Annotated in this window: 54 protein-coding genes and 1 tRNA gene (2 of these 55 running past the window's edge); 40 read left to right on the plus strand and 15 right to left on the minus strand. The window is 57.1% G+C overall.

The window, feature by feature from the left end; genetic code table 11:
• The 4 genes from H8S11_RS01395 to ftsZ form a co-directional block, all read left to right on the plus strand.
• On the plus strand, window positions 1–559 hold the final stretch of the coding sequence (locus H8S11_RS01395; RefSeq protein WP_186851927.1) for a UDP-N-acetylglucosamine--N-acetylmuramyl-(pentapeptide) pyrophosphoryl-undecaprenol N-acetylglucosamine transferase. The gene continues 569 nt to the left of window position 1, outside the view; 559 of the gene's 1128 nt are visible here — the last part of the coding sequence; its start codon lies off the left edge, out of view; the stop codon is at window positions 557–559.
• Between the two features lie 82 nt (window positions 560–641).
• Window positions 642–1901, plus strand: a complete 1260-nt coding sequence (murA, locus tag H8S11_RS01400; RefSeq protein ID WP_186851928.1) for a UDP-N-acetylglucosamine 1-carboxyvinyltransferase — start codon at window positions 642–644, stop codon at window positions 1899–1901.
• Window positions 1902–2000: 99 nt separating this feature from the next.
• Window positions 2001–2867, plus strand: a complete 867-nt coding sequence (locus H8S11_RS01405) for a cell division protein FtsQ/DivIB (protein WP_186851929.1) — start codon at window positions 2001–2003, stop codon at window positions 2865–2867.
• A 169-nt stretch (window positions 2868–3036) separates the two neighbouring features.
• Entirely contained in the window at window positions 3037–4182 is a 1146-nt protein-coding gene (gene ftsZ, locus H8S11_RS01410; RefSeq protein WP_147571533.1) for a cell division protein FtsZ, read from the plus strand.
• 56 nt (window positions 4183–4238) lie between these two features.
• Here ftsZ and H8S11_RS01415 read toward each other — a convergent pair whose 3' ends face one another.
• Genes H8S11_RS01415 through H8S11_RS01425 form a run of 3 tightly spaced genes read right to left on the minus strand, consistent with a single transcriptional unit; the run spans window position 4239 to window position 5492 of the window.
• Entirely contained in the window at window positions 4239–4919 is a 681-nt protein-coding gene (locus H8S11_RS01415; protein WP_186851930.1) for an LrgB family protein, read from the minus strand.
• Window positions 4916–5266 carry a CidA/LrgA family protein gene (locus tag H8S11_RS01420; protein ID WP_240288919.1) on the minus strand — a complete coding sequence of 117 codons (351 nt, stop codon included), beginning with the start codon at window positions 5264–5266 and terminating at the stop codon, window positions 4916–4918. The genes H8S11_RS01415 and H8S11_RS01420 overlap by 4 nt, the downstream gene beginning before the upstream one ends.
• Before the next feature lie 13 nt (window positions 5267–5279).
• Window positions 5280–5492: a helix-turn-helix domain-containing protein gene (locus H8S11_RS01425; RefSeq protein ID WP_186851932.1), complete on the minus strand. Its 213-nt coding sequence runs from the start codon at window positions 5490–5492 to the stop codon at window positions 5280–5282.
• Window positions 5493–5577: 85 nt separating this feature from the next.
• Here H8S11_RS01425 and H8S11_RS01430 point away from each other — a divergent pair, with 85 nt between their 5' ends.
• The gene (locus tag H8S11_RS01430) at window positions 5578–5874 is read left to right on the plus strand and encodes a DUF6809 family protein (protein WP_186851933.1); all 297 of its coding nucleotides are present in this window, start codon (window positions 5578–5580) and stop codon (window positions 5872–5874) included.
• On the opposite strand, the gene H8S11_RS01435 is transcribed toward H8S11_RS01430, so the two are convergent.
• Complete coding sequence (locus tag H8S11_RS01435) at window positions 5847–7106, minus strand: diaminopimelate decarboxylase (protein ID WP_147571514.1); 1260 nt, start codon at window positions 7104–7106, stop codon at window positions 5847–5849. The two genes, H8S11_RS01430 and H8S11_RS01435, sit on opposite strands and share 28 nt — an antisense overlap.
• On the opposite strand from H8S11_RS01435, the gene H8S11_RS01440 reads away from it, so the two are divergent.
• From H8S11_RS01440 to H8S11_RS01475, 8 genes are all read left to right on the plus strand, one after another.
• The gene (locus tag H8S11_RS01440; RefSeq protein ID WP_147571512.1) at window positions 7105–7305 is read left to right on the plus strand and encodes a hypothetical protein; all 201 of its coding nucleotides are present in this window, start codon (window positions 7105–7107) and stop codon (window positions 7303–7305) included. The two genes, H8S11_RS01435 and H8S11_RS01440, sit on opposite strands and share 2 nt — an antisense overlap.
• Window positions 7306–7493: 188 nt before the next feature.
• Window positions 7494–8840: a uracil-xanthine permease family protein gene (locus tag H8S11_RS01445; RefSeq protein WP_147571510.1), complete on the plus strand. Its 1347-nt coding sequence runs from the start codon at window positions 7494–7496 to the stop codon at window positions 8838–8840.
• Between the two features lie 195 nt (window positions 8841–9035).
• The gene (locus tag H8S11_RS01450) at window positions 9036–9434 is read left to right on the plus strand and encodes a serine proteinase (protein ID WP_147571508.1); all 399 of its coding nucleotides are present in this window, start codon (window positions 9036–9038) and stop codon (window positions 9432–9434) included.
• Between the two features lie 98 nt (window positions 9435–9532).
• Window positions 9533–9727: a hypothetical protein gene (locus H8S11_RS01455; RefSeq protein WP_147571506.1), complete on the plus strand. Its 195-nt coding sequence runs from the start codon at window positions 9533–9535 to the stop codon at window positions 9725–9727.
• Between the two features lie 119 nt (window positions 9728–9846).
• Entirely contained in the window at window positions 9847–10194 is a 348-nt protein-coding gene (locus H8S11_RS01460) for an arsenate reductase family protein (RefSeq protein WP_147571504.1), read from the plus strand.
• A gap of 274 nt (window positions 10195–10468) precedes the next feature.
• Window positions 10469–11605, plus strand: coding sequence for a SpoIVB peptidase (spoIVB, locus tag H8S11_RS01465; RefSeq protein WP_243200886.1), 1137 nt, complete (start codon window positions 10469–10471; stop codon window positions 11603–11605).
• A 232-nt stretch (window positions 11606–11837) separates the two neighbouring features.
• A complete protein-coding gene (gene spo0A / locus H8S11_RS01470; RefSeq protein WP_147571502.1) occupies window positions 11838–12599 on the plus strand; it encodes a sporulation transcription factor Spo0A in 762 nt (253 codons plus the stop codon).
• Window positions 12600–12672: 73 nt separating this feature from the next.
• Complete coding sequence (locus H8S11_RS01475; protein ID WP_147571500.1) at window positions 12673–12915, plus strand: TIGR03905 family TSCPD domain-containing protein; 243 nt, start codon at window positions 12673–12675, stop codon at window positions 12913–12915.
• Between the two features lie 200 nt (window positions 12916–13115).
• Here H8S11_RS01475 and H8S11_RS01480 read toward each other — a convergent pair whose 3' ends face one another.
• Window positions 13116–14483 carry a D-alanyl-D-alanine carboxypeptidase family protein gene (locus tag H8S11_RS01480; protein ID WP_186851934.1) on the minus strand — a complete coding sequence of 456 codons (1368 nt, stop codon included), beginning with the start codon at window positions 14481–14483 and terminating at the stop codon, window positions 13116–13118.
• Window positions 14484–14597: 114 nt separating this feature from the next.
• Between H8S11_RS01480 and H8S11_RS01485 the strand changes: the two genes are divergently transcribed.
• The 8 genes from H8S11_RS01485 to H8S11_RS01520 all read left to right on the plus strand — a co-directional run bounded on the left by H8S11_RS01485 (window position 14598) and on the right by H8S11_RS01520 (window position 21072).
• Window positions 14598–14996 (plus strand): ComEA family DNA-binding protein, encoded by a 399-nt coding sequence (locus H8S11_RS01485; RefSeq protein ID WP_186851935.1) that lies wholly within the window; start codon window positions 14598–14600, stop codon window positions 14994–14996.
• A gap of 25 nt (window positions 14997–15021) precedes the next feature.
• Window positions 15022–15726 carry a response regulator transcription factor gene (locus H8S11_RS01490; RefSeq protein WP_147571494.1) on the plus strand — a complete coding sequence of 235 codons (705 nt, stop codon included), beginning with the start codon at window positions 15022–15024 and terminating at the stop codon, window positions 15724–15726.
• Window positions 15727–15779: 53 nt separating this feature from the next.
• Window positions 15780–17279: a sensor histidine kinase gene (locus tag H8S11_RS01495; protein WP_147571492.1), complete on the plus strand. Its 1500-nt coding sequence runs from the start codon at window positions 15780–15782 to the stop codon at window positions 17277–17279.
• Window positions 17276–17791 (plus strand): GerMN domain-containing protein, encoded by a 516-nt coding sequence (locus tag H8S11_RS01500; RefSeq protein WP_186851936.1) that lies wholly within the window; start codon window positions 17276–17278, stop codon window positions 17789–17791. Before H8S11_RS01495 ends, H8S11_RS01500 begins: the two co-directional genes overlap by 4 nt.
• A gap of 89 nt (window positions 17792–17880) precedes the next feature.
• Window positions 17881–19164, plus strand: coding sequence for an O-acetylhomoserine aminocarboxypropyltransferase/cysteine synthase family protein (locus tag H8S11_RS01505; protein ID WP_147571487.1), 1284 nt, complete (start codon window positions 17881–17883; stop codon window positions 19162–19164).
• A 55-nt stretch (window positions 19165–19219) separates the two neighbouring features.
• Window positions 19220–19612 carry a DUF3783 domain-containing protein gene (locus tag H8S11_RS01510; protein ID WP_186851937.1) on the plus strand — a complete coding sequence of 131 codons (393 nt, stop codon included), beginning with the start codon at window positions 19220–19222 and terminating at the stop codon, window positions 19610–19612.
• A gap of 72 nt (window positions 19613–19684) precedes the next feature.
• Window positions 19685–19771, plus strand: a tRNA-Leu gene (locus H8S11_RS01515).
• A gap of 503 nt (window positions 19772–20274) precedes the next feature.
• Entirely contained in the window at window positions 20275–21072 is a 798-nt protein-coding gene (locus tag H8S11_RS01520) for a PepSY domain-containing protein (RefSeq protein WP_186851938.1), read from the plus strand.
• Between the two features lie 99 nt (window positions 21073–21171).
• Here the strand turns inward: H8S11_RS01520 and H8S11_RS01525 are convergent, their stop codons facing one another.
• Window positions 21172–21813, minus strand: coding sequence for a TetR/AcrR family transcriptional regulator (locus H8S11_RS01525; RefSeq protein WP_147571480.1), 642 nt, complete (start codon window positions 21811–21813; stop codon window positions 21172–21174).
• A 182-nt stretch (window positions 21814–21995) separates the two neighbouring features.
• On the opposite strand from H8S11_RS01525, the gene H8S11_RS01530 reads away from it, so the two are divergent.
• From H8S11_RS01530 to H8S11_RS01555, 6 genes are all read left to right on the plus strand, one after another.
• Window positions 21996–24443, plus strand: coding sequence for an MMPL family transporter (locus tag H8S11_RS01530; protein WP_186851939.1), 2448 nt, complete (start codon window positions 21996–21998; stop codon window positions 24441–24443).
• Window positions 24424–29238 carry a methyl-accepting chemotaxis protein gene (locus tag H8S11_RS01535; RefSeq protein ID WP_186851940.1) on the plus strand — a complete coding sequence of 1605 codons (4815 nt, stop codon included), beginning with the start codon at window positions 24424–24426 and terminating at the stop codon, window positions 29236–29238. Before H8S11_RS01530 ends, H8S11_RS01535 begins: the two co-directional genes overlap by 20 nt.
• 2 nt (window positions 29239–29240) lie before the next feature.
• A complete protein-coding gene (locus H8S11_RS01540; RefSeq protein ID WP_186851941.1) occupies window positions 29241–29837 on the plus strand; it encodes a cytidylate kinase-like family protein in 597 nt (198 codons plus the stop codon).
• A 133-nt stretch (window positions 29838–29970) separates the two neighbouring features.
• Window positions 29971–30516: a sigma-70 family RNA polymerase sigma factor gene (locus H8S11_RS01545; RefSeq protein WP_186851942.1), complete on the plus strand. Its 546-nt coding sequence runs from the start codon at window positions 29971–29973 to the stop codon at window positions 30514–30516.
• Window positions 30509–31984 carry a TgpA N-terminal domain-containing protein gene (locus tag H8S11_RS01550; RefSeq protein ID WP_186851943.1) on the plus strand — a complete coding sequence of 492 codons (1476 nt, stop codon included), beginning with the start codon at window positions 30509–30511 and terminating at the stop codon, window positions 31982–31984. The genes H8S11_RS01545 and H8S11_RS01550 overlap by 8 nt, the downstream gene beginning before the upstream one ends.
• Window positions 31985–32263: 279 nt before the next feature.
• Entirely contained in the window at window positions 32264–32485 is a 222-nt protein-coding gene (locus tag H8S11_RS01555) for an HPr family phosphocarrier protein (protein ID WP_147571468.1), read from the plus strand.
• A 42-nt stretch (window positions 32486–32527) separates the two neighbouring features.
• On the opposite strand, the gene H8S11_RS01560 is transcribed toward H8S11_RS01555, so the two are convergent.
• The 5 genes from H8S11_RS01560 to H8S11_RS01580 all read right to left on the minus strand — a co-directional run bounded on the left by H8S11_RS01560 (window position 32528) and on the right by H8S11_RS01580 (window position 38832).
• Window positions 32528–34630 carry a sodium-translocating pyrophosphatase gene (locus H8S11_RS01560; RefSeq protein WP_186851944.1) on the minus strand — a complete coding sequence of 701 codons (2103 nt, stop codon included), beginning with the start codon at window positions 34628–34630 and terminating at the stop codon, window positions 32528–32530.
• 211 nt (window positions 34631–34841) lie between these two features.
• Complete coding sequence (locus tag H8S11_RS01565) at window positions 34842–36278, minus strand: TrkH family potassium uptake protein (RefSeq protein WP_186851945.1); 1437 nt, start codon at window positions 36276–36278, stop codon at window positions 34842–34844.
• Between the two features lie 36 nt (window positions 36279–36314).
• A complete protein-coding gene (locus H8S11_RS01570; RefSeq protein WP_186851946.1) occupies window positions 36315–36635 on the minus strand; it encodes a hypothetical protein in 321 nt (106 codons plus the stop codon).
• Window positions 36636–36639: 4 nt separating this feature from the next.
• The gene (gene trkA, locus H8S11_RS01575) at window positions 36640–38031 is read right to left on the minus strand and encodes a Trk system potassium transporter TrkA (RefSeq protein ID WP_147571460.1); all 1392 of its coding nucleotides are present in this window, start codon (window positions 38029–38031) and stop codon (window positions 36640–36642) included.
• A gap of 93 nt (window positions 38032–38124) precedes the next feature.
• Entirely contained in the window at window positions 38125–38832 is a 708-nt protein-coding gene (locus H8S11_RS01580; RefSeq protein WP_147571459.1) for a hypothetical protein, read from the minus strand.
• Between the two features lie 229 nt (window positions 38833–39061).
• Between H8S11_RS01580 and udp the strand changes: the two genes are divergently transcribed.
• Window positions 39062–39835, plus strand: coding sequence for a uridine phosphorylase (gene udp, locus H8S11_RS01585; RefSeq protein WP_147571458.1), 774 nt, complete (start codon window positions 39062–39064; stop codon window positions 39833–39835).
• A 47-nt stretch (window positions 39836–39882) separates the two neighbouring features.
• Here the strand turns inward: udp and H8S11_RS01590 are convergent, their stop codons facing one another.
• Entirely contained in the window at window positions 39883–41655 is a 1773-nt protein-coding gene (locus tag H8S11_RS01590) for a Na/Pi cotransporter family protein (protein WP_186851947.1), read from the minus strand.
• A gap of 303 nt (window positions 41656–41958) precedes the next feature.
• Here H8S11_RS01590 and sigK point away from each other — a divergent pair, with 303 nt between their 5' ends.
• From sigK to spoIIR, 11 genes are all read left to right on the plus strand, one after another.
• Window positions 41959–42654, plus strand: a complete 696-nt coding sequence (sigK, locus tag H8S11_RS01595) for an RNA polymerase sporulation sigma factor SigK (RefSeq protein ID WP_186851948.1) — start codon at window positions 41959–41961, stop codon at window positions 42652–42654.
• A gap of 303 nt (window positions 42655–42957) precedes the next feature.
• Window positions 42958–44013: a TAXI family TRAP transporter solute-binding subunit gene (locus tag H8S11_RS01600; RefSeq protein ID WP_147571449.1), complete on the plus strand. Its 1056-nt coding sequence runs from the start codon at window positions 42958–42960 to the stop codon at window positions 44011–44013.
• 33 nt (window positions 44014–44046) lie between these two features.
• On the plus strand, window positions 44047–44544 hold the full coding sequence (locus tag H8S11_RS01605; RefSeq protein WP_147571448.1) for a DUF1850 domain-containing protein: 498 nt from the start codon (window positions 44047–44049) through the stop codon (window positions 44542–44544).
• Window positions 44545–44706: 162 nt separating this feature from the next.
• Window positions 44707–46680 carry a TRAP transporter permease gene (locus H8S11_RS01610; protein ID WP_186851949.1) on the plus strand — a complete coding sequence of 658 codons (1974 nt, stop codon included), beginning with the start codon at window positions 44707–44709 and terminating at the stop codon, window positions 46678–46680.
• A gap of 251 nt (window positions 46681–46931) precedes the next feature.
• Entirely contained in the window at window positions 46932–47411 is a 480-nt protein-coding gene (locus H8S11_RS01615) for an Lrp/AsnC family transcriptional regulator (RefSeq protein ID WP_147571446.1), read from the plus strand.
• Window positions 47408–48598, plus strand: a complete 1191-nt coding sequence (locus tag H8S11_RS01620) for an aminotransferase class I/II-fold pyridoxal phosphate-dependent enzyme (RefSeq protein ID WP_147571445.1) — start codon at window positions 47408–47410, stop codon at window positions 48596–48598. The genes H8S11_RS01615 and H8S11_RS01620 overlap by 4 nt, the downstream gene beginning before the upstream one ends.
• A 92-nt stretch (window positions 48599–48690) precedes the next feature.
• Window positions 48691–49290: a bifunctional phosphoserine phosphatase/homoserine phosphotransferase ThrH gene (thrH, locus tag H8S11_RS01625; protein WP_186851950.1), complete on the plus strand. Its 600-nt coding sequence runs from the start codon at window positions 48691–48693 to the stop codon at window positions 49288–49290.
• 96 nt (window positions 49291–49386) lie between these two features.
• Window positions 49387–49590 (plus strand): hypothetical protein, encoded by a 204-nt coding sequence (locus H8S11_RS01630; RefSeq protein WP_186851951.1) that lies wholly within the window; start codon window positions 49387–49389, stop codon window positions 49588–49590.
• Window positions 49577–50869 carry a DUF1015 domain-containing protein gene (locus tag H8S11_RS01635; RefSeq protein WP_186851952.1) on the plus strand — a complete coding sequence of 431 codons (1293 nt, stop codon included), beginning with the start codon at window positions 49577–49579 and terminating at the stop codon, window positions 50867–50869. The genes H8S11_RS01630 and H8S11_RS01635 overlap by 14 nt, the downstream gene beginning before the upstream one ends.
• 5 nt (window positions 50870–50874) lie before the next feature.
• The gene (gene ispE, locus H8S11_RS01640; RefSeq protein WP_240288115.1) at window positions 50875–51759 is read left to right on the plus strand and encodes a 4-(cytidine 5'-diphospho)-2-C-methyl-D-erythritol kinase; all 885 of its coding nucleotides are present in this window, start codon (window positions 50875–50877) and stop codon (window positions 51757–51759) included.
• Window positions 51760–51834: 75 nt separating this feature from the next.
• Entirely contained in the window at window positions 51835–52452 is a 618-nt protein-coding gene (gene spoIIR / locus H8S11_RS01645; RefSeq protein WP_186851953.1) for a stage II sporulation protein R, read from the plus strand.
• Between the two features lie 66 nt (window positions 52453–52518).
• Here the strand turns inward: spoIIR and H8S11_RS01650 are convergent, their stop codons facing one another.
• The 3 genes from H8S11_RS01650 to H8S11_RS01660 form a co-directional block, all read right to left on the minus strand.
• The gene (locus H8S11_RS01650) at window positions 52519–53247 is read right to left on the minus strand and encodes an ATP-binding cassette domain-containing protein (protein ID WP_147571702.1); all 729 of its coding nucleotides are present in this window, start codon (window positions 53245–53247) and stop codon (window positions 52519–52521) included.
• A gap of 4 nt (window positions 53248–53251) precedes the next feature.
• Window positions 53252–53983, minus strand: coding sequence for an amino acid ABC transporter permease (locus tag H8S11_RS01655; protein WP_147571703.1), 732 nt, complete (start codon window positions 53981–53983; stop codon window positions 53252–53254).
• A gap of 129 nt (window positions 53984–54112) precedes the next feature.
• A complete protein-coding gene (locus H8S11_RS01660) occupies window positions 54113–54988 on the minus strand; it encodes an ABC transporter substrate-binding protein (protein WP_147571440.1) in 876 nt (291 codons plus the stop codon).
• A 390-nt stretch (window positions 54989–55378) separates the two neighbouring features.
• Between H8S11_RS01660 and H8S11_RS01665 the strand changes: the two genes are divergently transcribed.
• Window positions 55379–56891, plus strand: the 5' portion of a protein-coding gene (locus H8S11_RS01665) for an LTA synthase family protein (RefSeq protein ID WP_186851954.1). The gene runs 314 nt beyond the window's last position; only the first 1513 of its 1827 coding nucleotides appear in the window; it begins with the start codon at window positions 55379–55381; its stop codon lies off the right edge, out of view.

A 56891-nucleotide genomic window follows, 5' to 3' on the forward strand; every position in this document is an offset into this window, starting at 1 on the left:
GCGGCCCCTGCTGCTGTCCTACTGGGGCTCGCTGGGGGCAGAGGTCATGAACCAGAAGATGGTGGATTTCATCGCCAAGGAGTGCTATGAGGGCGCTCCCATCCGCCATATCCATGGCGCCGGCCGGGACTTCCCCTGGATGCGGGAGGAGCTCCTTCGCCGGGGGCTGAAGCTGGGGGACAACGGGGTGGAGGTCCGGGAGTATATCTATGATATGCCCCTGGTCATGGCCGCCGCCGACGTGGTCTTGTGCCGGGCGGGGGCCTCCACGATCTCGGAGATCACCGCCATCGCCAAGCCCTCGGTGCTGGTCCCCTCCCCCAATGTCACTGCCAACCACCAGGAAAAGAACGCGCGGGTGCTGGCTGACCAGGGGGCGGCGATCCTCCTGCGGGAGCAGGACTGCGGGGAGCATACCCTCTACGATACTGTGGAGTTGCTGATGCAGGAGCGGGACCGGCGGGACGCCATGGTCCGGGCCCTCAACGCCATGGCTGTGCCCAACGCCGGGGAGAAGATATACCAGACCCTGCGGGAGATCATGCGAGACAAAGCATAAGAAGGGGCGGGACCGCCTCATAAACCAAATGGACTGTTTCCGCATAGGATAGCCTGAATCAAAGAAATTTGGAGGCTATCCCATGAGCTTTTATCGAATCGAGGGCGGACGGCCCCTATCGGGCAGCCTGTCCGTTCAGGGGGCCAAGAACAGTGTCCTGCCCATCCTGGCCGCCGCCGTGTTGGCCCCGGGTCAGAGTGTCATCCACAACTGTCCCGACCTGTCCGACGTATCTGCTACCCTGGACATCCTGCGCCTTCTGGGCTGCCGGACGGAGCGGGAGGGGGATACTGTCCTGGTGGATGCCTCTGCCCTGTGCCGTTCGGACATTCCGGACCGGCTGATGCGGGAGATGCGCTCCTCTGTGATCTTTCTGGGCGCGCTGCTAGCCCGGCTGGGGGAAGCGGAGCTGACCTATCCCGGCGGCTGTGAGCTGGGCCCCCGGCCCATCGACCTGCACTTGTCCGCTCTGCGCCGTCTGGGTGCGGAGATCCGGGAGGACCAGGGGTGCCTGCGCTGCCAGGGAGGCGGAGCCCTCCGGGGAAGGGAGCTTTGCCTGAACCTGCCCAGCGTGGGCGCGACGGAAAACGCCATGCTGGCCGCCTGCGGCTGTCCGGGGGTCACCTTGATCCAGGGCGCCGCCCGCGAGCCGGAAATTGTGGACCTGCAAGGGTTTCTGCGGGCTATGGGGGCGGAGGTGTCGGGGGCAGGGACCTCGGTTATCACCATCCGGGGCGGCGTGCCGCTCCATCCGGCGGAGCACTGCGTCATGGGGGACCGGATCGCGGCGGCTACATATCTATGCGCGGCGGCCGCCGCCGGAGGAGAGGTGGAGCTGACCCGGGCGGAGCCCCAGACGCTTACCGCGGTGCTCAGTGCGCTGGAGGAGGCGGGCTGCCGCCTGACTTCCGGACCGGACCACATTCTGCTGGAGAGCCGGGGGCCGCTTCAGAGCATCCCAACTGTGCGTACCGCGCCCTATCCCGGTTTCCCTACCGATGGGCAGGCCATCCTGATGGCCGCCCTGACTGGGGGGCAGGGGACCACCATGTTTGTGGAGAATATGTTTGATAGCCGGTACGGCCATGTAGACGAGCTGCGCCGCATGGGGGCGGATATCCGGGTAGACGGCCGGGTGGCGGTAGTCACCGGGGTAGGAAGGCTCCATGGAGCCGCCGTCCGAAGCACGGACCTGAGAGGCGGGGCCGCCTTGGTGGTAGCCGGACTAGGGGCGGAGGGGAGCACGGAGGTGTCCGACCTGCACCATATTTGCCGGGGCTATGAGAAGCTGCCTCAGAACCTGCGGGCCCTGGGAGCGGATATTCAGGAGCTTCCGGATTGACCAGAGGGGGACCATTGGGAACACAGAGAACCAGCGGCGAAGCTGTGCAAACTTCCGGCAGGAACCGGATGGGAGCCCGGCGGAGCCAGGGAGGATCGTATGCCGAGAAAGAACCACAGCAGAACACGCAGGAAGAACAGAGGGCGCTTTGGCCCTCTGTTCAAGCTGCTCTGCGCCCTGGCTGTGGTCATCGCCCTGACCATAGGGGCCACAGTATTTTTCCAGGTGGAGACCATCGCTGTGACAGGAAACAGCCGCTATACACAGCAAGAGGTGATAGACGCCTCCGGCATCCAAATCGGCGACAATCTCTACCGAATGAATAAGTATCAGATCGGGGATCAGGTGCTGCGGCAGCTGCCCTATGTGGAGAAGATTCTGATCCGCCGCTCTCTGCCCAGCACCATCGTCATTACGGTGTCCGAGTGGGACGCTGTCGCCCAGATCCTGCCCCCGGAACCGGGTGCGGCGGTGACAGTGGAGGAACCGGAGCAGCCGGCGGAGGACCCAGAGGCCAGCTCCTCCGGCAGTCAGCCGGCCACCCTCCAGGCGGCTTCGGAGCCATGGCTCATCAGTGTGGGGGGCAAGCTGCTGGAGCCGGCGCCCGCCGACAGCGGAGCCATCGAGGTGACAGGGCTCACCGCCCTGTCACCAAAGGCGGGTACCATGCTGGAGATCCCAGAGGCGGAGCAGCCCAGACTGGATGCCCTGCTGGATCTGCTGGCCACTCTGGAGGAGATGGAGGCGGTGGACCGGGTGTCCTCCATCCAACTGAGTGAAACCCAGGTCAAACTGCACTACCTGGAGCGGTTTGAGGTAAAAATGCCCCTTAACGCGGACTTTAGTTATAAGCTCCGAGTGCTGGAGCAGGCGGTGGCCAAGGCGGAGGAGGAGTTTGGCAGCCAGGCATCCGGCGCCATGGACTTGACACAGCAGGACTACGCCGCGGTGTATTCTCCCGATTGATGGGAAGTATTGGAAAATGACGGAAAGTTTCGTCGGAAGCGAGATTTTCTCTTGACCGGCAAAGGAAAGAGCGATACAATATAACAAAATGTAGACTTCACAAGCGGAAGCTATCCACAACAGGTTGTTTTGCGGCGATAGCTTCCACATTTACATAGGAGGAACGACAATGGCCTTCGGATTGGATATGGGTCCTGAAAGCGTAGTAAACATCAAGGTAGTGGGCGTCGGCGGCGGCGGCAATAACGTGGTCAACCGTATGGTCCGTACCGGCACCAAGGGCGTGGATTTCATCGCGGTCAACACCGACAAGCAGGCGCTGTCGCTCTCTGGCGCAGGCCAGAAGATACAGATCGGCGAGAAGCTGACCAACGGCCAGGGGGCGGGCTCCGACCCTGAGGTGGGCCGCAAGTCTGCCGAGGAGAACCGTAGCCAGATCTCCAAGGTCCTGGAGGACGCTGACATGGTCTTTATTACCGCCGGCATGGGCGGTGGCACCGGCACTGGCGCGGCCCCCATCGTGGCCGATATTGCCAAGGAGCTGGGGATACTTACCGTGGGTGTGGTCACCAAGCCCTTCCGGTTCGAGGGAATGCGCCGTATGAAGCAGGCGGAGAACGGGATTGCTGAACTGCGCAACAAGGTGGATTCACTGGTTATCATCCCCAACGAGCGGCTGAAGCTGGCCACGGACCAGAAGATCACCATGCTCAACGCCTTTGAGATTGCGGACGATGTCCTGCAGCAGGCCGTCCAGTCCATCTCTGACCTGATCAATAACACCGGCTTTATCAATCTGGACTTTGCCGATGTGTCCGCCGTCATGAAGGACGCGGGGTGCGCCCACATGGGCGTTGGCCGCGCCGCGGGCAAGAATAAGGCTGAGGAGGCTGCCAAGATGGCTATTTCCAGCCCCCTGCTGGAGACTTCTATCAACGGCGCCAAGGGCGTGCTGATCAATGTGACCGGCTCTATGGATATCGGCCTGGAGGAGGTAGAGACAGCGGCCAACCTGGTCCAAGAGGCCGCTCACCCCGACGCCAATATCATCTTCGGCGCTGCCTTTGATGAGTCCCTGGAGGACGAGATTCGGGTCACTGTCATCGCTACCGGGTTTGACCAGGCGCCCAACAGTGTTCCAACTGCCCCCAGCGCTGCTGGGGAGCGTCCCGCGGTACAGGCTCCGTCCCAGGAGGCTGGGCAGCCAGCTGGAGAGGGGCAGTCGGCCGCTTCTCCTGTTGCCGAACCGGAGAAGCCCAAGGTCAGTGACGACGACTGGGATATTTTGGAGCGTATTTTCAGCAAGAAACGCTAATTTATGATAAAAGACAAAGCAGCCCGTGCCGATGGCACGGGCTGCTTTTATGCGGATTAGAAAAACATGATGATGATGGAGGTCATGATGCCGCATACACAAAGGGCGATAGAGCTCATAGCCCCCTGGAGAGCGCCAATCTCCATGGCCTTGGAGGTACCCAGAGCATGGCTGCACGCCCCGATGGCCACCCCTTCCGCCACCGGGTCTGTGACGCGGAACAGTTTGGCGAAAAGGGGGGCAAAGATAGCGCCTATTACTCCGGCCACTAGCACGGCGGTGACTGTGATGCCCTGAATACCACCGTTGCTGTCCGAGATGGCAACAGCGATAGCGGTTGTGACGCTTTTAGGCAGGAGGGAGGAGGCAATGACACTGTCCACAGACAGCAGTTTGCACAGCAGAAGGATGGACCCCAGACTAGTGAGACAGCCGGTGAAGCACCCCGCCAGGACAGGGAAAAAATACTCCTTTAGTAGCTGACGCTGGCGGTAGATATTCAGGGCCAGCACCGCGGTCACTGGGCCCAGGAGCAGGGAGAGGACATCGCCGCCCTGCTGGTAGTCCTCATACGGGACACGGAGGGCTGCCAATACCGACAGGATCAGAGCCACGGCCACGGCAAGGGGGTTGAGCAGGAAACAGCCGGTCCGTTTCTGGATCCACTGAGCCACGCTCCAGGCCGCGCAGGTCAGCACAATGCCAAAGAAGGGGGAGGAGAAAAGAATGTCTCTCACCGGCCTTTCCCCCCCTTCCGACGAATGAGTAGCTGGATGGTCCAGGCGGTGACCAGATAGACCAGGGGAGTGGTGACTACGGCAATAAAAAAGAAGGGGATCAGGTAGGGAAGAAGCTTCTCCCAATGCTCTATGATGGCTACACAGGGCGGGACGAAGAAGAAGGCCATATTGTCCACCAGGAAGCCGGAGACCCGGCCGATGTGCCGCTCCTTTACCACTCCAGAAAAGAGGAGCAGCAGGAGAAGCACCAGACTGATGACCCCGGCGGGAAAGGGGAAGGGCAGCAGAAAGGAGATGCCCTCGGAGATCAGACAAACGCCGAACACAACGGCGATCTCACCCATGATGTTCAAAATACTAGCTCCTTTTCTCAGACCGGCCCACCAGGTAATCCAGGGTGACCTGGTAGAAGTCGGCCATCCGGACCAGGGTGGAGGCGTCCGGCTCCCGCTCCCGCTTTTCATATCGCCGGTAAGTGCTGAACGGGACGCCCATTCCTTTTGCCGCATCTCCTTGGGTGAGATGCCGTTCTTTTCGGAGGAGGAAAAGACGGTCAGATAATTTTGTCATTTTTTCTTTACCCCCTTGACAGCCCCAAACGGAGTAATTATAATAGAATTAACCCGTTTGGAGTATAAAAGTGGGAGGACAAATCATGATAGAATCGGTAAGAATCCTGTATGACTATGTCTTGGAATGCCGAAATGAAATGATGAAAGACCCGGACTATCGGGCTAGTGGTGAAATCGTGGATAAAAATTACAATCAGTTGAAGGGGCGGCTGAATGAGGAGGGGTGCCAGCTTTTGGACCAGCTGATGGACAGTCTGACGCACCAGCTGTGCCTGGACATGGAGTACAAATTCCAAATCGCCCTGGAAATGGGCGCGGAGTTGTATACAGCCCTCAGTCCCCGGCAGACGCCTTACTCCCAAATAGCGGTGGCGAAATAGTCTTCCGGCGTTTCGGCCCGACGGATCAGGCGGGTAGAGCCGTCCTCGCACAGCAGGACCTCGGCGGAACGGAGCCGTCCATTGTACTGATAGCCCATAGCGTGGCCATGGGCGCCGGTGTCATGGATGACCAACAGATCACCAATGTCTATCTCAGGCAGCATCCGGTCGATGGCGAATTTGTCGCTGTTCTCACACAGGGCGCCGGTGACGTCGTACTTGTGGTCACAGGGCAGGTCCTCCTTGCCCATCACAGTGATGTGGTGATAGGCCCCATAGATGGCCGGCCGCATCAGATTGGAGGCACAGGCGTCCACCCCAATATAATCCTTATAGGTGCGCTTCTCGTGGAGAACTTGGGTGACCAGGTGGCCGTGGGGAGCCAGCATGAACCGGCCCAGCTCGGTGCAGAGGGACACATCACCCATCCCCGCGGGGACCAGGATCTCCTCGTAGGCCCTCCGTACCCCTTCGCCGATGACCGCGATGTCATTGGCAGGCTGATCCGGACGGTAGGGGACGCCCACTCCGCCGGACAGGTTGATAAAGGTGATATGACAGCCGGTTTCTTCCTTCAACTCCACAGCGGTGCGGAAGAGAATGGCGGCCAGCGCAGGGTAATACTCGTTGGAAATGGTGTTGGAGGCCAGGAAAGCGTGGATGCCGAACTCCTCGGCGCCCAGCTCTTTCAGCCGGCGGAATGCCTGGGTCATCTGGGGCCGGGTCAGACCGTATTTGGCCTCCCCGGGGTTATCCATCACCTGAAAGCCCTCTTTGCTCTCGCCCAGGGTAAAGGTGCCGCCAGGGTTATAGCGGCAGGAGATCTTTTTGGGGATATAGCCGATGGTGTTCCGCAAAAAGTCGATGTGACTGATATCGTCCAGATTGATGGTGGCCCCCAATTCGGCGGCCAGCTGAAATTCCTCGGCGGGCGTATCATTGGAAGAAAACATGATCTCGTCCCCGGCAAAGCCACACCGCTGGCTCATCATCAGCTCGGTGAGGGAGGAGCAGTCCACGCCACAGCCCTCCTCCCGCAGGAGCTTCAGAATTTGGGGATTGGGGGTGGCCTTGACGGCAAAATACTCCTTAAAGCCTGGATTCCAGGAGAAGGCCCGGTACAGGCCGCGGGCGGTTTCACGGATGCCCTTCTCATCGTAAAGGTGGAAGGGGGTGGGGTACTGTTTGACGATTTCCTGGAGCTGCTCCAGGGTGACGAAGGGCCGCTTCATGGCAGATCGCTCCTTTATCTTTGGTATGGGGCGGGACAGAGAAAAGCCTTCCCAGCGGGAAGGCAAAAAACTCCCCAAGAGGGAAAAATCAAAACTAGTTTATCCCCCCAAGGGAAAAAAGTCAATGCGCGGAACGACCAACAAGCCGGCAGAGAAGAAAAAATCTTTTATCTTTCGAGAAAAAATCCCGAAAACATAACATTTTCTCTTGCGTCCTGTCGGAAATTCTGTTATGATACTTCGGAACGAGAAAGGGGGAGCGCGTCATGACCATGTATGAGCCTTTTAGCTGGCCTAAGTTTGACGGGGCCCTCATTTCTATCTGCCGCTGACAATCACAATGTGGTTGTCTTTTTTTGTGTGCCAAACGTGAAGGGAGAAATGTAAATGAATCACCACGAGCCTATCCGCGACGCCCGTCAGTTGGGCCTGCCCAAAATGCTGATCCTCGGCCTTCAGCATATGTTCGCCATGTTCGGCGCTACCGTGCTGGTCCCCATCCTGGTCCAGGGCTACGGGCTGCCCCTTTCCATCCAGACCACCCTGTTTTTCGCCGGTGTGGGCACCCTGTTCTTCCACGTATGTACCAAGCTGAAGGTGCCAGCGTTCCTGGGTTCCTCCTTTGCCTATCTGGGCGGCTTCAGCGCGGTGGCCCAGCTGGATTCCGGCATCTATGCCAATATGACCGGAGAGGAAAAGCTGCCCTACGCCCTGGGCGGCATCGTGATAGCTGGCCTGATGTATCTGGTGCTGGCCGCTCTGATCCGGCTGCTGGGCGTGCGCAAGGTCATGCGCTACCTGCCCCCCGTAGTCACCGGGCCCATCATCATCCTCATTGGCTTGTCCCTGGCCCCCAGCGCGATCAATAACGCCTCCACGAACTGGTGGCTGGCCCTTCTGTCCATCGCTGTTGTTATCGCGGCAAACATTTGGGGCAAGGGCATGATCAAGATCATTCCTATTCTGCTGGGCGTTGTGATCCCCTATGTGGTAGCGTTGGCTACCAACCAGGTGGACTTCTCCGGCATGGCCGCCGCGGAACTGGTCGGACTGCAGCCCTTTGTCTTGGCCAAGTTCGACCTTACCTCCATCCTGGTCATGGCCCCCATCGCCGTGGCGGCCATGATGGAGCATATCGGGGATATGTCTGCCATCTCCGCCACGGTGGGGGAGAACTTTATTGAGAATCCGGGCCTCCACCGCACCCTCATTGGCGACGGCATCGCCACCTCCCTGGCCGGAATGTTTGGCGGTCCCGCCAATACCACCTATGGCGAGAACACCGGTGTGCTGGAGCTGTCCCAGGTCTTTGATCCCAAGGTGGTCCGGCTGGCCGCTGTCTATGCGGTGGTGCTGTCCTTCTCTCCCAAGTTTGCCGCCGTCATCAACTCCATCCCTACCGCCATTATCGGCGGCGTGTCCTTCATCCTCTATGGCATGATCTCCGCTATCGGCGTGCGCAACGTGGTGGAGAACCGGGTGGATTTCACCAACTCCCGCAATCTTATTATTGCGGCCGTCATCATGGTGTGCGGCCTGGGCTTCAAGATCTGGGGCAACAACAACGAGTTCTCCGGACTGACCTTCCATGTGGGCGGCGCCTCCGTGACGCTGACCTCCCTGGCCATTGCGGCCATCGCTGGCATCGCCCTCAACGCCATCCTGCCCGGCAAGGACTATGAATTCGGCGCCGATGTGACCAAGGGCCGCTCCGGTGACTTTGGACGGTATTGAGCGATACATGTAGTTGGAAACGGGAGCCTCCGGAATGTCCGGAGGCTCCGTTTTTATTCCATTCCTGAAAGAAAGATATAGCAAAGATGAAAAAAACATTAAATCGGGGGCAAGGTCCTTGCGCGGGAAAACAAAATAGGATAAAATGAAGCCATCAAACGGGCGACCGTATGGAATGAAGGAGGCAACGATACCATGGGATTTTTTGATAATTTCAAGGAAAAGGCCACTGACTTGGCCCAGGCCGGTGTAGCCCAGTCCAAGCGGCTGGCGGAGATCGCCAAGCTAAAGACCGCCAACATGGGCGAGGAGGACACCATCAAAAAGGCGTACATCGAGCTGGGTAAGCTGTACTACGCGGAGAAGGGTGCCGCCCCTGAGGCGGCCTATGCCGCCTCCTGCGAGAAGATCACTGCGGCCAAGGCGGCGATCGAGGCCAACAACGACCGCATCGCCGAGCTGAAGAGTTCTGCCGACGATGAGGTGGAGGTGGTCGCGCGGGTGGAGCCTGTGGAGCGCGCAGCGGAGCCGTCTGCCCATCAGGAAGCGGAGGTTCAGGAAACAGAAGCCCAGGAGAATCCGCCCCAGGAATAACACCGCCGCTAGGGGCCTGCCATGATTTGACATGGCAGGCTCTTTTTCGTATGCCCTCCCCCTTTTTCGGGCAAACTGTGGGAGAAGGAGGAGAGCTTATGGAGCAATATTACCGTCTTCCACAGGATGTGGTGGGCCACGACCCGGTGCTGCTGTCCTACTGGGACAAGATGCCCCCACGGGCCCGGCTGCGTCTGCTGGAGAGCGATATCAGTGTATCAACCCTGGGAGAGCTGCAAAAGCTGGGGGAGGAGCTGGGACGGGATACGACCGTACCGCCCGAAATGAGGTAAAAAAGGATTTTCATTCCAACTATGATATTTTTCAGCAGAGAACTTCTGGCTGAAATGTTCTCTTTTGGTTGCGCCACCCTGAGAAACATGATACCATAGGAAAAAAGGAGGCGGCGACCATGCTGTTTGTATGTTACCCCAAATGCACCACCTGCCAGCGGGCCAAAAAATTCCTGGACGACCGGGGCGTGTCCTACACCGAGAGACACATTAAGGAGAATAATCCTACAGCGGAAGAGCTGCGCGGATGGTGGCAGGCCAGCGGCTTGCCATTAAAAAAATTTTTTAATACCTCCGGCCTATTGTACAAGTCTTTGGAACTGAAGGACAAGCTCCCCACCATGACGGAGGAGGATCAGCTGGCACTGCTGGCCACCGACGGAATGCTGGTCAAACGGCCCATCCTGGTGGCGGATGACTTTGTGCTGGTGGGCTTCCGAGAGGCGGAGTGGTCCGCGCGGCTGTAAAAAGCGCCCAGCTTCAGGGAAAGGAAATGGATCGGACAGACTGGAGGGATTCCATTGGGGGTCCTCCAGTCTGTCTTTGCTAAAAAATATTCCTTTGCTGACATTAGGGTCCAGGGTCCTTTTTCCATTGTCCGTCCCAGATAGGACGAAGCGCGGACAGCTGGAAAGGGTGGAAGGTCTACCCTTGATTGAATCTCCCCCGACACGGTCATAATGAGAGGGCGGACGGCTTGAACGTGCCGTCCGCCCTTTCGTTTTTAAGGGGGTGGAACAAATGGAGAAAGGACCAAAACAGAAGGGCGGCCCCGGTATGGCCGGCGCTTTGGCGGGTGTGCTGGGGCTGTGTCTTCTAGCGGCTATCCTGTTGACCGGAGATGGGGGAAGGGCCACGGAAGCGGCCGCGCCCGCCATGCTGACAATGCCTAGACTGTCCGCCGCCGCTTCCGTGGATACCGAGATTGGCGAACAGGTGATCCCCCTGGGCCGGGCAGTGGGTATCAAGCTTTTTTCTGACGGTGTGCTGGTGGTGGGCCTCTCACCGGTAGAAACAGAGCGGGGCGCCCAATACCCCGGGCGGGATTGCGGCTTGAAGGCGGGAGACGTGATTACCCATATCAATGGGGAAGAGGTGGACACCATCGAAGAAATACAGGAGATGGTGGCACAGCAGCAGGGAGAGCAGCTGACCATTCAGGCGGTCCGGGGCCAGCGGCAGTTGCAGCTGACTACCGCCCCTGTAGCCAACAGTCAGGGGAATTACCAACTGGGCGTCTGGCTGAGAGACTCAATGGCGGGCATCGGAACAGTGACCTTCTATGACCCGGAGACCGGTGTGTTCGCCGCTCTGGGCCATGGCATCAACGACGTGGATACCGCCATGCTTATGCCGCTGGAATCGGGCGCTATCATGGAGGCGACGGTGTCTGATGTGAAAAAAGGGGTCAGCGGCCAGCCCGGTGAACTCCATGGGCAATTTGATTTGACCCGGGACTTGGGAACACTCTACGCCAACACCAATCTGGGTATCTTTGGCCAGTTGGACCAAAACGAGCTGACCCAGGGGCTGGAGCCGGTAGAAGTGGCTGACAGGGAGCAGATCCACACTGGGAAAGCCACGATCCTGTCCAATATCCGGGGGGACAAGGTGGAAGAGTTTGACATCGAGATTACCAAACTCTTTCTGGATGGGGATGGGACCCGTAACCTGATGGTCCAGGTGACCGATCAGGGGCTGCTGGAGACCACCGGCGGCATCGTCCAGGGAATGAGCGGCAGCCCGATCCTGCAGGACGGCAGGCTGGTGGGCGCTGTGACTCACGTCTTGGTCAGCGACCCCCAGCGGGGCTACGGCATCCTGGCGGAAAATATGATCCGACAGGCCGACAGCTGCCGCCAAGCCCAGATGTCTTGAGCCAGGGGCCTCAGGATACCACACCTGAGGCCCTTTTTCTTTCTAATACGACATAAACTTCCACAGATAACATCCAAAATATTCCAAAAATGTCGAAAATTAAAGAAAAGTTCATGGAAAAATATAGAAGAATTGGCTTGAATATGCTGTCTGATTATGCTAGATTATAGGTGGCCGGTCGAAACCCGTCCCAACTGTGGACGAGGACATATGAAGCAGTAGGAGTGATATCATGATGGAAGCAATCAAACGAATATTGATTGCAGACGCTGGAGAGGACTTCCGGCGGGGTCTGGTAGACAGCCTGTCCGGAGAGGCGGATATCCAAGTGGCCGGTCAGACAGGCGATGGGGCTGAGTTAGTCCGTATGGTGAGCGAGCTGATGCCGGACGCGGTGGTGATGGAGATTGTGCTGGCGGGCCTGGACGGCCTGGAGGTGCTGGAACAGCTGAACAAGATGGAGAAACGCCCCAAGATCCTGGTGCTGTCCAATTATACCAGAGGCGGGATCGCGGATGCCGCTGCGGCAAAGGGGGCTGACTATTTTATGGTGAAGCCCTGTCGAAGCAGTGCCCTGTGTGAGCGGATTCGGGACCTCACCGGTGGGACAGCCATAGAAACAGAGGGTGATCGGGGCGTCGATCTGGAGAAGCAGGTCACGGCCATCATCCACGAGGTGGGAGTGCCCGCCCACATCAAAGGCTATCAGTATTTGAGGGAGGCCATCCTGATCGCGGTCCGGGATATGGACGTGATCAATGCGGTGACCAAGGTCCTCTATCCCGAAGTGGCCAAGCGGTTCAATACTACTGCCAGCCGGGTAGAACGGGCGATCCGTCATGCCATCGAGGTGGCGTGGGACCGGGGCGATTTAGAGACGCTGCAGAAATACTTTGGCTATACCGTTTCCAACGCCAAGGGAAAGCCCACCAACAGTGAGTTCATCGCCATGATCGCCGACCGGCTTCAACTGCAGAGAAAACACCAGGCATAACGGATACAGGAGAGAAATACTTGCCTTTTTCCTCCGATTTTGCTATGATAGCGGAGGAAATGGGGTGAACCATATGACGATTAGATACAGACCTAAGGGTGTCTGTTCCCATCTGTTTGAAATAGAGGTAGAGGAGGGACGCATCCTCTCAGTCCGGGTAGAGGGCGGCTGCAGCGGAAATCTGCAGGGCTTGTCCTCACTGCTGCGGGGGATGGAAGTCAAAGAAGCCATAGGGCGGCTGGAGGGCATCCGCTGCGGAGCTAAGAGCACCTCCTGTCCTGACCAGATGGCCCAGGCACTGAAAACTCTCATTTGAGCTGGGTGAGCTCGACATGATGACCATAGATAACAGGCGCGGAAGGGAGCTGTCCTCAGCCCAGCCGTGCCTGTTTTTTTATGTTGGAGCACATGACGTCGCACGGGCGCGAGGTCTGCGGAAAGGGGCGCCCTGACGGGTGGACCGGGACCTGGTCAAACTAGCTGACAGGTCCCGCTCTATCCCACTGGAGGAGAAGGTTATTTTCGAATGCCCCGATAATTGCTCCGGGAGCGGGCGCCGGTGCCGGAGCGATACCGCCGCTTCTTGCGGAAGACCAGCAACCTTAGCAAAATAAAGGCGGCCAGCAGCAGGACGACAGCCAGGATGATCTGGACCCAGGTGTCCTGGAAGAAGGAGATGAACTGCTCCTTTTTATACAACAGCTCAGACCGTTCCACGGAATTGACCGCTACCAGGTCCAGCTTGCCGTATACCTCGCCCTCATAGGACAGAGTCATAACGCCGAGCACCTGTCCCTCTTCCACTGGGGCCTCCACCTCCTCGGAAAAGAGGGCAATCTTGGTTTCAATGGCGTCCAAATCCATGTCCTTGGGGAGTGTACGGGTGATGGAGCCCTGGGGCTTGACATTGACCTCGTCCGCCTGGCGGGACATGGTGACTGCCACCTTGTCCACAGGCTCGGTCCCCTTAGTGATGGTGACGCGTTCAAAATTGTTGAAGCCGTATTCCAGCAGCCGTTTGCTCTCTACCAACTGTCCCTGGCGCAAGTCCTCATAGCCCTCCTGCTCCATGGGGCCGGAGCCCAGCACCACCGAAATGAGCAGAGTGTCCCCGTCCTCGGCGGCGGCGATGAGGCAGCGGCCAGCCTCGTCCGTGTTGCCTGTCTTGCCGCCAATACACTTGTCATAGACATAGCCGGAGTACCAGAGGTTGGAGATAAGTCCGTTGGTGTTGTAGAAATACCGCTCCGCCGACAGATTGGTGGCGGGTACAGTGTAAGCGGCAGTCTTGATGATGGTGCGGAACAGGTCGTATTCCAAGGCCGCCTGGAAGATCAGGGCCAGGTCATAGGCTGTGGAGTAGTGGTCCTCGCTGTGCATGCCGGCTGTGTTGGTGAAATGGGTGTTCTGACAACCCAGTTCCCCGGCCTTTCGGTTCATATGGGCTACGAAATCCTCGATGGTGCCATCTACTTCTACCGCCAATACATTGGCGGCGTCGGCGGCGGAGGGGAGCATGACACAGTAGAGCAGGTCCTCCACCGACATGACTTCGCCCTCCTTCAAGCTGGCCACCACATAGCCGGCGCCGGAGGGGATATCCTGCATCCGGGTAGGGCCGGCGGTGACCATGGTAGAGGGAGAGAGCTGACCGTTCTCAATGGCTTCCAGCACCAGAAGGGCGGTCATGACCTTGGTAGTGCTGGCGGGATAGGCCTTCTCATAGGCCCCCTTGTCGTACAGTACCTCGTTGTAATTGGCATCCAGCAATACCGCGTTGGTGCAAAACAGGTCAGGCTCCTCCAGGGCAGCGGCTGGGGCGGTGAACAAAGTCAGTACCATGGGGAACAGCAGAAGTAGAGAGAGAAAGCGATATTTTTTCATAGGAAATTCTCCGTATGTATGATATACTAATTTTATATCCGTTCATCTGGCAAAGTCGGATAGCAGTATTATAGCAAAAGCAGCGGCAGTCCGCAAGCGGCAGGGGGGAGAAAGATGAGAGATATATCCCGCTTCGATAAGGTGATACTGCTGCTAACCGCGGGGTTTGTGCTGTTCACTGGGGGCTGGTTCCTGGCCCAGAGGAGTGCGGCCCAGCCCTATCAGGTGACTGCCGCCCGGAACGACCGGGAGGAGCCCCAGGAGACGGAAAAGGGATCTTCCTCCTTCGGGGGGAGGCCGGACAGCCTTCTGCCCGGGGAGAAGATCGATCTCAATACCGCGGACCAGTATGATTTGCGGCGCCTGCCCGGCATTGGGGAGAAGCGGGCCCAGGACATTGTAGACTACCGAGAGGCGCACGGGCCCTTCCAGTCGGTGGACGAGCTGGACAATGTGTCCGGGATCGGACCAGGTATCCTGGATGGGCTGCGGGAGTATGCCTGTGTGGGCTAGGACAGGGAATAAGGAGTTTTTATCCATGGCGAAAATATTAGTAGTAGACGACGAGCAGGTACTGGTCAAGGGCATCAAATTCAACTTGGAGCACGAGGGCTACCAGGTGGAGGTGGGCTACGATGGGGAGCAGGCGGTTGAGCTGGCCCGGGAGGGGAGCTTTGACCTGATCCTGCTGGACCTGATGATGCCCAAGATTGATGGCCTTCAGGCTTGTATGCGTATCCGGGAGTTCTCCAATGTGCCCGTCATCATGCTGACGGCTAAGGGGGAGGACGCGGACAAGCTCATGGGATTTGAGAGCGGGGCGGACGACTACATCACCAAGCCCTTCAACATCCTGGAGCTGAAGGCGCGGGTGAGGGCGCTCCTCCGCCGTTCCGGCGCCGCCGGACAGAAGCAGTCGGGCGGCGTTCTGTCCATAGGCCACATTCGGCTGGATACCGGGGAGCGGGCAGCCTGGAAGGGGGACAAGATGGTGGAGCTCACCGCCAAGGAGTTCGACCTGATGGAGCTGCTCATGCGCAATCCAGGCCGGGTGTACAGTCGGGAAAATCTGCTCAATGTGGTCTGGGGCTATGAGTATATTGGAGATTACCGCACAGTGGATGTCCACGTCCGCCGGCTCCGGGAGAAGCTGGAGCTGGACCCGGCCAACCCGGAGTATATCCGTACCAAGTGGGGCGTGGGCTACTTTCTGTCTAACCGGCCGGAGGAGCGGGAGCGTTAAGCGCAGGCCTCGAGTGGGTGTGGGCGGACAGACTAAGGAAGGAGGGAGACAAAATGGCGGGGCCGCAGCAGAAGAAGCCGGGCAAGACTGTGCCGTTTTTTGCCTCTCTCCAGGTCAAATACGCCATGAGCTACCTGGTCATTTTCGCCGTGGTGCTGGTGCTGCTGAATACCTATCCGGTCATCGCCTCCCAAGATCTCCTCTTTACCTCCAAACGGGACTCGCTGAAGAGCCAGACGGCGGTGATGGCCTCCGCTCTCATGGAGCTGGAGTCTCTCTCCGCCGACCAGGTGGCCAGGGTAATGAATATGCTGGACAACATGGGGCTGTCCCGTATCCTGGTTACTGATCCGGCAGGTCTGATCCTCTATGACAGCCTGGAGGCGGGGGAGAAGGACCAGGAGAACCAGGAGGAGCCAGAGGAACCACACTACCGGTATGCCCTCTACCAGGAGGTGGTGGGGGCGCTGCGGGGGAAGGATGTGTTCTACTCCCGCTATGAGAACGATGTGTTTACCTCAACCGCCGCCTCCCCCATCGTCTACCGGGGCATGATCATCGGTTCCATCTATATTCTGGAGGTAGACGCGGCCCAGGGGCAGCTTTTGAGCAGCCTACAGCAGAACCTGCGTACCATTTCACTGGTCATCGCCGCGGCCACCCTGGTCATGTCCACATTTTTCTCCAAGATGCTTACCGCCCGGATCGCCGCCCTCCTGCGGGCCATCCGCATTGTGGGCGAAGGGGAGTACGGCCACCGGCTTCAGATCGAGGGGCGGGACGAGATGGCCCAGATGGCTGAGGAGTTCAACCAGCTGACCGACCGGCTCCAGACCACGGAGGAGGTCCGCCGCCGTTTTGTGTCTGACGCCAGCCATGAATTGAAAACACCGCTGGCCTCCATCCGTCTACTGGCGGATTCTATCCTCCAGAACGACCAGATTGACCGTGACACAGCAAGGGAGTTTGTCTCTGATATCGGCGCGGAGGCAGACCGACTGACCCGCATCACTGAGCATTTACTGGCATTGACCAGGTTGGACAGCCTGCCTGCTGGACAGACTGAGCCAGTGGACCTGTCCCAAGTGGCAGACCGGGCGGTGTCTATGCTCCTTCCTGTGGCTGACGCTGCCGGTGTGACCATCGAGAAGGACCTGAAGGCGGACTGTGTGGTCCGAAGCACAGGGGACGACCTGTATCAAATCTGTTTCAATCTGATCGAAAATGCCGTGAAATACAATTTCCCAGGCGGTAAGGTGTTTGTGTCAGTCTATCGGGACACAGATCAGGTCCTGCTTGAGGTGGGGGATACGGGGGTAGGTATCCCGGAGGAGGACCTGCCCAAGATATTCAACCGTTTCTACCGGGTGGATAAGGCCCGTTCCCGGGCGGCCGGCGGGACCGGACTGGGCCTGTCCATCGCGCGGGACACGGTCCGCCGTCACGGGGGCTGGATTACTGCCAGGCCCCGCCACCCAGAGGGGACTCTCTTTACCGTGGGATTCCCCCAGTATACCGCCCAGCCGGACCGGGACGAGGAGGGAGAAGGATGAGAAGGACCCTCGCTCTGGCTTTGGTACTCCTTCTTGCTTTGCGCCTGCTGCCGGGCTGCGGGAGCGGCGGGGAAGAGAAGGGAGAGTATGAGCTCTATTTCGCCGTGAGCAGTGGGGTAGGACACGGGCCGGCACTGGATACCCAGCCCCTGGACTGGCCGGAGGACCGTGGACGGCCCACCCCGGAAGACTTGCTTCTGGCTCTGCTGTCCGGTCCCTCACAGGAGGGACTGCGCTCCCCATTCCCCAGAGGAGTAGCTCTGCGCTCCTGGGAGCGGGAGGGTGAAACGGTCACTGTCTATCTGTCAGAGCAATACGGGGGACTGACCGATATGGCCCTGACGCTTGCCGACTACTGCATCGTCCTTACCCTGTCACAATTAGAGGGCGTAGAGTGGGTAGAGATACGTTCAGAGGGTCACACCTCCAGCTACCGTAGCCACCAGCTCCTTCAGGCTGGGGAGGCGGTACTGACCGAAGAACTGATGGAGGGGGCCGATTCGGCTACTTGACAAATCGCGGACGGGAGGGTAAGCTTAACTATCCCCCAGATGTTGGGGCGGTCCTGTCCGCCATGCCCCATAAGAAAGAAGGAAATTTTATGAGTGATTATCAAATCAATACCAAGTGTGTCCAGGGCGGCTATACCCCTGGAAACGGAGAGCCCCGGCAGATCCCCATTGTCCAGTCTACTACTTTTAAGTACGCCACCAGCGAGGACATGGGCAAGCTCTTTGACCTGGAGGCCAGTGGTTATTTTTATACTCGGCTGCAAAACCCGACCAACGACTATGTTGCTGCCAAGATCTGTGAGCTGGAGGGGGGAACTGCCGCCATGCTCACCTCCTCTGGTCAGGCGGCCAACTTCTACGCCATCTTCAATATCGCCAACTGCGGCGACCATATCGTTGCCTCCTCCACCATCTATGGCGGTACCTATAACCTGTTCCACGTAACTATGCGGAAGATGGGCATTGACTTTACCTTTGTAGAGCCAGACTGCTCTGACGAGGAGTTGGAGGCCGCCTTCCGGCCCAATACCAAAGCAGTGTTCGGCGAGACTATCGCCAATCCCGCCCTCACCGTGCTGGACATCCAGCGGTTCGCCAAGGCGGCCCATGCCCACGGTGTGCCCCTCATCATGGATAACACCTTCGCCACTCCAGTCAACTGCCGCCCCTTCGAGTGGGGGTGTGACATCGTCACCCACTCTACCACCAAGTATATGGACGGCCACGGAGCGGCTGTGGGCGGCGCCATTGTGGACAGCGGCAATTTTGACTGGATGGCCCACGCTGAGAAGTTTCCTGGCCTGACCACCCCGGACGACAGCTACCACGGCATCACCTACGCCGAGAAGTTCGGGCAGGCAGGCGCGTTTATTACCAAGTGTACCGCCCAGCTGATGCGGGACTTTGGCTCCATCCAGTCCCCCCAGAACGCCTTCCTGCTGAATCTGGGATTGGAGAGCCTCCACGTCCGTATGGCCCGCCACTGTGAGAACGGTCTGGCTGTGGCCAGGTTTTTGAAGGACCACCCCAAGGTCAGCTTTGTCACCTACCCCGGCCTAGAGGGGGACAAGTATTATGAGGTCGCCAAAAAGTACATGCCCAACGGGACCTGCGGTGTGGTATCCTTCGGAGTCAAGGGCGGACGCAAGGCGGCTGAAACCTTTATGAAGCACCTGAAGCTGGCTGCCATCGAGACCCATGTGGCTGACGCCCGGACCTGCTGCCTCCATCCCGCCTCCGCCACCCACCGGCAGATGAACGACCAGGAGCTGGCCGCCGCTGGGATCACCCCGGACCTGGTGCGGATGTCCTGCGGCATCGAGGACGCGGCCGACCTGATCGCTGACATCGAGCAGGCCCTGGAGGCAGTCTGAATCAGAAACGACCCGGCGCGGCGAACCCCGTGCCGGCATGGAAAGGATTTTTGATATGAAGCGTGTAGGAAACGCAGGTACTATCCTGATGTACAACCTCTCCGGACCGGAGTTTTCTAAGCTGCGGCAGATTTTCGCCATGCTGCGGCTGCGGATGCGGGTAGTAGAGCCGGACCGTTACCACATAGCTCTGTCTGATCTGGCTGCTGGTAGAGGAGAGGGCGGAGAAATGAGTGAGGCGCTTCCAGAAGCTATGCTGGTTTTTTGCGGACTGAACAACGCTCTGCTCAACCAGGTGCTGGAGGTTATCCGTCTGGCAAAGCTGCCTCCGATCCCTCTGAAGGCTGTTCTGACTGCTTCCAATCAGGAGTGGGATACCCACCAGCTCTATGAGGAACTGAAGAAGGAGCGGGAGGCCATTGCTGCCCAGAAGGCGGAAAAGGACTAAAGTGGGAAAAATCCCGTTGACAAATCTCCGCTGGGACAGTATAATAATCAAGCGGTCGTTGGACCGCTCTTTGCGGCTGTGCTGGAATTGGTAGACTGGCAAGCTTGAGGTGCTTGTGTCCGTATGGGCGTACGGGTTCGACTCCCGTCAGCCGCACCACGTCGGAGCAAAGTCCGCTTTGCTCCGACGTCTTTTTATGTCCACGGCACAAAAAGACGTCATCCGCCCGCTCCCTTGCTTCTCCTTTCCAAATCGAACCCACTGCGTTGGGCTTTGATTTGGGGCCGCCCTACGGGCGGCTATTTTCGTTTCTGAAAAAATATCGGCTTTAACCGTCTTTTGTACTCTTTACGCCCCGGAATCCTTGCGTTGAAAGGACTCCGGGGTTTTGTTATTCTTCTGAAAACCATTTTGGGTATTCTTGCGTATTTTGCTTTCGCTATGAAATCAGAGACTCCACCACCGCTTATTTATTCAGTTCCGAATTTGCGATATAATCGTGCCATCAGCTAGGGATCTGCGCAGACCTTCGGGCCAATGGAGCCGATAGAAAAAATTTTTCTTTTGGTGCAATAAAATGGAAGGGCCGTGCGTTATATAGATGAACAGCAAATCAGCCCCCCAAAAATTGCTGAAATAACAACTTGACGGAGGACATAAAAATGAAAAAGACATTCTCAAAGACTTTGGTGGGTTGCGCCGCCGCAGTAATGGTGACTGGGGCCCTGCTTACCCCCGTAATGGGTGCCAATGCATCCCGCCCCTGGCAGACTGCTGACACAGACTTTATCGGGAGATCCAGGGCGGAAGAAATCGCCCTTGACCACGCCGGGATAGAGGCATCCCAGCTCTCCTGGATCCATGTCAAGCTGGACCATGACCATGGACGTGTAGAATATGACGTGGAATTCTTCTCTGGCAACAAGGAGTATGATTACGAGATCGACGCAACCAGTGGAGACATCCTGAGTTTTGACTATGATGTTGAATGGTACATGGGTGTTGGGACCCCGGCCCAGGCTAGCGGCGATATCGGCGCCGAAGAGGCCAAGGTGATCGCTCTGGACCATGCCGGTGTGAAGGCGAAGGACACGGTGTTCCTCTATGCGGAGCTGGACTATGACGACGGACTACGGGTCTATGATGTAGAGTTCTTCTCTGAAAATAAGGAGTACGACTACAAGATCGACGCGGCTACGGGGGAAATCCTGGGCTTTGACTATGATATTGAGTGGTACACCATCTCCACCACGGACAGCGATTACATCGGTGAGGCCAAGGCAAAGCAGATCGTGGAACAGGCTGCCGGTACCACAGGGGTTTACACTGACTTCAAGCTGGAGGTAGACGACGGGCGTGTGCTGTACGAAGGTGAGATGCGAAGCGGCTGGATGGAGTATGAGTTTGAAATTGATGCCGTAACCGGCGCGATCATTGACTGGGAAGCGGATTGGGACTGAAACACAAAGAGAATCCGCGCGAGGGGCAGCTGTCTGGTCAACCTGATATCGAAATAGGAAACGTCCCGGAACAATCACAGTTCCGGGACGTTTTTTGCATTATTCCTCTTCTAAGGAGCAGCCTCTTGGAAAAGAGGGATCGCCAGAAGGGATAGAGGAGATCTGCCCTCGGCGTAATGCGGCTCCCCGGAGGTGGTCTTCCAAAACAGTGCTGATAAAATTGATCAGCTCATCCGGAGTCTGATCGATCTCTCCCAATAGCCAGCTCTCCATGACGCTGGCCAAGGACACCACATAGAAGTGGGCCAGAAGAGCCACATGGTCTGAGGACGATGGGTCTTGCAGGTCGGGAAGAAAGCCTTCAATGGTCTGTGAGATGATGGTATGGAGCTGTTCCTCAAAAAAGCGGCGGATATGCCCACGGCCCAGAGAGCGCAGCGCGCAAAGGCAGACTGCACGATTGCTTTGTAAATAGTGAAAGAGCTCCAAAAGGCCCTCCCGCCACAGGAGAGCTCCTTCCCGTCGCTCCAGCAGAGATACGGCTTCATTCTGAAACATCCAGCGCATCAGGTCGTAGATGTCCTCAAAATGGTAGTAAAAATTTTGCCGCTTGATATGACATAGGTCGGTGAGCTCTGAAATCGTGATTTTCTCCAAAGGCTTCTGAGCCATCAATTTTTTTAACGCCGCAGCCAGAGCCCATTTTGTCTGCTGGGAAGCGACATAGCATTTTTTCTCCATAGAATGCCCTCCTGTGCCTGTTAGTATAGCACAAAGGGGCTGGAGGCTCAACTGATCTATGGGACAGAGGACCGATTTATGACACTGCCGCGGGATTGACCTTTGCTGGAGCCGCCTCTATTTGAATATAATAAAGTGTTATGATAATGGTGTATTGCGGGTAGTAAAGGAGCCGCCAAGAGATGAAAAAAGGAAACAAGGATCAGGAGAGTGTTATGGTGCGTCTTGCCACCTTTGTTGTGGACAAACGGAACCTGTTTTTCCTGCTGGTCATTATCGGTACCATATTCACGCTGTTTTCCAGAAACTGGGTGGAGGTAGAGAACGATCTCTCCTCCTATCTGCCCATCCACTCCACCACCCGCCAGGGACTGGATGTGATGGAGGAGCAGTTCACCACCTTCGGTACCGCGGATCTGATGGTGGCCAACATTTCTCTGGAGGAGGCCCGTCGGGTGAAGGCGGAGCTCCTGGAGCTGGACGGCGTGCAGAGCGTGGAATTCGATGACACAACAGACCACTATGCCCATGCCTCCGCCCTCTATTCGCTTACCTTTGACTATGACGAGGACGATGAGAGGTGCCTGGAGGCCCTGGACAGGGCCAGGGAGAGCCTCACTGGCTGGGATGTGTTCGTATCCACGGAGCTGGGCAACACCAAGGGGGATATCATTGACGCTGAAGTCAATGTCATCATGGTCTATGTGGCGGTGATCGTGCTAGTGGTGCTCTTGCTGACCTCACAGACTTACGCCGAGGTCCCTGTGCTTATCCTGACCTTTGTTACGGCCATGATTTTGAACCTGGGCAGCAATTTCCTGCTGGGAAAAATCTCCTTCGTGTCCAATTCCGTGACCAGCATCCTCCAGCTTGCCCTGTCCCTGGACTACGCCGTGATCTTCTGTAACCGCTTCAAAGAGGAGCATCAGACACTGCCCATCCGGGAGGCGACCATCATAGCTCTCAGCAAAGCCATTCCGGAGATCAGCGCCAGCTCACTGACCACCATCGGTGGGCTGGTGGCCATGATGTTCATGCAGTTCAAGCTGGGACCTGATATGGCGGTCTGCCTGATTAAAGCCATCCTGTTTGCCCTACTGGCTGTATTTGTGGTGATGCCGGGCCTGCTGATCCTGTTCGGTCCGCTGATGGACAAGACACAGCACCGCAGCTTTATCCCAAAGATCCCCTTTGTAGGAAAATTTGCCTATCTGTCCCGATTCGTGATACCGCCTGTATTTCTGGTCCTGGTGGTCCTGGGTATCCATTTCTCCTCGGACTGTCCCTATGTCTATGGGTACGGGAGCATCGAAACGCCGAAACTGAATGAGGTGCAGATTGCCTCCCAGATGATCGAGGAGAATTTTACATCGAAAAACCTTGTGGCGCTTATGGTGCCCACCGGCGACTACGAGAAGGAACGGATGATCCTGGACGAGTTGGAACAATATACGGAAGTGGACTACACCATGGGGTTGTCCAATGTGGAGGCGATGGACGGCTATATGCTGGCCGACCGGCTAACGCCCAGACAGTTTGCCGAACTGGCGGATCTGGATTATGAGTTGGCCAAGCTGGTCTATACAGCATACGCGGTCAAGAATGAGGACTATGGACGGATCATTGGCGGCATTTCCGCCTACCGGGTCCCGCTGATGGATATGTTTCTGTTTATCTGTGACCAGCTGGACGAGGGCTATGTCACCTTAGACAAGGAGCAGACCGATGATTTGGACGAGGCGCGGGAGCAGATTGAACATGCCAAGCTGCAGCTCCAAGGAAGCGAATATGACCGGATGCTGGTCTATCTGACCCTGCCTGAGGGGGGAGAGGAGACCTACGCCTTTCTGGATACGGTCCAGGAAACTGCCCAGAAATATTACCCAGGAGAGAGTATTTACCTGGCTGGAAACTCCACCACAGAGGCTGATTTTAAGGCCGCGTTTGCCACGGACAACACGGTGGTCAGCGTGGTGTCCATCCTCATCGTCCTGGTGGTGCTGCTGTTCACCTTTCGATCTGCGGGGATGCCGGTACTGTTGATCCTGGTCATCCAGGGCAGTATCTGGATCAATTTCTCCATTCCGGCCTTCACCGGGACCCCGCTGTTTTTCCTCAGCTATCTGGTAGTCAGTTCTATCCAGATGGGGGCTAACATCGACTATGCCATCGTGATCGCTAGCCGCTACATGGAGCTGAAAGACCAAATGGACCACAGACAGGCCATCATTGAAACAATGAATTTTGCCTTTCCCACCATTGTTACATCGGGCAGTATTTTGACCGTGGCCGGCCTGCTCATCGGGCAGATGACGTCAGAGGCGGCCATCGTGGGTATCGGGCAAAGCCTTGGGCGGGGAACGATTTTGTCCATTGTTCTGGTCATGTTTGTCCTGCCTCAGATTCTGTTGATTGGCGGCGCGGTGGTGGAAAAGACATCCTTTTCCGTGCCCAGCGCGGTGAAAAAACACAGGGCCAGCGGGCGGGTCCGAGTAGATGGGCTGGTGCGGGGAGAGATATCTGGCACCATCAGCGGCACCGTCCATGCCATCGTAGACGGAGATGTGGATCTGAACCTGATCTCAGGTTATGCGCAGGAGGAGGCAGAGCATGAAACGCAAGAGAACTGATTGGATCAGGAGAGCGGTCAGTGTCCTGCTCACCCTTATCCTGTGTGCCCAGGCAGCAGGCCCTATACTGGCGGTGGAAGACGGGGTGATCCGGATCACTTGCGCCGAGGACCTTCTGGAACTGTCCCGTAATTGTGCGCTGGACACCTGGTCCCAGGGCAAGCACGTGGCGCTGACAGCGGATATCTCTCTGGCGGGTACGGGATATACCCCGATCCCCACGTTCGGCGGTACCTTTGACGGTGGCGGCTATACTATCAGCGGGTTGGACCTGTCAAGCGGGCTGACCCCGGCGGGCGTGTTCGGCACCCTGCAGGAGGGCGCGGTGGTAAAGGACCTCCATGTGACCGGCAGTATTGAGCCGTCTGGCCATGGCTCGTCCATAGGGGGCATCGCGGGAGAGAACTATGGCGTGATCGCGGCCTGCTCCTTCTCCGGGACGATTACCGGGACAGACCGGGTGGGAGGCATTGCCGGACTGAACGGGCTGACAGGTAAGATCCAGGGTTGTTCTGCCGCCGGAGGTATCACTGGAAAGAGCATGACTGGCGGCATCGCTGGCGAAAACTGCGGTGTGCTGTCGGGATGCCGAAACAATAGCTATGTCAATATTACCAGCACAGACCCTGGGCTCGAGCTGACGAATTTGGATCTGGATGTGTCCAAGTCTCTGTTTACCCTGAGCGCGCTGGATACGGTGAATATCGCCACGGATACTGGAGGTATAGCAGGGTACTCATCTGGTATGGTTCTCAGCTGCATCAATGCCGGTGTTGTCGGATATCCCCACATCGGCTACAACGTAGGCGGCATTGCGGGGCGAAGCTGCGGCCATGTGGCCTACTGCGTCAACCGCGGACAGGTATTCGGCCGCAAGGATATCGGCGGTATCGTTGGCCAGGCAGAGCCCTACATTGTGCTGAATTTATCAGAGGATATGCTGGATACCATTCAGAAGGAGCTGGACCGCCTGGGAGGGCTGGTAGACCGGGCGGCGGACCACGCCGATGGAGCCGCCGGCCGGATCTCAGACAATCTGGATGCCATCGGAGCCTCCGTTGATGACGCCACCGGACACGCCAAGGACTTGACAGATCGTCTGTCAGACTACGGGGACGAGGTGATTACAGAAATCAACCGGGGCAGCGACATCCTGGCTGACGCCCTAGATCAGATGGCGGACATCTCCAGCGATGCTACCGGCTTTGCGGAAGAACTGACGGACAGTTTGGACCTGATGGAGGATGCCCTGCGGGAGTTGGCCCGGATCGATGGCTCCCAGGCGGTAGATGAACTGGAGCGGGCGGCGGACAGCATCGAGAAGGCCGGCCGGCTGCTGAAAAGCGGCATAGGAAAGATCATCGACGGGTTGGAACAGCTGCGGAACTTCGTCCGCATTGAGGATGAGACTGGCAGCCGGGAGGCCCTGGAAAAGATCGAGGAGGGGGTTGGAGAGACCGCCCAGGCGGCAGAGGAGCTGGGAAGAGCCATGGATCTGGCGGCCCAGTCCGGCGTGGTGGAAGACGTGGCCGCCCAGAGCATGGAGGAGCTGAGGGGAGAGATGGGGCAGATTTCTGATGCCCTGACCCAGGTGGGCGGCGGCGCGGAAACCGTGCGTCTGAACATCTCTTTCGATTTGGAGGATATCCGGGAGGGCCTGCGGCAGATCCGGAGTGGTGTGAAAAACGTGGTGGACTCCTCCGGCGCGGCCATGAAGGCGGTGGACAGCCTGGGGGATGCCCTGGATGAGTTGAAGGCCGTGGGGCAGGAACTGAGTGACGGCCTGGACGCCCTGGCGGATGCCGTGAGCTCGTTTGAACAGGCGGGAGAAACTGGGACAGAAGTGTTTGCTGGGCTGGAGGATCTGTTCGGCTACTTGGCTGGGGTGGACCCTATCCAGATCGCCCACCCTGGGGAGGAGGTCAGCGCCGCCTCTGATGCCCTCTATGACACGATGGAACGGCTGAACGACCAGATGGGCCTCCTGAATGACACGGCTGCCGCCTCGGTAGGCGACTTGACCGGCGACATCCGGGCCATTAGTGCCCAGGTCGGGGTGGTGACAGATACTCTGATTGACGCCATCCGGGAGATCGAAAATTACGACCTGGAAGACAGTATCTCGGATACCTCAGAGGAGAATATCGACCAGGTGACCAGCGGCAGGCTCCTGTCCTGCTCCAACACGGCGGCCATCTCCGGGGATCTCAATGTAGGCGGAGTGGCTGGCTCCATGGCAGTGGAGTATGAGCTGGACCCTGAGGATGACCTGATTTCCAACAGCGCGCCTATCTACCGGAGAGCCTATGAGCTGAAGGCCATCCTCCAGCGGTGTACCAACACCGGAGCCGTAGTTGGCCGGCGGGACCATGTAGGCAGTGTCTGCGGCCGGATGGATTTGGGGCTTATCCTGGAGTGTGAGGCCTACGGCAGCGCGGAGAGCGAGAACGGAGACTATGTGGGCGGTGTCGCCGGCTATGCGGTGGGGACGATACGGGAGAGTTTTGCCAAATGCGCCCTGTCCGGAAAGCGTTATGTGGGCGGTATCGTGGGGGCCGCCGGAACCAGGGACTCCGGGGGATCAGTCACCGGGTGCTGTTCCTTCGTCCTTATCCCAGAGTATGAGGAGTATGCCGGTGCGATATCCGGCACAGATCAGGGCCTATTCCAGAATAACCGATTTGTGTCAGACGATTTGGCTGGCCTAAACCGCGTCAGTGCCGCCGGCCGAGCGGAACCTATTTCCTACGAACAACTGCTCCAGATGGAGGATATCCCCACCCCTATGAAGCGGCTGGAGCTGCGTTTCTGGGCGGATGGCCGAGTGATCCAGACGGTCCCCTTTGACTATGGCGCTTCCTTTGACGATTCGATTTTGCCGGAGATCCCCCACCAGGAGGGATGCTTTGCGGTGTGGGACCGGGAGGATCTGACGGATCTGCGGTTTGACACAGATGTGACCGCGGTCTACACCGCATACCGCTCCGCGCTGTCCTCTGCCCAACTGCGGGACGACGGCCGGCCGGTCCTCTTTGTAGAGGGGGAGTTCGACCAGGGGGACAGTCTGGAAGCCAGGCTGCTGGAAACGAGGGAGGATTATCCTAGACAGCTCCAGACCCTGGCGGACCGTCGTAGGGTCTTAGAGCGGTGGAAGGTGACCATACCGGCGGATGGACAGTCTATTCATACGGTACGTTACCTATCTCCCAACGGAAAGACGGAGCGGACGGAGTTCTATGCTGTTTCCGAGGATAGATGGACCCGTCTGGATACGGAAACGGCTGGCAGCTATCTGCTGGTCCGGCTGGAGGGGGATACCCCTGAGATTGCGGTAGTGACCCGGACTCCAATATGGTGGGTCTGGCCGATTGCGGCGGCCCTGGTGGCCGGACTCGTGTTTTGTGCGGTGGGCTGGGCGAAACACCGCAGGCTGCTCCAAAGGGCTGTAGCACAGGACAGGGAAACGCCGGCTGGATCAGCAGGCGGCGGAAAAAAGACCCGAAGGACTCGGCTGGCCGCCGCAGTGCTGGTGCTGGCCTGTTTGATAGGGGGAGCGACGTGGTTCCTTGTTTCTGGAGGCTGGAATACCGTCGCCGCTGTCCGTCTGCTGCACCGGTATGCCCAACAGCCCGATCTGACGATAGAGATGGATGCCCAGGCGGAGGCAGGCGGTCGGCGCTACCGCATCGATGCCCTGATCGACATCGTTCAGGTGGGGGAGCATCTTACCACGAGGCTAGAACGTGATGGAGCGGCGGTATATTACAGTGATGGGATGCTCTATTTAGGAGATGGAACCTCCGTCCGTGTGGATATGGGCTTCCCGGACTACGCGGCCCTTCTGGACACAGTGGCAGGGCTATACCGGGATGGGGATATTTCCGCCTTTTCCAACAGTGGAGAGAACATATACAGCGTTACAGTAAGCGGTGAGCGGGTCTCCTCCATTCTGAAAGCGCTCTTTCCTGATTCCGCATCGTATCTGGCCTCCCTGGAGAGCCTAAACTTAGACTTGGTCGCGAAGGGGAATGAGCTTTCTGCCCTCCGACTTTGGACGAAGGGAACAGCAGATACGACGGATCACGACTGTATATCCCTGGCCGTTGAGCTGAGAATACACACCGCGGAGGGGAAGGTGGACCTGCCCCAGCCTGTACGGGCCCGTATCCTGGCCGGGGACCAGAAGGAAACGGCCCCAGACCTGCTCCGGCTGCTCTTGGCTTGGCGGAGATTGAACGCGGAGGACCCACTGGTATCCAGACTGTCCTACCAGGCGGACTGTGGCCCACTGGTAGTGGACAGCGAACTGGAGCTGTTCCGGACCTATGTGGACGGCAGAGAGGTGGTCGGGCTGAGAAAAAGCGGCCAGACCCTGTATATGGTGGATGGAGGGGTCCTGGATGAGCAGGGAGGCTCCGTGTCTGGACAGGAGGAGCTGGTCAGCCTGCCGGGCGTGCTGCTCCATCTCTGGCTGGAGGGCGGCCTGGAATATGAGGAGCGGAACGGGACCGGTCTGTACACCCTTTCCCTCCGGCAGGAGGAAATCGAAGAGGTGATCCAGGCGCTCCTGCCGGAGGCGGAAGGGCTGGACACCAGCCTGACTGCCGGGAAGCTCCAGATCGAACTGACAGACCAGGGAATCGAACGTATCTCATTCCAGGTTCGTGGCAGTGTCCATGTCCTATCTATCAACGCCCCTGTGTCTATATCCGGAAGCTTTACCTTCCCTGAGGAAACGGAGGAGATTTCGATACCGGCGCCAGTGGAGGAGGCGGTCAAGAGAGAGGAGGGATGACCATGGTACATAAGATCATCTGCATTGGGCGCCAGTTTGGCAGCGGAGGCCATGAGATTGCGGTCAGAACGGGAGCGAAGCTGGGGATCAGGGTCTATGAGAGGGACATTCTGCATCTGGCCTGCAAATATGGGGAGCTGGCGGTCAAGACGCTGGAAAAGGCGGACGAAACAGCGACCAACCCATTCCTGTTTCAAGGGGTATATGAGGGAAACCAGCACATTGTCCGGGGACTGCCCACCTCAGAGGTGCTCTTTGCCCTTCAGAGCCATGAAATACGCCGCCTGGCAAGTGAGGAGGACTGTATCTTCGTAGGCCGCTGCGCCGGTTACGTTTTGCGGGACGCGGAGGTACGGCTGCTGAAGGTTTTTGTCCGTGCCCCTTTTGAATACCGGGTGCGGAGGAAGATGGCCCAAGAGGGGCTCTCTCCAGGCAAGGCGGTCCGGATGGTCAAACGGATGGATAAGCGGCGCCGCGCCTACTATGAGCACTATACAGGGCAGGAATGGGGAAGCGGCTGTGATCTTGAGCTGGATATGGGCGCACAGACTGCTGACGAAGCGGTGGAGAAAATTGAAAAACTCTATCTCGCGCTCTAAAGAGCGAAATAGCAAATGGGGAGAGGACGCATACCGGCGTCCTCTCTCCATTTATTAAAAAGAATAATTTTTCGTGGGATATCCCCTCCAATGGGTGTATAGTAAGGTAGAGAGAACAGAGAGGGGGGAACCCATGGACGACCTGGAGCTGCTCCGGCTGCTGCGGAGCCGGGATCAGCGGGGGCTGGATCAGCTGCTGGTCCGGCACGGCCCGCTGCTGCGCTATATCCTGTGCCCAATCCTGGACGACCCGCGAGAACGGGAGGAGTGTCTGTCTGATGTGGCCCTCCAGATATGGGAGAGGGCAGACCAGTTCGACCCGGAGCGGGGTTCTCTGACCGCCTGGCTGTCGGCCATTGCTCGGAATACAGCCCTAAACCGGCGGCGGGCCGCCCGCCGCGGGACCGGGGACTGTCAGCCGCTGGACGACAGTATGCTGGACCCTGCCCCCGGACCGGAGGAGGAGCTGCTGCGCAAGGAGCGTACCCAGCGCCTGTTGCTGGCAGTGCGTCGGATGAGTGAAATCGATTGTAGTCTGTTCTACCGGAAATACTATTACCTTCAGTCTGCTGCCCAGATGGCCGCCGAATTAGGGCTGACTGAGCGCGGCGTAGAGGGGCGCCTGCGCCGAATCCGCCTACGCCTGCGCAAGGAATTGAGAGGTGAGTGGAATGTCTGACGACCGGAGCTTTGACCAGATGGTAGAGGATGGGATGTCCGCTGTACCGCCTCCGGCGGAAGTGCTGGAGGAGATCACGCCCTGGAAGCGGGCCCTTAGGCGTGTTGTCTGGGGCGTGGGGCTGACCACCATTTTAATCCATTTCCTGTGGCTGCAGTATCTGCTGCCCACCGCCGGCCTGATGCTGATGTGGCTGGGTTTCCGAACTTTGCGTCGAGAGAATGGGTGGTTTGCCCTGGGCTGGGCCATCAGTCTATACCGGGTTATGGGTCAATTTTTCCGGCTGCTGGCTAACGCCACCCTGTTGCGAATCGAGGGGACCCCCACCTGGATGTATCTGACCTTGCTTATTCCTCTGCTGCAGTATATCTGCCTGTGGCAGGGGATCAGGGCTGTCCAGCGGAAAGCCGGGCAGGAACAAAGAGCCGGCGCCGCCGGCGCGCTGGTCGTGTTTTATCTGCTCCTGACCGGACTGGCCTTCCTGGATGCGGAGGGCTGGCCGATGCTGCTGGTCCTGCTGGTCTGCTATATCGCCCTGCTCCACAACCTGGCCAGGCTGGCCAATCTCCTGGACGGAGCCGGATATGAAGTGAATGCGGCCCCTGTCCGCCTGTCTGATAGGACGGTGTGCCTGTCCTGGCTTGGGGCTCTGCTGGTCTGTCTGCCTCTGGCCACCCTCCTTTTTGGCCGGTTCCCTATGGAGTGGGTCCCGCGGCCTGCCGGGGAGCAGACGGGATGGGAGGAAACCGCAGCCCACCTTCTGGACCTGGGGGTGCCGGAGGACGTGACATCCGACCTGGCTCCGGAGGATCTGGCTGACTGTGCCGAAAGTATCCGGGCGGTGGTGGAGCAAAGGGAATTTCCCATGAATAAGGGCCGTGAGGTGCGGGAAACTGTGGGGAACAGCACCCACATCAGCCGGGTCTATGATGTGTATGAGCTGCGCCTTACCAGTGTGGCGCTGGAACTTCCTGATGGGCGGTGGAAGGTGATCCAGCACTTCCTCTGGCAGGAGGAGCCCAAGGTCCGGGGGACGGAGAGCATCCGCCTTCAAATCGCCGCAATTACGGCGGAAAGTCAGTATGCGGCTTGGGAGGAGTACCCCACAGAGTTCTCCGGACGGCTGCTCTATGACCGGGAGGGACAGACCTTTACGGGAGAGTACACCAGCCTGGGGTGGGATGAGTATACCTCAAGAGGCTTTTCCTTTGGGCCGAACCTCCAGCGGGACATGTCCGCCCAGTTCTCCCTGCCCTTGTGGGGAGAGAATTGCCGGGGCTATGTGTCCTATGTGGGGGGCAAGGGGGAGGATAAGATATACTTCTTATCCCAGATGGACTACACCCACCAGAATAGCTGGCTGTGCTATCCCCTGCTGTCGGCCTGGGAGCACCGGCAGATCCATCTGTTTGACGATGAAACCTTTAAAACAGTGCAGATGGACCTCATGGCCGGACCGGAAGATTAGAGGTATCAGACCCTCGGCCATACTGTGGCTGAGGATTTGAATTGTGATTTATATACAAAAAATGAAGATATAAATTATGCGACTTCAACAAAAATCGTCCTTGACATAGGCAAGTCCTTCCTGATACAATACGGGCGACCGCAGAAGGAGGCGGTCCGCTCGACGGCAAGAGCGACAGGAAACTGCCCCCTCCCTCCACGGGCCGACGGCATGGAGGTGAGGCACGACGGCCGCCCGCACCTTAAGAACGCGCGGGCGGATATCAAGGAGGTAATAGATATGATTTGTGAGATCGAGATCAAGAATGGTGCTCAGATCGAAAAAATAAACCGGCTGGCGGCCAAGGCCCCCTATGAGGTGTGGCTCAGTTCCGGCACTGTAATGCTGGATGCCCGCTCCCTGCTGGGGCTGTTCGCCCTGATCGGGAAGAAGGCCCATGTGGTAGCGGAGGACAACGTCGATCCCCGCGCCTTCAGCAAGCTGGTTTCCAAAATGGCCTGAAAAAAACGCCTCCGCATTTGTGCGGGGGCGGTTTTTATGTTTTTATAGCAGGTGGAAGTTGACGATCAGGCCGGAGAACACGATGGACACGGTAGATACCAACTTGATCAGGATGTTCAGGGAGGGACCGGAGGTGTCCTTGAAGGGATCGCCCACAGTGTCGCCGATGACAGCGGCCTTGTGCTGCTCCGAGCCCTTGCCGCCGTGGTGGCCAGACTCGATGTACTTCTTGGCGTTGTCCCAGGCGCCGCCGGCGTTGGACATGAATACCGCCACGGCAAAGCCGGAGACCGACACACCACCCAGCAGGCCCACCACACCTTCCACAGACAGGATCAGACCGGTGAAGATGGGAACGATGATGGCCAGCAGGGAGGGCTTCACCATCTCACGCAGGGCCCCCTTGGTACAAAGGCCCACGCAGGAGGCGTAGTCAGGATCTGTGGTGCCCTCCATGATGCCGGCGATCTCCCGGAACTGGCGGCGGACCTCTACCACGATGGACTGGGCGGCCCGCTGGACAGCGCTCATGGTGAGAGCGGCAAAGACAAAGGTGAGCATAGCGCCGATGAACAGTCCCACCAGCACAGCTGGGTTGGTGAGGGAGAGGTCAGGGGCATAATCCATCTTGGCCTTCACGATATCTACATAGCTGACCAGCAGGGCCAGGGCGGTGAGGGCGGCGGAGCCGATGGCAAAGCCCTTTCCGGTGGCGGCGGTGGTGTTGCCCAGGGAGTCCAGGGCATCGGTGCGCTCACGGACCTCATCACCCAGGCCGGACATCTCGGCAATACCGCCGGCGTTGTCAGCCACAGGGCCGTAGGCGTCGGTCGCCAGGGTGATGCCCAGGGTGGACAGCATCCCGACGGCGGCAATGCCAATGCCGTAGAGGCCCTTGGAGAACAGCTCGGTATAGTTTTCAGCAGAGGTAGTGAGAGAGCCTCCGGCAGCCAGGAAGGAGATGATGACTGCCGCGCCCACAATGAGGATGGGGGCGATGGTGGACAGCATTCCCAGGGACAGGCCGCCGATGATGGTGGTGGCGGCGCCGGTTTCTGTGGAGTCGGCCAGCCCCTGGGTGGGCTTATAGGTGTCGGAGGTGTAGTATTCGGTGAAGTAGCCGATGGCACAGCCTCCGATCAGTCCGCAGAGGATAGCGATGTAAACGCCCCAACTGCCCAGGATGAAATAGGTCAAGGGGGCGGCGATGACAGCGGCCAGGACGGCGGCGGTATAGGTGCCTTTGCGCAGGGTGCCCAGCAGCTCACGCTGGCTGGCTCCCTCTTTGGTTCGGATCAGGAAGGAGCCAAAAATGGAGCACAGAATGCCCACCACAGCCAGAGCAATGGGGAGTAGCATAGCCTCCCAGCTGCTGCCGGGATAAGCGGCCACACCTAGAGCGAAGGTGGCCAGGATAGAACCCACATAGCTCTCATACAGGTCGGCGCCCATGCCGGCCACGTCACCCACATTGTCACCTACGTTGTCAGCGATGGTTGCGGGGTTGCGGGGATCGTCCTCCGGAATGCCAGCCTCTACCTTACCTACCAGGTCGGCGCCCACGTCGGCGGCTTTGGTGAAGATACCGCCTCCCACACGGGCGAACAGAGCCATGAAGGAGGCGCCCATGCCAAACATAACCATGGTCTGGGCAATTTTGGCGGCGTCATAGTGAGCCACATACTTCAAAATATGGAACCACACCGAGATATCCAGCAGACCTAATCCTACCACAGTGAAGCCCATGACTGCGCCGGAGGAAAAGGCTACATTCAACCCTTTGTTCAGGCTCTCGCTGGCCGCCTGGGCGGTGCGGGCGTTGGCAGAGGTGGCGATCTTCATCCCCACAAAGCCGGCTAGAGCGGAGTAGATGCCGCCGGTGAGGAAGGCAAAGGGAATAAACCAGTTATCCAGCATATGGAACCTTGCCAGAGCCAGCAGTATCAAAAACACCACGAAAAAGACCTTGGACACCGTGGCATACTGGTGCTTCAAATAGGCGTTTGCACCCTGCCGGATAGCGGCGGCGATCTTTTTCATGGTGTCGTTGCCCTCGGAGAAGGCCCGGACCCTGTTGCTTTGGAGCCAGGCGAACAACAGTGCCACCGCAGCTCCCACTAATCCGATCCAGAACAATCTATCCAAATCTTACACGCTCCTTTGATACGATAAGCAAATTCTAAATATAGAATCAAATTGCTTAATCGTAAGGTTATAAAAGTATTTTACCACATAACAAAAAAATTGCAAGTCAAAATAACGGGAGATTCAAAAAAGATAGCAGTGACAGAAAGGGCGGAAGTAGCCGAAAAAGGCCCGGCCATTTCCAAGGAAATGGCCGGGCCGCTTGTAAAAATCAGGTGTGTCGCCAGGCTTGACGGCTGAAAAGGACCAGAATGGGGAAGATTTCCAGACGCCCGATAATCATACACAGTGACATGACTATCTTGGACAGATGGGAGAAGGCGGAAAAATTACCGGTGGGACCCACCAGCTCCAAACCAGGACCCACGTTGCTGATACAGGTAAGGGCGGAACTGAAAGATACGGAGAAGGGAAAATCGTCTAAAGAAATGATCAGGGTGGCAGCTAATATGATGAAAAGATAGCTGCCGACAAAAACGCTAATAGAACGTAGTGTGTCCTCTTCCACCACCTTGCCGTCCAGCTTAACTACCTCGACAGACCGGGGATGAATAACCCGGTGGATCTCCCGCCGAATGGAACGGAGCAGAATCAATACCCGAGAGCACTTGATGCCTCCTCCGGTAGAGCCAGCACAGGCGCCGCAGAACATAAGGAGCACTAGAATTGTCTGGGAGAAATGGGGCCAGAGTACAAAATCCGCGGTAGCGAAGCCAGTGGTAGAGATGATAGAGGCTACCTGGAACACGGAATATCGGAGGCTCTCCCAAATACTGGTATAGAGGGGAGCGATGTCTATGGCAATCAGGATGGTGGCGCCTGTCACCACTAGCAGGAAAAACCGGAGCTCGTCGCTGGAGAGGGCTTCCCGCCATTTCCGGGTGAGCAGCAGGAAATAGACCGCGAAATTCAGTGAAAACAGAAGAATAAAGACGGTAATAATCAAGTCGATGGCCACACTGCCATAAGCGCCCACGCTGGCATTCCGGTTGGAAAAGCCCCCGGTACCGGCGGAGGAAAAAGCGTGAATAAAGGAATCATACAGCGGCATACCGGCTAGTTTCAGACACAGAACCTCTGTCAGGGTGAGGACGCAATAGATACTGTACAGGATTTTAGAGGTCTGGGCCTGCTTGGGTACCAGCTTGGAGAAGACCGGACCGGGGCTCTCCGCCTGGGTCAGGTAGTGAGAGCGGATACCGAGAGAGGGTACGATAGCAGTGGCTAACACTAATACGCCCATACCGCCCAGCCAATGGGTGAGGGAGCGCCAGAAGAGGATGCCTTTGGAGCAGGCCTCAATATCAGCTAGGATTGTGGCACCAGTAGTGGTGAAGCCGGAGGCGGATTCAAACAGACAGTCTGTAAAGGAGGAAAACTCCCCAGAGAAGTAAAAGGGGAGCGCCCCGGCCACGCTGACCAGCAGCCAGATCAGGCCGACAGCAGCGAAGCCGTCCCGCAGAAAAAAGCCAGACCCAGTCCGCATTAGAGAGAGGGGAAGGCAGGTGCACAGGAGAACGGCGATGCTGGTCAAAAAGGGGAGAGGACTTTCGCCATAGAGCAGAGACACCCCCAGAGGAAGCAGCATGGAGCCGGCAATTAGCAGCTCTACGCGGCCGAGGAGTTTCAGGATGAGCTTGACATTCATATAGGGCCTCCGGGAAAATAATATCGGGAAAAAAGATCAGATGTGCCGCCAAGCCTCACGGCTGAAAAGGACCAGGATGGGGAAGAGCTCCAGACGGCCGATGGCCATGCACAGAGACATGACCAGTTTGGACAGGTAGGAAGAGTGACCGGTAGGTTCTATCAGATCCAGCCCGGTCCAGACATTGCTCAAACTGGTCAAAGCGGAGGTGAGGGAGACTGGAAAGGAGTGCCCATCCAGAGAGAGGATCAGGGAGGTCCCCAGTAGAAGGAGGGGAAAGCAACCGAAAGACGCCAGGGCAGGGGGAAGGACCGACTCCAACCCTTTTAGCTCCGCCTGCCCTAACAGTTTCAACATAAGTTTAAGGCTCTCCAGGGTGGGGGAACGGGCCATCGTCCTCGTAGATGTCGTTTAAATCCAGGATGAGTCTGCCGCGGGAGATCAGAATGACGGAATCTCCCTCCTGAATAGAGGAGGAACCCTCAGGGATGATGATGTCCCGCCCACGCATGATGACGGCGATCAGAATGCCGCTTTTCAGACGGAGATCCTTCAGGGGAACATTCAGATAACGGGTAGTAGAACGCACGGTAAACTCCATGGCCTCAGCCGCGCCGTCAGCGATGCGGTGGAGTGAATTCATCACGCTGCCTTGAGAGTTCTGCATCCCGCGGACCCGGTGAAGGATCTGGGCGGCAGTGATGGCCTTGGGAGAGATAACACTTTCCAGACCGATGGCCCGGGCAATGCCGGCATAATTCTGGCGGTTGGCCTTGGCGACTACCTTGGGTATGCCCTGCTGCATGGCATATAGGGAGATGATCAGATTGTCCTCGTCCCGGTCCGTGAGGGCTACAAAGGCGTCAGAAGCGGAAAAACGCTCCGACTCCAGCAGCTCCTGATCGGAACCATCGCCATGGATTACCATGGACTTGGGGAATTTTTCACTGATGAGACGACACTGGGCCTCGTCCAATTCCACGATTTTCAGCTTCATCCCCATCTTCTCCAGAATGCGTGCTAAGTAGACAGAGATCTTGCCGCCGCCCAGAATAAAGACATGGTGGACCTTCTGAGCGTATCGGCCCAGCAGGCGGAAAAACTGATCCAGACTTTCCGGACGTCCTACCAGATACAGCTTGTCCCCAATTTGAGGAACAAAGGAGCCATTGGGAATGACCACCGATTTTCCCCGTTCTACAGCACAGAACAGCAGGGACAGTTCCTTGACCTGGGGAGGCAAAGAGTAGAAGGGGGTGCCAACGAGAAAATCTCCATCCTGTAGGCGAAAGCCCATCAGCTCCACACGGCCCCGAAAGAACGTTTCAATGTTGGCGGCGGGAGGGAAACGGAGCAGGCGGGAAATCTCAATGGCGGTGGCGTTCTCTGGATTGATGACCATGTCGATCTTCAGATTCCGGCGCAACTCTACCAGGCTATTAGAATACTCCAGGTCACGGATACGGGCGATGGTGTAGCCGGTGCCCATGTTTTTTGCGGTCAGGCAGCAGACCATATTGACCTCATCTGAATTGGTGGCCGCGACCAGCAGGTCGGCGGTATCCGCCCCGGCCTCCCGCAGAGTGGAGGTGGAGACACCGTTCCCGTGGATAACCATGACGTCCAGCATATCGGAGGCCCGGCGCAGAGACTCCTCCCGCAGATCCACGATGGTGACGTCGTGCTGCTCCCGGACCAGCTGTTCTGCCAGCGTGAAGCCGACTTTTCCGCTGCCTACAATGATGATTTTCATGTAAAATATCCTTTCGCGTATGATATCATACTCTGCTTTCACCAGAGCAGGAGGGAATGTTTTTCAGAACATATAGAGACAGAGAAGCGGACTTTAGATCGTCCACTCACCGTGTACTACACCTACCAGCAGCCAGCCAGACTCTCCCAGCTCGAATACCAGCTTTAAGGAGCACCAGTCTAACCCCTCGTTCACTGGGTCAATACTGGGGATACAAAAGTCCACGAATCGGCAACCAGGGTAAGCCGTAGTAATATTCTCCAGGGCGTTGCCGCTAATCATAATCTGGTCGATGCCGATCTCACTGGCCTGGGTGTAGTCCTGGTTGAATACATACCGGTCCACATATTGGGATATCGTCATCTGGATAGGGTTGCCTCGGCCATCTTCAAAGCCCCAGGTGTAGACCCGGGGGTCCTCTTCCAGCCCCTGGATTTGGGCCGCGGAAAGGGTCAGGTCTTGCTCAAGATTTACGGTAGAGTACGGGGTAAAGGTCACGCCCTTTTCGGGGTGGACAAATGAGGCCACCTGACCGTAATCCTCCTCTTTCAGGGCATGGAGAACAGCACAGGCGGTGTTGAGCAGGGGAAAGTTGTCCGGGGGCAGGGGGGTAGATGATTCTGTCTGGGTGGAGCTGTCTGTGACAGAAGAAGAGCCAGGGGCGGGAGCGTTGGACAGGGCGCTGGGGGTAGGAGGAAGGATAACAGTTTCCCGAAGGGACCAAGGAAAGGGAAAGATGCCACCTAATAAAAAACCAATCAGTAGACAGATTGCGGCCGCAGGGAATATAGAACGCTTCAAAATAGGACCTCCTTCATGGCGGTGTAAATAGAATGACAGGCCCATCCCTCCCTGAATGAATCAAGGAAGGGGTAAAATAGCACAATTATAGTAAGGCCAATTATAGTATAGTTCCACAGAAAGGTCAAGATTGACAGATAGGCTTTTAGGTGCCCGCCACAAATATATTGTTTCGAGTGGAAAGTCATGCTAAAATAAACCAGATATCAGGAAAAAGGAGGTCATTCCCATGAATGAGCAGGAGCGGGACATACAGTTCCATATCCAGTGCAGGCCGGGAGACGTGGGGGGATACTGTATTCTTCCGGGTGACCCGGGGCGGTGTGAGTCCATCGCCCGCTGTTTTGACCAGCCTGTCCATATAAGGACCAACCGGGAATATGTGGTCTATACCGGTACCCTGTTGGGAGAAAAAGTGTCGGTGTGTTCTACCGGCATTGGTGGACCCTCCGCGGCCATTGCGATGGAGGAGCTGGCGAACATCGGTGCACATACCTTTGTCCGAGTGGGGACCTGTGGGGGAATCGACTTGGCTGTCCGAAGCAACGATGTGGTGGTGGCCACCGGTGCTGTCCGGATGGAGGGGACAAGCCGGGAGTACGCCCCCATCGAGTGGCCCGCAGTCCCTAACTTTGCGGTCACCTGTGCCTTGGTTCAGGCGTGCCGGACCTTGGGCTACCCTTGGCATGCCGGGGTGGTCCAGTGTAAGGACTCCTTCTATGGTCAGCATTCTCCAGGCAGGATGCCGGTGTCCTATGAGTTGGAGCAGAAATGGGAGGCATGGAAGCGCCTGGGGGTGCTGGCCTCTGAAATGGAGTCCGCGGCTCTCTTTGCTGTGGCGGCCAGCCGCCGGGTGCGGTGTGGATCTGTGTTCCATGTGATTTGGAACCAGGAGCGGGAGCAGGCGGGCTTGGATCAGGAGGAGTCCCACGACACCTCCTCCGCCATCCAAGTTGGGGTGGAGGCTGTTCGGCTGCTGATTGCCCAGGACCTCGCGAAATAGAAGCAAGAGCCGCCCGTGAGGGCGGCTCTTGCCATGTAGAAAACAGGTCAGGAGATGGGCTGGTAGTACTTTTCAGTGGCCTGGGCGAACAGCTGGTCAAATTGGGGTGATCCGCCCTGGTGGAGCTGGTGGAGATAGGCGTGGATGTCCGAACGGACTAGGGAGCCTTTCTCGGCCGCTTGGTGGATGACGCGGACGGCGGCATTGGAGCAATGGTCAGAGATGCGCTCCAGGTTAGTTAGCAGCTCCAGGAACTGGGTGCCCACCTCTACCGTACACTCTCCGGTTTTCAGCCGCTCCACATGGCGCTCCCGCAGAGCGGCGGTGATTAGGTCCACCACTTCCTCCAAAGGCTCTACCTGGAAGGCGGCGTAGGCGTCGTGGGCACGGTAGGCCTCCAGCACCTGGTTCAGGGCCTCTCCTACGGCGGCGCACAGGGAGTCAAGCTCGGCCTGTGCCTTGGGGGAGAAGGAGAGAGCGGCGTCGTTCAGCGCGGTAGCCGACTCGGACAGGTTGACTACATAATCACCGATGCGCTCGAAATCAGACAGGGCGTGAAGCAGATCGGATACTAGGTCGCTGCCTTTGTCATCTAAGGAGTGGCGGGAGAGCTGGACCAGATATTGGTCCAAAGAGCTCTCCATATGGTCCAGCGCCTCCTCCTGCTCGTTAAGCAGATCCAACTGCTTTTGATCGTAATGGGACAGAAGCTCCACCGCCAGATGGTAGTTGTTCTTGGCCAGTTCACCCATTTGGAGGACCACGGTGCGTGCCCGTTCCAGAGCTACTGACGGAGTGGACAAGAAGCGGGGGTCTAACACCGTGGCTACCGGATCAGCGGCACCGGAGTCTGGGATCGTCCATTCCACCAGGCTGACCAACTGCCGGTTAAAAGGCAGTAGAAGGGCAGTACAAGCGATATTGAAGAAGGAATGCAGGTTCGCGATGGAGCCATAGTCCATGGTATCCTGCCAGAAGGGCAGCCCTATCAGGGCGTTGAGACCGTACAACACCACCAGGAAGAACACGGTGCCGATCACATTGAAGTATAGGTGGACGGCAGCGGTCCGTTTAGCGTTCCGGCTGGCGCCGATGCTGGACAAGATGGCAGTGACGCAGGTGCCGATGTTCTGGCCCATGATGATGGGCAGGGCGGTGGAAAATGTGACCACGCCGGAGGCGGAAAGGGCCTGTAGAATAGCCACAGAGGCGGTGGAGCTCTGGATCAAAGCCGTGATAGCCGCACCCACAGCGATGCCCAGTACCGGGTTGGAGAAGCGGATGAACAGCTGCTGGAAGGCCTCCAGCTCAGTCAAGGGGGCTAGGGCGCTCTCCATGGATTTGATACCGATGAACAGCAGCCCAAGGCCGATCAGGATCTGACCTACTGTTTTTTTGCGGCCGCTGTTGAAGAAGGAGAAAAACAGAATCCCCACAAAGGCGGTCAGTGGTCCTAGCATCTCAGGCTTCAGGAGAGCCAAAAACAAATTTTCATCGGATAGGCCGCCCAGCCGCAGGATCTGGGCTGTAATGGTGGTGCCGATGTTGGCCCCCATGATGACGCCGACAGCCTGCCGCAGCTTAAGAATGCCAGCGTTGACAAACCCGATGCACATAACGGTAGTAGCCGCGGAGGAGTGGACCATACCAGCCACCACTGCGCCTAGCAGGACACCTTTAAAAATATTATCAGTCAGCTTCTCCAAAAGGGAAGCAAGTTTTCCACTAGTCAGTTTTTCCAGGCCGGAAGTCATGGTTGACATACCGAACAGGAAGATGGCCAGGGCGCCCAGCAGGGCAATGACATCACGAATCCCCAATTTTCTTTCCTCCCATGAGGACACCCTGTCCTCATCTCCAAAATTTTACACAAACTTAACATTATAAATTATATAAGAAGAAGTGGGGCAGGTAAAGGAGTTCTTGAAATTTTTCAAAAATTTTGAAGGAAACGGAGAAAAAGGAGAGGAAATCTCCAGGAATTTGTAGGGTATGAAGGGAGGAGAACTGAGATGGAGGCGGGATCCTCGGAGAGATTTGGCCTGTCCGACAGAACAGGAGAGATATTTGGGGAATGGGGACGGGCAGAGCGGGAATAGAGTGGGGCGGAGGTGTTATCGATTATGCTGTCGCCTGTGATCTATCTGATGATGAACGGACTTTTTTTTACCCTTCGGCTGTCCGGAGGTGGAGGTTCGTTTCCCCGTCCACTAAAAGCGGCGGAGGAGAGGGAATATCTGGAACGGTGCGCCCAAGGTGACCTGGAGGCCCGAAATCTGCTGGTGGAACACAACCTTCGCCTGGTAGCTCACATCGTGAAAAAATACTATGCCCAAACCGGGGACCAGGACGATCTGATCTCCATTGGGACTATTGGGCTTATCAAAGGGATATCTACATTTAAGGCGGACAAAAACGTAAAGTTGGCGACCTATGCCAGCCGATGTATAGAAAACGAGATACTGATGCACTTCCGCTCCCAACGCAAGCTCCAGGGCGAGGTCTCTCTGGCGGATACTCTGGAGTCTGCGGGAGAGGGCGGTTCCCTGTCCCTAATGGATGTAATCGCCGTAGACGATAATATGCTGGAGGAGTTGGATACCAGGGATGCCTGCGTAAGGGTCCGCCGCTGTGTGGATACCTGCCTGACACCCAGAGAGCGCACTGTCATTACCTTGAGATATGGACTGGATGACCGCCCGCCTCGCACCCAACGGGAAATCGCGTCTCTGTGCGGCATCAGCCGCTCCTATGTATCCCGCATTGAAAAGAGGGCTTTAGAAAAGCTGCAGGAGGGGATGGATGGCTGGATGCCATAAAAAAATATCCATAGAAATCATAGGCGTTTAGCTATGGAAATAATAAAGAAACAGGAAAAAATATAGGGAAATTAAGGAGTAACAAGTAGATGTAATAAATAATTTTTTATACAAAATGTCAAGACAATTAGTGGAGGAGAGGGGGGAGGAAAAAATGATATTGCATTTTTGACATGAATGTAATATAATGGGACCGCAGTATAGGAAGCGGGTCTATGGACCAACCATGAAACGCCCTATAGGGCGTTTGCTCTTTCCAAGTGGAAAGAGCAAACGAAAAAATGGAATTGGAGGAAAGAGAACATGAAAAAGAAACTAGCACTTGCTCTGTCCATGGTCATGATCCTCAGTCTGGCACTGACCGGCTGTGGGAACAATGACAAGGGTAGCAACACCAGCTCCACTAGCGGTGGCAGCAATACCTCTGCCAGCACCTCTACTCCCAACAACGAAACTCCCTCTGGTGAGAAGGTGGATATCACCATCGCCACCGGCTCCACCAGCGCAAACTACTATGCTATCGGTAACGTAATGGCCACCGTCCTCAATCCCGTTCTGACCAAGGGGAACATCGGTGTTACCTCTACCGGCGCCTCCGCCGCTAACGTTCAGCTGCTCCAGGATAATGAGGTCAACTTCGCCATTATCCAGAACGACGTAGCTTACTATGCCGCTACTGGTACTGACCTGTTCGACGGCGAAGACCCCTATGAGGACTGGGGCGCCCTGTGTGCCCTGTATGACGAGGTGGTCCAGGTGTTCACCCTGAATCCCGACATCAAGACCTTCACTGACCTGAAGGGTAAGACCGTTTCCGTCGGCGCTTCCGGTTCCGGCGACAACTTCGCCGCTGGTCAGATTTTTGCTGAGTTTGGCATGACCTTTAACGACGTAAACCCCGTTTACCAGTCCTACTCTGACTCCGCCGAGGGCATGAAGGATGGCAAGATCGACGCCGCTTTCTGTGTGTCTGGCGCCCCCACCACCGCTCTGGTGGACTTGGCTGCGACTGCCAACAAGCCTCTGAATGTCATCACTCTGGAAGACGAGCACATTGAAAACCTGATGGCTGCTTACCCCTTCTATGCTAAGACCGTGATCCCCGCCGGCACCTATGACGGCCTGGACCGCGATACCACCACCGTCAGCATCCGCGCCATGCTGGTGTGCCGGAATGACGTGCCTGAGGATGTGGTGTATGAACTGATGACCGCTATGTTTGACAACCAGGCCAGCTTGGCTGACGGTCACGCCAAGTTTAAGGAGCTCTCCCTGGAAGGCGCTGTCGCTGGCGTCAGCATCCCCTATCATCCCGGCGCTGAGAAGTATCTGACCGAGCAGGGTGCCACTCTGAGCTGAGTGTCTGTTCTTAGACGCGACTGATAACGCTTTGTGAATAAGAACAAAGTTTTGGTAGCCGCGGCCGCGATAGTCTGTCTGGTTATCGCGGCCGCAGTGTTTATGCTCCGCCCGGAAGGCCATCTGGTCATTCGTGATGCGGAGACTGGGGAAACCTATATCTCTTATCCGTTGGAGCGGGGAGAGGAATTTTCCATCACCTTTATCCATTCCGTCAACAAGACGCCTGTGACGGATGTGTATGACGTGGATGAGAGGGGCATAATCATGCTGCGGAAGACCATCTACTATGGGTTTGGTGCCGGGGTGCCCTCTGACTTGGACCCTAAAATGGAGCTGACCTATGAAGAGGGAACAGGCGCCATGGTGGTCTCTAAGATTGATATGGAGCTTCCCAGCTTTTATCTTTTTGTGGGCACAGTATCCGATCACACGCTATCGATTGGTGGAGAGGAGATCAGTCTGCGGGATGTGTGCGGACGGAATACCAAGGTCCACATCAGCTACGAAAATTCGCGTATCTTTCCATAGCGTTTTGGAAGATCAAAGAAGCCCCCAGCTTTACGCTTTGTAAAAATTTGGTTGTGATCTCGGAGAGGGAATGGAAGACGCAGCCGAGTGCGGCCAAAGAGCGGACCTGAAGCAGAGTTTCTTTTATCAAAAGATACGATTTTTAGCAAAGGAGGCATCTCTGTGGAAGATCAGGATAAGAAAACTGTAAACACCGCACCGGCAGAAAATGGCACAAATGTGCAGGCCGATGTTGATGAGATTATGAAAAAATACGACCGTGAGTCAAACGTTCGTATTTGGGAAGGTGTGCCGAAGTATGTGGTCAGTGGCCTGCTGATCGCATTCAGCCTGTTCCTGATGTGGATGAATCTAGTATCCACCTGGAGCGAAACCAAGCGCCGTCCCCTGTTCCTGGGTCTGGTGATTCTGCTGGTATTCATTGTGTTCCCTATGCGCAAGGGCGCTGTTCAGCGAGTCAACCGTATCCCTTGGTACGATATTATTCTGGCCATCGTTGGGGCCAGCCCCTACCTTTATTTCTTCTTCAATGAGCAGGATCTGATGATTCGCGCTACCCGCATCAACCAGCTGGAGGTTGTGCTGGGCATTGTGGGAGCCTTGATCCTCTTTGAATGCTGCCGGCGTGTGGTAGGCCTGCCCATCCTGGTAGTGGCCACCTGTTTCATCGCCTACGCTTTCTATGATGGAAAGTCGCTGAAGCGCATCGTCTATGACCTGTTTTATACTACCAACGGCATCCACGGCACCCCCATCGGCGTGTGCTCTACTTACATCGCGCTGTTCATCATCTTCGGTGCTTTCCTGGAGGCTACCGGAATTAGTAATTTCTTTATTTCCTGCGCCAATGCTCTGGCTGGCTGGGCCACCGGTGGTCCCGCCAAGGTGGCCGTTATTTCCTCCGCACTGTGCGGCATGGTGTCGGGCTCCTCTGTGGGCAACACCGTGACTACTGGTTCTGTTACCATCCCCATGATGAAAAAGACCGGCTATCCCCCCGAATTCGCGGGCGCTGTTGAGGCGTCGGCCTCCACAGGCGGTCAGATCATGCCGCCCATTATGGGCGCTGCCGCCTTCCTGATGGCGGAGATGGTGGGTGTACCGTACAGCGATATTATCAGACGGGCCATCCTGCCTGCTATTTTGTACTTTACTGGCATCTTCCTCCAGGTGCATCTGCGCGCTAAACGTCTGGATCTGAAGGGTATTCCCAGAAACGAGCTGCCCAAGTGGGGTCAGCTGCTCCCGAAGATCTACCTGCTGATTCCTCTGGTGGTACTGGTGGTCATCATTATGAGCGGTTATACCATGGCCCGCTCCGCTATTATCGCGACCATCCTTTGTATCGTTATCAGCCTGGTGGATAAAGCGGTAGACACCTTCTTCTATCATCAGAAGAACGATACCAGCATCTTCACCTTCCTTCGGGCTTTAGAGAACGGCGCCCGTAACTGTCTGTCCATTGGCATTGCCTGCGGTGTGGCCGGCATCATTGCCGGTGTGGTCACCCTGACCGGCCTGGGCCAGATCTTCATCAGTGCCATCGTGGGTGTGGCCAATGGCCAGCTGATGATCGCCCTGTTCTTCACCATGATCACCTGTATCGTCCTGGGTATGGGCGTGCCTACCACAGCCAACTACATCATCATGGCTACCACTTGTGCCCCCATCCTAGTTACTGGTATGAACATGGACCCCATCGCTGCCAATATGTTCGTGTTCTACTTCGGCATTGTGGCGGACATTACGCCTCCTGTGGCTCTGGCAGCTTACGCTGGTTCTGCCATCGCCAAGGCGAACCCCATGAAGACGGCCTTCCAGGCGACCCGTCTGGCCATCGCCGCTTTCCTGATTCCCTATATCTTTGCTTTGAATCCCGCAATGCTGTTCATTAACTCCACTCCCTTCCAGGTTGTTCAGATCATTATCACCAGCTTTATCGGCATGGCGGGTGTGGCCGCTGGCCTTGAGGGCTATCTGATTAAGAACATGAACATACTGGAGCGGATCATGGTAGCCGCAGGCGGTCTGGCTATGCTGATTCCCGGCACCGTTACCGACCTGATCGGTGTGGGCTTAGTAGTTGTGGTCATTGTATTCCAGCTCCTGCACAAAGATAAGAAGGCCGTAGCCTAAGCTATCAAGTGATCCCAAAACGCAAGAAAACACGTCTCGGCTAGGATAGTCCATTTGGAAAAGGCCTTTGCCTGTTTGTTATCGCCAGTCAAAAGAACGCCGCCCATACGAAAGTATGGGCGGCGCCTTTTTATCCGCTATTTTTATTCGCAGGATTGTTTTTCTCTCCAGTTACATGTATAATAAACGGGTATTTTAATCTCACGCAGATCCTACCCGGTTGCGGGCAGAGAAACAGGAGGAGAGCGTTCATGGAAAAGCTGTTGGAACTGTTGGAACAGGACTGCACCATGCCGGTGGCCGCGCTGGCTGCGGCTGCTGGAGTGCCTGAGGCAGAGGCAAAGGCAGCCATTCAAACATACGAGGAAGACCGCACGATTTTGGGGTATCAGGCCATCATCGACTGGGACCGGGTACGCAGGGAGAATGTTACGGCTCTAATCGAGGTCAAGGTCACCCCACAGACTATCAGCGGTTTTGACCGTATCGCGGAGCGTATCTACCAATATGACGAAGTGGAGAGCATGTACCTCATGAGCGGCTCCTTCGACTTGACGGTTATCATTTCGGGCCGCACCCTGCGGGAGGTAGCCCAGTTTGTAGGCGAGCGGCTGGCCCCTATTGAGGGAGTCACCGGCACTGCGACTCACTTTATTTTGAAGAAATACAAAGAGAAGCACTTGGTGTTCCGGCCCCAGGATCCGGAGGAAAGGGAGTATATCTTTACATGAATTACGATCATATTCTGAATGAGAAGATCCAAGGGGTCAAGCCTTCTGGTATCCGCAAGTTTTTTGATATCCTGGAGGAGATGACAGACGCAATCTCTCTGGGCATCGGAGAGCCTGACTTTGTTACCCCGTGGCACATCCGGGACGCTGGTATCTACTCCCTGGAGCGGGGACACACCAAGTATACCTCGAACGCCGGTATGCTCCAGCTCCGGCGAGAGATCGCCGCCTATCTTAACCGCCGCTTTGATCTGCAATATGACTACACCGACCAGATTCTGGTCACTGTGGGCGGCAGCGAGGCCATTGACCTGGCACTCCGGGTACTGGTCAACCCTGGCGATGAGGTCATCGTGCCCGTGCCCTCTTTTGTCTGTTATGGGCCGTTGACTGAAATGGCCGGGGGCGTGCCCAAATATGTGGAACTAAAGGTGGAAAACAATTTCCGCCTGACCCCGGAGGAGCTGAAAGCGGCCATCACAGATAAGACCAAGGTTCTGGTACTGCCGTTTCCCTGTAACCCCACAGGCGGAATCATGGAGCGCAAGGATCTGGAGGCCATCGCTGAGGTCCTCCGCGGCAGCGATATCATGGTCATCTCTGACGAGATCTACGCGGAGTTGACCTATGGCCAGCGCCATGTGTCCCCCGCAAACCTGACCGATATGTATGAGCGGACCGTAGTGGTCAACGGCTTCTCCAAGAGCCACGCCATGACCGGCTGGCGTATGGGCTACGTCTGTGCCCCCAAACCAATCATTGCAGCCATGACAAAGCTCCATCAATTCGGCATCATGTCCGCCCCCACCACTAGCCAGTATGCCGCGGTGGAGGCCATGCGCAACGGCGACGGAGACATCGAGCATATGCGGGAGGAGTACGACCGCCGCCGCAGATACCTGGTGGAAAACCTGAACCGGATCGGTCTGAGCTGCTTCGAGCCCAAGGGCGCCTTCTATGTGTTCCCCGATATCCGCTCCACCGGTCTATCCAGTGAGGAGTTCTGTGAGCGATTCCTCATGGAAGAGAAGGTGGCTGTCATTCCTGGAAACGCCTTTGGCCCTGGTGGCGAGGGCTTTGTCCGGGCCTGCTACGCGGCATCTATGAAGGACATTGCCGAGTCTATCTCCCGGCTGGATAACTTCCTGGTCAACCTGCGCCGCCGGCAGGGACATGTGGGGCAGTAAAGCCCGCTGACGGGGCCCTGGATAGGTGGACAGATGAGAGCCCATGACTCCAGCGGCCTTCTGAAAAAATAAAAGAGAATGAGGTATCTGCCATGAATGTAGTATGTTTAGATATGGAGGGCGTCCTGGTTCCAGAGATCTGGATCGCCTTTGCCCAAGCCAGCGGAATCCCGGAGCTGAAGCGCACCACACGGGATGAGCCCGACTATGACAAGTTGATGACCTGGCGGTTGGGAGTCTTGAAGGAGCATGGTCTGGGCCTAAAGGAGATCCAGGAGGTCATCTCCACCATAGATCCCCTGCCTGGGGCCAAGGAATTTCTGGACAAGCTGAGGGCCCAGACCCAGGTGATCATTTTGAGCGATACCTTTGAGCAGTTTGCCAAGCCCCTGATGGCCAAGCTGGGCTGGCCCACTCTGTTCTGTAATACCCTGAAGGTGGGGCCGGATGGGGCCATCACCGGCTATCAGATGCGCTGTGAGAAATCCAAGCTTACCACAGTAAAGGCGCTCCAGTCCTGTGGCTTTGACACCATCGCTGCCGGCGACAGCTTCAACGACCTTGGGATGATACAGGCCAGTAAGGCCGGGTTCCTTTTCAAGTCCACGGATGCCATCAAGGCGGCCCACCCGGAGCTGCCCGCATTTGAGGAGTTTGACGAGCTGCTGTCTGCCATCGAGGATGTCCTCTGATCCGAGGAAAGGAGCGTAGGGGGAGACGCCCTCGTCTCCCCGCCGGAATGGTGGCCGCCTGTGGCGGCCCCTGCATGGGGAAGGGAGCGTGGACCTGTGTTTGCCAAGTGTGCCCTCGGCGTACTCCTACTGCTGGCTGTGCTCAGCTGGTTGGGTTTTAAATTTAGGGAGATTCTGCTCATTTTCCTGGCGGCCGCAGCGGCGATGCTGGCCATCTGGTATCTGAAAAACAGATGTGATCGGCTGGAGGAAAAGCTGGACCTTCTGCTGAAAGAGATGAGAAAAGATGAAAAAGATTGATCTGCCCTTCCGCCCTGCCAACATCCTGCTGCCCCGGGACTGTGATATGTCTCTGTGGTCGGTGGTGGCTTGTGATCAGTACACCTCCCAGCCTGAATATTGGCAGCGGGTAGAGGAGCGGGTGGGAAAAGCCCCCTCGACCTTACGGCTCATCCTGCCGGAGAGCTGCTTGGAGGGGCCCAATGTGGAAACCGATATCATGGAGATCAACAATACCATGACCCGCTATCTTCGGGAAAACCGGTTTGTAGAATACCCTCACAGCATGATCTATGTGGAGCGTGTCATGACCAGCGGCAGGACCCGCCGGGGACTTGTGGGCATGGTGGACCTGGAGCGGTATGACTATGAGCCCGGCTCCGGGGCCATGGTCCGGGCCACGGAGGGGACCGTCCTCTCCCGTATCCCGCCCCGGGTAGCGGTGCGGAAGAACGCTCCCATCGAACTGCCTCACATTATGCTGTTGTCGGATGACCCGGAAAAGACCGTCATAGAGCCCTTAGCTGGCCAGACAGGTGGAATGGAGCTCCTCTACGACTTTGAATTGATGGAGGGCGGCGGCCATATCAGGGGCTGGAAGCTGACTCAGGAGCAGCTGGAGCGGGTGGAACAGGCTCTGGTTGCCTTGGCTGACCCGGCCGCGTTCCGGGAGAGATACGCCCTAAAGGATGCGCTTCCAGTTATGCTCTTTGCTGCCGGGGACGGCAACCACTCCCTGGCCACAGCCAAGGAGTGCTACGAGCGGCAGAAGAAGCTGGTTCCACAGGATCAGTGGGACAGCCTGCCCTCCCGGTATGCCCTGTGCGAGCTGGTCAATCTCCACGACGAGTCCCTGGAGTTTGAACCTATCCACCGGGTGGTGTTCGGTGTGGAGCCGGAGGAGCTGTTGTCCGCCCTGGAGGGATTTTATCCCGGTGCGTTCAGAGGTGGGAAAGTGGATGGCTGTGCACATATCCTGCCCTATATCTGTGCCGATGGGCAGGGACAGGTGGTGGTCCCCCACCCAAGTGCCCAGCTGCCGGTGGCTACGCTTCAGACCTTCCTGGACCAGTACATAGCCGCCAGACCTGGGGTCAAGATCGACTATATCCATGGGGAGCAGGTGGCCAGGGAACTGGCCCGGAACCGGCGGGATGCCATCGCCTTCCTGCTGCCTCCCATGGCCAAGGAGTCCCTGTTCCCCACAGTCATCCACGACGGCGTGCTGCCCAGAAAGACTTTCTCCATGGGCGAGGCACAGGAAAAACGCTTCTATCTGGAGGCCAGAAAGATCCGCTGAAAAAAATGAGGGCGGCGGGAGCCGCCGGGGAGGAAACTATGGAGGTCCAGGCCAACGCAAAACTGAATCTTACCCTGGACGTGCTGGGAAAACGGCCCGACGGCTACCACGACATGAGGATGGTCATGCAGTCCATCACTCTCTCTGATACCTTGACGGTAAAGGAGAATGGTGGCCGGGGGCTGCGGGTAGGGACCAACCTCCACTTCCTGCCCAACAACGAAAAAAATCTGGCAGCCCAGGCGGCTCTCCGCTTCTGGGAGGCCAGGGGGATCGGGGTAAAGGGGCTGGATATCACCATCGAAAAGCGCATTCCTGTTTGTGCCGGTATGGCCGGAGGGAGCAGTGATGCCGCTGCTGTCCTCCGGGCCCTGGATCAGATGGAGGGAGAGCCCTTTTCTATTCTGGAACTGGCTAGGATCGGGGAGCGGGTGGGGTCCGATGTGCCCTACTGTGTGCTAGGGGGGACCGCTCTGGCAGAGGGCAGGGGAGAGGTCCTCACCCCTCTGCCCCCTCTGCCCCACTGTTGGGTTGTGGTGTGTAAACCGCCCTTTCCCATCTCCACTCCGGAGCTGTTCGCCCAGTTGGACCGGGTCAGGGTGACACGGCGCCCGGACACTCAGGGGGTGATGGACGCTCTAGCGGCGGAGGATCTGGAGGGGGTTGCTCGAAGAATGTACAATGTATTTGAGGATGTCTTGCCCGACCGGCAGCGAAGCCGGGTAGCGGACATCAAAAACACTCTGATCCACTGCGGGGCGCTGGGAGCGACCATGAGCGGGACCGGACCCTCTGCCTTTGGCCTTTTTACTCAGCTTGAGAAGGCAAAGAGTGCCTGCGAGCTGCTGCGGGAGCAGTACCGGGAAACTTTTTTGGCGGAAACGGTTTAAGAACATCAGGGGCCGTCCATACTGTAAGCACTTACTTACAGTGTGGACGGCCTTTTAAGGCCCCAAGGAGGACCTATGGACAGAAAACTGAAGCGGTGGGAGATGGCCCTGATGCTGGGCCTGCTGTGTGCTCTGGTGGGAGGGAGCTGGCTGGGTCAGGAGCAGCACGAGCTGGCGGACAGCGTTATCCGCTTTCATGTGATCGCAAACTCAGACAGCGCCCAGGACCAGGCGTTGAAGCTGGCAGTCCGGGACCGGGTGCTGGAGGAGGCACAAGCGGTCTACCCCTCCAACGCGACCCTGGAAGGTGCCCGGTCCGCGTTGGAGAGCAGTCTGACCCAACTGGCGGATGCCGGGCGACAGGTGGTGGAGGAGCAGGGCTATGACTACCCGGTGTCCGCCCAGTTGACCCAGTGCTGGTTCCCTACCAAGGAGTACGACGGCTTCGCCCTGCCCGCCGGGAACTATACGGCTCTCCGGGTGGTTATTGGGGAAGGCGAGGGGCAGAATTGGTGGTGTGTGGCCTTCCCGCCCCTGTGCCTGGGGGCGGCCAGCGAAACCGTAGATACCGCCGCACAGGCTGGCTATTTCAGTCAGGACCAGGTCAAACTAGTCACCGGCGAGAGCGAGGGCTATGTGCTAAAATTCAAGGGTATGGAGCTGCTGGGACAACTGGAAGCCTTTTTCAGCTAGTAAGAAACCACATTCTCGAAGAATAAACGAAGTCCGGGCTGTAAACAGCCCGGACTTCGTTTATTCTTATAGTACCTTGGACAAAAAGAGCTGGGTGCGGGGATGCTGGGGATGGTCAAAAAAGGCCTTGGGCTCATTTTCCTCCAGGATCTGTCCGCCGTCCATGAACAGCACCCGGCTGCCCACCTCACGGGCAAAGCCCATCTCATGGGTGACCACCACCATGGTCATACCATCCTGCGCCAGCTCCTTCATAACGTCCAGAACCTCGCCTACCATCTCCGGGTCCAAAGCGGAGGTGGGCTCGTCAAAAAGCATGACCTCCGGGTCCATACACAGTGCCCGGACAATGGCGATCCGCTGCTTCTGGCCACCGGAGAGCTGGCTGGGGTAGGCGCTGGCTCGGTCCGCCAGCCCTACCCGTTCCAGCAGGGTCATGGCCTGGGCCTCGGCCGCCTCCCTGCTCTTTTTCAGAAGCTGTGTAGGGGCCAGAGTCATATTTTTCAGGATGGTCATGTGAGGAAACAGGTTGAAATGCTGGAATACCATGCCCATTTTTTGACGGTACAGGTTGATGTCCGCCTTGGGGTTCGTGATATCGGCACCTTTGAAGAATATTTTACCTCCAGTGGGGAGCTCCAGGAGGTTTAAGCAGCGCAAGAAGGTGGACTTCCCTGACCCGGAGGGGCCGATGACCACGACTACCTCGCCCTTTTGTATTTGGGCGGAAACGCCGTCTAGGGCCTTGATTGCACCGCCGTTGAAGTACTTTTGCACCTTTTCGGCTTGAATGATCACATTATCGTTCACTGTTTCTCAACCTCCTCTCCAGCTTTCCTACCAGGAAGGTGAAGAACATGACCAGAGTTAGATAGACCAGCGCGGAGATGAGCAGGGGGAAGAGGTAGTCATAGGCGTTGCCGCCAATGATATTGCCCACATAGGTCAGATCATTCAGCCCCACATAGCCAGCCACGGCTGTTTCCTTCAACAGGACAATAAATTCGTTGGCCAGAGTCGGCAGTACATTCTTAAAGGCCTGGGGCAGGATGATGTGCCGCATGGTGGCCACATACCCAAAGCCAAGGGAGCGGCCCGCCTCCATCTGGCCGGGGTCGATGGACATGATGCCGCTGCGGATGATCTCTGCCACATAGGCGCCGGAGTTGATGCCGAAGGACAGGGCGCCCACCAGCAGCTTGTTCCGGCTGGAGGCAAAGACCACATAGTACAAAATGAGCAGCTGGACGATCACGGGGGTGCCGCGGATGACGGTCAAATAGACTTTGGCGGCGAAATTGGCAATGGCCAGGACGATCCGCCGGGGCCCACGTATCTCCAGGCAGGTCTTATCCCAGGTGACCCGGATCAAGGCCACGACCACGCCCAGGATCACGCCCAGGATCAGGGCCATGGCAGTGAGCTTCAGTGTGTTGATCAGACCGTCCACAAACATCATGTAGCGGTCGTCAAAAATCAGGCTTTTATAGATGTCATAGCCCAGATCATTGAGCCATTCCGGGCCGTTCATGATCCAGTCCGGGGCTACAGTAGGCCACAACTTAGATGCCGATGGTCCCATTCTGCTCCTCTCCTCACTTGAAAAGCAAGGGGTCCAGTGTCCTGGGCCCCTTGCCGGTCTATGTATTTATCACGAAAATCAGTCGGCGGTGATGTACTTGTCGATGATGCTCTGGATGGTACCGTCGTCCAGCAGCTCCTGCATCGCGGTATTCACAGCATCGTACAGGGCGGTATTCTCCTTATTCATGGCGGCGGCGTAGTCCTCGGTGATGTACTCAGTGTCCAGGATCTTCAGACCGTCGATCTCGGACACGAAGGCCTTAGCGGGCTCGTTGTCGATAATCACGCAGTCCACTTTGCCGGACACCAGGGCCTGCACGGTGTCAGAAGCCTTGCTGTACCGGTCGATGGTGCCCAGGCCGGCGTCCTCGATATCCTGAGTGGCGTAAATGTCGCCGGTGGTGTTGCGCTGTACGCCGACCACATAGTTGGCGCCCTCAGCGAACAGGTCGTCTACGCTGGTGATGGCGGAATCTTCCGTCACGATGACGACCTGAACACCGGTAGCGTAGCTGACGGTGAAGTCCACCTCAGCGGCACGGTCGGGGGTGACGGTCATACCGGCCAGGCCGATGTCGGCCTTGCCGCCCTTGACAGCCTCAATAACAGCGTCGAACTCCATGTCCTCGATGACAGGCTCCAGGCCCAGCTTCTCGGCCACAGCGGTGATGATCTCGGCGTCGATGCCGGCTACCTGACCGCCCTCGATGTACTCATAGGGAGGGAAGGTGGCGTTGGTGGCCATGATCAGCTTGCCCTCCTCCACAGTGGTGAAGGAGGCGTCACCGGCGCTGCTGGCATCGCCGGTGGAGGTGCTGGCGTCAGACTGGGAGGTGGAGGCGCTGCCGTTGGAGCTGGCAGAGCCAGGGGCGCTCTGGTCACCGCTGTTGCCACAGGCGGCCAGAGACAGGGACATGGCCAAAGCCATGGTCAAAGCAAGCAGTTTTTTCATGTTTAAAAATCTCCTTTTCAATGGGGCCCCGGACTGATTCGGGACGTTGTGATGAGTATACCCCAGAGACTATTTTTCGTCAATAGATAAATATGCAAAATTGTGAATGAAACTTTTTAATTTTTGGGTAAAAAATTGATTATTAAGACACGATATATCAAAATTTCAAAAGAAGTAGACCGAGTGATGAGACAAAATGAATATTCAAAATCAAATGAATAAAAAATCTGCGGCCTCTGCGCAACATTTCGTTCTGGCCTGCGTCTATATACTTGGGCGCCTGAAGAAAAAATCTAAATTTTTTATGAAATTAGGAACAGAACCCTTGCATTTTCCCACGGGGGAGTTATGCTATAAAATAGCGGTTTTGAGGGCCGTTGGAGGAACATAATGAAAGCACTGCTGTACAAAGATACTTTTCCCCGTCTGCTGGCTGACATGAGGGAGCGGCCCGGCAAATGGCTGTCCCGGCTGGTATTTCTGCTGGGTCCCTGGGCCTGTCTGTGGATGGTGGAGATCCTGAATGAAAACGACATATTTTCCGATCTGGATGGCTGGCAGGTCCTGATGAACCTGGTGTGGTACTACGGCCTATTTTTCGTTCTGCGGCTTGTCCTGGGCAGAAACCGCCGGGCCGCCGCTCTGGGGGCCTGCCTGGCCTTCACTTTCGGGCTGGTCAACCACTATGTCCTACGGTTCCGGGGCCGTATCCTGTTTCCAGCGGATATCACCGGGTGGCGCACCGCCGCCAATGTGGCGGATGGCTTTGACTACTCTCCAGACCTCTATATTACCCAGGCGGCTATCCTGCTGGTGGCCTATCTGGCACTGGTGTTTTTCTGCGTTCCCCAGACAAGACGGGCCAAGATACGCCTGCCCTTCGCCCTGGTCCTGTGGACGGCCGTGCTGGGGTACAGTTATGCCTTTTTCTTCACTGGTATGCTCCCGGCCTTGGGAATCTATACCCAGCAGTGGGTCACTCAGCGCAACGGCTTTTTACTTAACTTCACCATCGCTCTGCGCTACTCCTCGGTGGACGAGCCGGAGGGATACTCGGAGGAAACTGTGCTCCAACTGATGAAGGAGTATCCAGGGACAGATGGGACATCACAGGGGGAGCGGCCGGTAAACATCATTGGCATCATGAACGAGTCCTTTGGTGACTTCTCCATCTTCGACGGCTTTGCGCCCTCGGAGGACCCTTTGCCCTTCCTCCATTCCATGGAAGAAAACACCATCCAAGGCTGGATGTACTCCCCGGTGACAGGCGGAGGGACCGCCACTGTGGAGTTTGAGTTCTTGACTGGCTTCACCAGCCTGTTCCAGCCTCCGCACACCGTGGCCTACCAGCTGTATGTGGAGGAGGACATGCCCTCCTTGGCTGCCCTGGCTGGGAGCCAGGGCTATGACACTACGGCTTTCCATCCCTACAAGTCCTCCGGGTGGAACCGAGTGCTGGCCTATGACTATCTGGACTTTGACAGCCAGCTCTATGAGGAGGACGTGGTCGAACCCTGCTATATCCGGCACTATGTTTCCGACCTGTCCGACTACCGGACCATTTTCCAGACCACGGAGGAGGAGGATAGGAGCTTTTTCTTCAACGTGACCATGCAGAACCACAGCGGATACGCCCAGGGATGGAACAATCTGGAGCGGACTATCCTCCTGCCGGACGAGTTGAAACAGGCGGACAGCACAGCGGAACAGTATATGGCTCTGGCCCGGGAGAGCGACAAGGCTCTGGAGGAGCTGATCGCTTATTATAGTCAGTGTGAGGAGCCCACATTGATCGTTTTCTTCGGTGACCACCAGCCCCCTTTGAAAAATGCCTTTTATGAGCAACTGTACGGCAAGAAGCTGTCAGAGCGGACCACCGAGGAGGTCATGCGGCAGTATGCTG

The organism is Flintibacter hominis (genome assembly GCF_014287965.1).
Taxonomy (GTDB): Bacteria; Bacillota; Clostridia; order Oscillospirales; family Oscillospiraceae; genus Lawsonibacter; species Lawsonibacter aceti.

What these genes read in the sequence shown, in the direction of transcription:
- murA (WP_186851928.1), top strand. Translation starts at nt 642, where the DNA reads ATGAGCTTTTATCGAATCGAGGGCGGACGGCCCCTATCGGGCAGCCTG.
- H8S11_RS01405 (WP_186851929.1), top strand. Translation starts at nt 2,001, where the DNA reads ATGCCGAGAAAGAACCACAGCAGAACACGCAGGAAGAACAGAGGGCGC.
- ftsZ (WP_147571533.1), top strand. Translation starts at nt 3,037, where the DNA reads ATGGCCTTCGGATTGGATATGGGTCCTGAAAGCGTAGTAAACATCAAG.
- H8S11_RS01420 (WP_240288919.1), bottom strand. Translation starts at nt 5,266, where the DNA reads ATGGGTGAGATCGCCGTTGTGTTCGGCGTTTGTCTGATCTCCGAGGGC.
- H8S11_RS01425 (WP_186851932.1), bottom strand. Translation starts at nt 5,492, where the DNA reads ATGACAAAATTATCTGACCGTCTTTTCCTCCTCCGAAAAGAACGGCAT.
- H8S11_RS01430 (WP_186851933.1), top strand. Translation starts at nt 5,578, where the DNA reads ATGATAGAATCGGTAAGAATCCTGTATGACTATGTCTTGGAATGCCGA.
- H8S11_RS01440 (WP_147571512.1), top strand. Translation starts at nt 7,105, where the DNA reads ATGGCAGATCGCTCCTTTATCTTTGGTATGGGGCGGGACAGAGAAAAG.
- H8S11_RS01435 (WP_147571514.1), bottom strand. Translation starts at nt 7,106, where the DNA reads ATGAAGCGGCCCTTCGTCACCCTGGAGCAGCTCCAGGAAATCGTCAAA.
- H8S11_RS01445 (WP_147571510.1), top strand. Translation starts at nt 7,494, where the DNA reads ATGAATCACCACGAGCCTATCCGCGACGCCCGTCAGTTGGGCCTGCCC.
- H8S11_RS01450 (WP_147571508.1), top strand. Translation starts at nt 9,036, where the DNA reads ATGGGATTTTTTGATAATTTCAAGGAAAAGGCCACTGACTTGGCCCAG.
- H8S11_RS01455 (WP_147571506.1), top strand. Translation starts at nt 9,533, where the DNA reads ATGGAGCAATATTACCGTCTTCCACAGGATGTGGTGGGCCACGACCCG.
- H8S11_RS01460 (WP_147571504.1), top strand. Translation starts at nt 9,847, where the DNA reads ATGCTGTTTGTATGTTACCCCAAATGCACCACCTGCCAGCGGGCCAAA.
- spoIVB (WP_243200886.1), top strand. Translation starts at nt 10,469, where the DNA reads ATGGAGAAAGGACCAAAACAGAAGGGCGGCCCCGGTATGGCCGGCGCT.
- spo0A (WP_147571502.1), top strand. Translation starts at nt 11,838, where the DNA reads ATGATGGAAGCAATCAAACGAATATTGATTGCAGACGCTGGAGAGGAC.
- H8S11_RS01475 (WP_147571500.1), top strand. Translation starts at nt 12,673, where the DNA reads ATGACGATTAGATACAGACCTAAGGGTGTCTGTTCCCATCTGTTTGAA.
- H8S11_RS01480 (WP_186851934.1), bottom strand. Translation starts at nt 14,483, where the DNA reads ATGAAAAAATATCGCTTTCTCTCTCTACTTCTGCTGTTCCCCATGGTA.
- H8S11_RS01485 (WP_186851935.1), top strand. Translation starts at nt 14,598, where the DNA reads ATGAGAGATATATCCCGCTTCGATAAGGTGATACTGCTGCTAACCGCG.
- H8S11_RS01490 (WP_147571494.1), top strand. Translation starts at nt 15,022, where the DNA reads ATGGCGAAAATATTAGTAGTAGACGACGAGCAGGTACTGGTCAAGGGC.
- H8S11_RS01495 (WP_147571492.1), top strand. Translation starts at nt 15,780, where the DNA reads ATGGCGGGGCCGCAGCAGAAGAAGCCGGGCAAGACTGTGCCGTTTTTT.
- H8S11_RS01500 (WP_186851936.1), top strand. Translation starts at nt 17,276, where the DNA reads ATGAGAAGGACCCTCGCTCTGGCTTTGGTACTCCTTCTTGCTTTGCGC.
- H8S11_RS01505 (WP_147571487.1), top strand. Translation starts at nt 17,881, where the DNA reads ATGAGTGATTATCAAATCAATACCAAGTGTGTCCAGGGCGGCTATACC.
- H8S11_RS01510 (WP_186851937.1), top strand. Translation starts at nt 19,220, where the DNA reads ATGAAGCGTGTAGGAAACGCAGGTACTATCCTGATGTACAACCTCTCC.
- H8S11_RS01520 (WP_186851938.1), top strand. Translation starts at nt 20,275, where the DNA reads ATGAAAAAGACATTCTCAAAGACTTTGGTGGGTTGCGCCGCCGCAGTA.
- H8S11_RS01525 (WP_147571480.1), bottom strand. Translation starts at nt 21,813, where the DNA reads ATGGAGAAAAAATGCTATGTCGCTTCCCAGCAGACAAAATGGGCTCTG.
- H8S11_RS01530 (WP_186851939.1), top strand. Translation starts at nt 21,996, where the DNA reads ATGAAAAAAGGAAACAAGGATCAGGAGAGTGTTATGGTGCGTCTTGCC.
- H8S11_RS01535 (WP_186851940.1), top strand. Translation starts at nt 24,424, where the DNA reads ATGAAACGCAAGAGAACTGATTGGATCAGGAGAGCGGTCAGTGTCCTG.
- H8S11_RS01540 (WP_186851941.1), top strand. Translation starts at nt 29,241, where the DNA reads ATGGTACATAAGATCATCTGCATTGGGCGCCAGTTTGGCAGCGGAGGC.
- H8S11_RS01545 (WP_186851942.1), top strand. Translation starts at nt 29,971, where the DNA reads ATGGACGACCTGGAGCTGCTCCGGCTGCTGCGGAGCCGGGATCAGCGG.
- H8S11_RS01550 (WP_186851943.1), top strand. Translation starts at nt 30,509, where the DNA reads ATGTCTGACGACCGGAGCTTTGACCAGATGGTAGAGGATGGGATGTCC.
- H8S11_RS01555 (WP_147571468.1), top strand. Translation starts at nt 32,264, where the DNA reads ATGATTTGTGAGATCGAGATCAAGAATGGTGCTCAGATCGAAAAAATA.
- H8S11_RS01565 (WP_186851945.1), bottom strand. Translation starts at nt 36,278, where the DNA reads ATGAATGTCAAGCTCATCCTGAAACTCCTCGGCCGCGTAGAGCTGCTA.
- H8S11_RS01570 (WP_186851946.1), bottom strand. Translation starts at nt 36,635, where the DNA reads ATGTTGAAACTGTTAGGGCAGGCGGAGCTAAAAGGGTTGGAGTCGGTC.
- trkA (WP_147571460.1), bottom strand. Translation starts at nt 38,031, where the DNA reads ATGAAAATCATCATTGTAGGCAGCGGAAAAGTCGGCTTCACGCTGGCA.
- udp (WP_147571458.1), top strand. Translation starts at nt 39,062, where the DNA reads ATGAATGAGCAGGAGCGGGACATACAGTTCCATATCCAGTGCAGGCCG.
- sigK (WP_186851948.1), top strand. Translation starts at nt 41,959, where the DNA reads ATGCTGTCGCCTGTGATCTATCTGATGATGAACGGACTTTTTTTTACC.
- H8S11_RS01600 (WP_147571449.1), top strand. Translation starts at nt 42,958, where the DNA reads ATGAAAAAGAAACTAGCACTTGCTCTGTCCATGGTCATGATCCTCAGT.
- H8S11_RS01615 (WP_147571446.1), top strand. Translation starts at nt 46,932, where the DNA reads ATGGAAAAGCTGTTGGAACTGTTGGAACAGGACTGCACCATGCCGGTG.
- H8S11_RS01620 (WP_147571445.1), top strand. Translation starts at nt 47,408, where the DNA reads ATGAATTACGATCATATTCTGAATGAGAAGATCCAAGGGGTCAAGCCT.
- thrH (WP_186851950.1), top strand. Translation starts at nt 48,691, where the DNA reads ATGAATGTAGTATGTTTAGATATGGAGGGCGTCCTGGTTCCAGAGATC.
- H8S11_RS01635 (WP_186851952.1), top strand. Translation starts at nt 49,577, where the DNA reads ATGAAAAAGATTGATCTGCCCTTCCGCCCTGCCAACATCCTGCTGCCC.
- ispE (WP_240288115.1), top strand. Translation starts at nt 50,875, where the DNA reads ATGAGGGCGGCGGGAGCCGCCGGGGAGGAAACTATGGAGGTCCAGGCC.
- spoIIR (WP_186851953.1), top strand. Translation starts at nt 51,835, where the DNA reads ATGGACAGAAAACTGAAGCGGTGGGAGATGGCCCTGATGCTGGGCCTG.
- H8S11_RS01655 (WP_147571703.1), bottom strand. Translation starts at nt 53,983, where the DNA reads ATGAACGGCCCGGAATGGCTCAATGATCTGGGCTATGACATCTATAAA.
- H8S11_RS01660 (WP_147571440.1), bottom strand. Translation starts at nt 54,988, where the DNA reads ATGAAAAAACTGCTTGCTTTGACCATGGCTTTGGCCATGTCCCTGTCT.